Source organism: Streptomyces sp. NPDC048507, assembly GCF_043199995.1.
GTDB lineage: Bacteria > Actinomycetota > Actinomycetes > Streptomycetales > Streptomycetaceae > Streptomyces.
Map to the genome: position 1 here is coordinate 616169 of NZ_JBICWZ010000002.1, position 57140 is coordinate 673308.

At 74.0% G+C, this 57140-nt stretch carries 47 protein-coding genes (2 of these 47 running past the window's edge); 14 read left to right on the top strand and 33 right to left on the bottom strand.

Annotated elements, in window-relative coordinates; all coding sequences use genetic code 11:
• Positions 1–1763 carry the 3' portion of an ATP-binding protein gene (locus ACGFXC_RS07870; protein ID WP_393710573.1) on the top strand. 826 nt of this gene lie to the left of the window's left edge, so the window shows 1763 of its 2589 coding nt (coding positions 827–2589); its start codon lies beyond the left edge, outside the window; its stop codon occupies positions 1761–1763.
• 505 nt (positions 1764–2268) lie between these two features.
• Here the strand turns inward: ACGFXC_RS07870 and ACGFXC_RS07875 are convergent.
• The 5 genes from ACGFXC_RS07875 to ACGFXC_RS07895 form a co-directional block, all read right to left on the bottom strand.
• Complete coding sequence (locus ACGFXC_RS07875; RefSeq protein WP_393710940.1) at positions 2269–2475, bottom strand: DUF397 domain-containing protein; 207 nt, start codon at positions 2473–2475, stop codon at positions 2269–2271.
• A 109-nt stretch (positions 2476–2584) separates the two neighbouring features.
• On the bottom strand, positions 2585–3760 hold the full coding sequence (locus tag ACGFXC_RS07880) for a thiolase domain-containing protein (RefSeq protein ID WP_393710575.1): 1176 nt from the start codon (positions 3758–3760) through the stop codon (positions 2585–2587).
• The gene (locus tag ACGFXC_RS07885; RefSeq protein WP_393710576.1) at positions 3757–4824 is read right to left on the bottom strand and encodes a thiolase domain-containing protein; all 1068 of its coding nucleotides are present in this window, start codon (positions 4822–4824) and stop codon (positions 3757–3759) included. The genes ACGFXC_RS07880 and ACGFXC_RS07885 overlap by 4 nt, the downstream gene beginning before the upstream one ends.
• Entirely contained in the window at positions 4824–5786 is a 963-nt protein-coding gene (locus ACGFXC_RS07890) for a Zn-ribbon domain-containing OB-fold protein (protein ID WP_393710578.1), read from the bottom strand. The genes ACGFXC_RS07885 and ACGFXC_RS07890 overlap by 1 nt, the downstream gene beginning before the upstream one ends.
• Positions 5787–5901: 115 nt before the next feature.
• Positions 5902–6702, bottom strand: a complete 801-nt coding sequence (locus tag ACGFXC_RS07895; RefSeq protein WP_393710580.1) for a crotonase/enoyl-CoA hydratase family protein — start codon at positions 6700–6702, stop codon at positions 5902–5904.
• A 174-nt stretch (positions 6703–6876) separates the two neighbouring features.
• Here ACGFXC_RS07895 and ACGFXC_RS07900 point away from each other — a divergent pair, with 174 nt between their 5' ends.
• A complete protein-coding gene (locus tag ACGFXC_RS07900; protein WP_393710581.1) occupies positions 6877–8508 on the top strand; it encodes an acyl-CoA synthetase in 1632 nt (543 codons plus the stop codon).
• A 48-nt stretch (positions 8509–8556) separates the two neighbouring features.
• On the opposite strand, the gene ACGFXC_RS07905 is transcribed toward ACGFXC_RS07900, so the two are convergent.
• From ACGFXC_RS07905 to ACGFXC_RS07915, 3 genes are all read right to left on the bottom strand, one after another.
• Entirely contained in the window at positions 8557–9063 is a 507-nt protein-coding gene (locus ACGFXC_RS07905; protein WP_393710583.1) for a dihydrofolate reductase, read from the bottom strand.
• On the bottom strand, positions 9060–9857 hold the full coding sequence (locus ACGFXC_RS07910) for a thymidylate synthase (RefSeq protein ID WP_393710585.1): 798 nt from the start codon (positions 9855–9857) through the stop codon (positions 9060–9062). The genes ACGFXC_RS07905 and ACGFXC_RS07910 overlap by 4 nt, the downstream gene beginning before the upstream one ends.
• A 103-nt stretch (positions 9858–9960) precedes the next feature.
• On the bottom strand, positions 9961–10176 hold the full coding sequence (locus ACGFXC_RS07915; protein WP_393710587.1) for a hypothetical protein: 216 nt from the start codon (positions 10174–10176) through the stop codon (positions 9961–9963).
• Positions 10177–10385: 209 nt separating this feature from the next.
• On the opposite strand from ACGFXC_RS07915, the gene paaK reads away from it, so the two are divergent.
• The 3 genes from paaK to ACGFXC_RS07930 all read left to right on the top strand — a co-directional run bounded on the left by paaK (position 10386) and on the right by ACGFXC_RS07930 (position 14114).
• Positions 10386–11693 (top strand): phenylacetate--CoA ligase PaaK, encoded by a 1308-nt coding sequence (paaK, locus tag ACGFXC_RS07920; protein WP_393710589.1) that lies wholly within the window; start codon positions 10386–10388, stop codon positions 11691–11693.
• Positions 11694–11819: 126 nt separating this feature from the next.
• Complete coding sequence (locus ACGFXC_RS07925; RefSeq protein WP_393710591.1) at positions 11820–12674, top strand: YhjD/YihY/BrkB family envelope integrity protein; 855 nt, start codon at positions 11820–11822, stop codon at positions 12672–12674.
• A 135-nt stretch (positions 12675–12809) separates the two neighbouring features.
• Entirely contained in the window at positions 12810–14114 is a 1305-nt protein-coding gene (locus ACGFXC_RS07930; protein ID WP_393710593.1) for an alpha/beta fold hydrolase, read from the top strand.
• Positions 14115–14128: 14 nt separating this feature from the next.
• Here ACGFXC_RS07930 and ACGFXC_RS07935 read toward each other — a convergent pair whose 3' ends face one another.
• The 3 genes from ACGFXC_RS07935 to ACGFXC_RS07945 form a co-directional block, all read right to left on the bottom strand.
• Positions 14129–14599, bottom strand: coding sequence for an RICIN domain-containing protein (locus ACGFXC_RS07935; protein ID WP_393710595.1), 471 nt, complete (start codon positions 14597–14599; stop codon positions 14129–14131).
• Positions 14600–14657: 58 nt separating this feature from the next.
• Positions 14658–15119 (bottom strand): ricin-type beta-trefoil lectin domain protein, encoded by a 462-nt coding sequence (locus ACGFXC_RS07940; protein WP_393710597.1) that lies wholly within the window; start codon positions 15117–15119, stop codon positions 14658–14660.
• A gap of 200 nt (positions 15120–15319) precedes the next feature.
• Complete coding sequence (locus ACGFXC_RS07945; RefSeq protein WP_393710599.1) at positions 15320–17998, bottom strand: NACHT domain-containing protein; 2679 nt, start codon at positions 17996–17998, stop codon at positions 15320–15322.
• 256 nt (positions 17999–18254) lie between these two features.
• On the opposite strand from ACGFXC_RS07945, the gene ACGFXC_RS07950 reads away from it, so the two are divergent.
• A complete protein-coding gene (locus ACGFXC_RS07950; RefSeq protein WP_393710601.1) occupies positions 18255–18542 on the top strand; it encodes a hypothetical protein in 288 nt (95 codons plus the stop codon).
• 49 nt (positions 18543–18591) lie between these two features.
• Positions 18592–19086 carry a hypothetical protein gene (locus tag ACGFXC_RS07955; RefSeq protein ID WP_393710602.1) on the top strand — a complete coding sequence of 165 codons (495 nt, stop codon included), beginning with the start codon at positions 18592–18594 and terminating at the stop codon, positions 19084–19086.
• 94 nt (positions 19087–19180) lie between these two features.
• On the opposite strand, the gene ACGFXC_RS07960 is transcribed toward ACGFXC_RS07955, so the two are convergent.
• The 5 genes from ACGFXC_RS07960 to ACGFXC_RS07980 form a co-directional block, all read right to left on the bottom strand.
• Positions 19181–20680: a fatty acyl-CoA synthetase gene (locus tag ACGFXC_RS07960; protein ID WP_393710604.1), complete on the bottom strand. Its 1500-nt coding sequence runs from the start codon at positions 20678–20680 to the stop codon at positions 19181–19183.
• Between the two features lie 201 nt (positions 20681–20881).
• On the bottom strand, positions 20882–23356 hold the full coding sequence (locus ACGFXC_RS07965; RefSeq protein ID WP_393710606.1) for an MFS transporter: 2475 nt from the start codon (positions 23354–23356) through the stop codon (positions 20882–20884).
• Between the two features lie 235 nt (positions 23357–23591).
• The gene (locus ACGFXC_RS07970; protein WP_393710607.1) at positions 23592–24749 is read right to left on the bottom strand and encodes a calcium:proton antiporter; all 1158 of its coding nucleotides are present in this window, start codon (positions 24747–24749) and stop codon (positions 23592–23594) included.
• A gap of 103 nt (positions 24750–24852) precedes the next feature.
• Complete coding sequence (locus tag ACGFXC_RS07975; RefSeq protein ID WP_393710609.1) at positions 24853–26406, bottom strand: acyl-CoA synthetase; 1554 nt, start codon at positions 26404–26406, stop codon at positions 24853–24855.
• Positions 26407–26420: 14 nt separating this feature from the next.
• Complete coding sequence (locus ACGFXC_RS07980; protein WP_393710611.1) at positions 26421–27527, bottom strand: nitronate monooxygenase; 1107 nt, start codon at positions 27525–27527, stop codon at positions 26421–26423.
• A gap of 147 nt (positions 27528–27674) precedes the next feature.
• On the opposite strand from ACGFXC_RS07980, the gene ACGFXC_RS07985 reads away from it, so the two are divergent.
• Entirely contained in the window at positions 27675–29498 is a 1824-nt protein-coding gene (locus tag ACGFXC_RS07985; protein ID WP_393710613.1) for a serine hydrolase, read from the top strand.
• Between the two features lie 16 nt (positions 29499–29514).
• On the opposite strand, the gene ACGFXC_RS07990 is transcribed toward ACGFXC_RS07985, so the two are convergent.
• The gene (locus ACGFXC_RS07990; protein WP_393710615.1) at positions 29515–29892 is read right to left on the bottom strand and encodes a VOC family protein; all 378 of its coding nucleotides are present in this window, start codon (positions 29890–29892) and stop codon (positions 29515–29517) included.
• A 136-nt stretch (positions 29893–30028) separates the two neighbouring features.
• Here ACGFXC_RS07990 and ACGFXC_RS07995 point away from each other — a divergent pair, with 136 nt between their 5' ends.
• The gene (locus ACGFXC_RS07995) at positions 30029–30472 is read left to right on the top strand and encodes a nitroreductase family deazaflavin-dependent oxidoreductase (RefSeq protein WP_393710617.1); all 444 of its coding nucleotides are present in this window, start codon (positions 30029–30031) and stop codon (positions 30470–30472) included.
• Positions 30473–30486: 14 nt separating this feature from the next.
• Here ACGFXC_RS07995 and ACGFXC_RS08000 read toward each other — a convergent pair whose 3' ends face one another.
• The 4 genes from ACGFXC_RS08000 to ACGFXC_RS08015 all read right to left on the bottom strand — a co-directional run bounded on the left by ACGFXC_RS08000 (position 30487) and on the right by ACGFXC_RS08015 (position 36815).
• A complete protein-coding gene (locus tag ACGFXC_RS08000) occupies positions 30487–32082 on the bottom strand; it encodes a phytoene desaturase family protein (protein WP_393710619.1) in 1596 nt (531 codons plus the stop codon).
• Positions 32079–34271, bottom strand: coding sequence for a tetratricopeptide repeat protein (locus tag ACGFXC_RS08005; RefSeq protein WP_393710621.1), 2193 nt, complete (start codon positions 34269–34271; stop codon positions 32079–32081). The genes ACGFXC_RS08000 and ACGFXC_RS08005 overlap by 4 nt, the downstream gene beginning before the upstream one ends.
• On the bottom strand, positions 34253–35194 hold the full coding sequence (locus tag ACGFXC_RS08010; protein ID WP_393710623.1) for an oxygenase MpaB family protein: 942 nt from the start codon (positions 35192–35194) through the stop codon (positions 34253–34255). The genes ACGFXC_RS08005 and ACGFXC_RS08010 overlap by 19 nt, the downstream gene beginning before the upstream one ends.
• A gap of 97 nt (positions 35195–35291) precedes the next feature.
• Entirely contained in the window at positions 35292–36815 is a 1524-nt protein-coding gene (locus tag ACGFXC_RS08015) for an aminopeptidase P family protein (protein WP_393710624.1), read from the bottom strand.
• Positions 36816–37049: 234 nt separating this feature from the next.
• Between ACGFXC_RS08015 and ACGFXC_RS08020 the strand changes: the two genes are divergently transcribed.
• Both ACGFXC_RS08020 and ACGFXC_RS08025 read left to right on the top strand, forming a co-directional pair.
• On the top strand, positions 37050–37991 hold the full coding sequence (locus ACGFXC_RS08020; protein WP_393710626.1) for an NAD-dependent epimerase/dehydratase family protein: 942 nt from the start codon (positions 37050–37052) through the stop codon (positions 37989–37991).
• 71 nt (positions 37992–38062) lie between these two features.
• The gene (locus tag ACGFXC_RS08025; RefSeq protein ID WP_393710941.1) at positions 38063–41533 is read left to right on the top strand and encodes an aminotransferase class I/II-fold pyridoxal phosphate-dependent enzyme; all 3471 of its coding nucleotides are present in this window, start codon (positions 38063–38065) and stop codon (positions 41531–41533) included.
• A gap of 10 nt (positions 41534–41543) precedes the next feature.
• On the opposite strand, the gene ACGFXC_RS08030 is transcribed toward ACGFXC_RS08025, so the two are convergent.
• The 9 genes from ACGFXC_RS08030 to ACGFXC_RS08070 form a co-directional block, all read right to left on the bottom strand.
• Entirely contained in the window at positions 41544–42110 is a 567-nt protein-coding gene (locus ACGFXC_RS08030) for a toxin (protein ID WP_393710628.1), read from the bottom strand.
• A complete protein-coding gene (locus ACGFXC_RS08035; RefSeq protein WP_393710630.1) occupies positions 42107–42547 on the bottom strand; it encodes a helix-turn-helix domain-containing protein in 441 nt (146 codons plus the stop codon). Before ACGFXC_RS08035 ends, ACGFXC_RS08030 begins: the two co-directional genes overlap by 4 nt.
• A 307-nt stretch (positions 42548–42854) precedes the next feature.
• On the bottom strand, positions 42855–44015 hold the full coding sequence (locus tag ACGFXC_RS08040; protein ID WP_393710632.1) for an MAB_1171c family putative transporter: 1161 nt from the start codon (positions 44013–44015) through the stop codon (positions 42855–42857).
• A 41-nt stretch (positions 44016–44056) separates the two neighbouring features.
• Positions 44057–44794, bottom strand: a complete 738-nt coding sequence (locus tag ACGFXC_RS08045; protein ID WP_393710634.1) for a TetR-like C-terminal domain-containing protein — start codon at positions 44792–44794, stop codon at positions 44057–44059.
• 117 nt (positions 44795–44911) lie between these two features.
• Positions 44912–46102 carry an acyl-CoA dehydrogenase family protein gene (locus ACGFXC_RS08050; RefSeq protein ID WP_393710636.1) on the bottom strand — a complete coding sequence of 397 codons (1191 nt, stop codon included), beginning with the start codon at positions 46100–46102 and terminating at the stop codon, positions 44912–44914.
• 280 nt (positions 46103–46382) lie between these two features.
• Complete coding sequence (locus tag ACGFXC_RS08055) at positions 46383–47489, bottom strand: zinc-binding dehydrogenase (RefSeq protein ID WP_393710638.1); 1107 nt, start codon at positions 47487–47489, stop codon at positions 46383–46385.
• Positions 47486–48658, bottom strand: a complete 1173-nt coding sequence (locus ACGFXC_RS08060; protein WP_393710639.1) for an LLM class flavin-dependent oxidoreductase — start codon at positions 48656–48658, stop codon at positions 47486–47488. Before ACGFXC_RS08060 ends, ACGFXC_RS08055 begins: the two co-directional genes overlap by 4 nt.
• A gap of 174 nt (positions 48659–48832) precedes the next feature.
• A complete protein-coding gene (locus tag ACGFXC_RS08065; RefSeq protein WP_393710641.1) occupies positions 48833–49669 on the bottom strand; it encodes a ketose-bisphosphate aldolase in 837 nt (278 codons plus the stop codon).
• Complete coding sequence (locus ACGFXC_RS08070; RefSeq protein ID WP_393710642.1) at positions 49666–50568, bottom strand: SIS domain-containing protein; 903 nt, start codon at positions 50566–50568, stop codon at positions 49666–49668. Before ACGFXC_RS08070 ends, ACGFXC_RS08065 begins: the two co-directional genes overlap by 4 nt.
• 144 nt (positions 50569–50712) lie before the next feature.
• Here ACGFXC_RS08070 and ACGFXC_RS08075 point away from each other — a divergent pair, with 144 nt between their 5' ends.
• Together ACGFXC_RS08075 and ACGFXC_RS08080 are read left to right on the top strand one after the other, a co-directional pair.
• Complete coding sequence (locus tag ACGFXC_RS08075; RefSeq protein WP_393710644.1) at positions 50713–51492, top strand: DeoR/GlpR family DNA-binding transcription regulator; 780 nt, start codon at positions 50713–50715, stop codon at positions 51490–51492.
• A 174-nt stretch (positions 51493–51666) separates the two neighbouring features.
• The gene (locus ACGFXC_RS08080; protein ID WP_393710646.1) at positions 51667–52719 is read left to right on the top strand and encodes an LAETG motif-containing sortase-dependent surface protein; all 1053 of its coding nucleotides are present in this window, start codon (positions 51667–51669) and stop codon (positions 52717–52719) included.
• Positions 52720–52828: 109 nt separating this feature from the next.
• Here ACGFXC_RS08080 and ACGFXC_RS08085 read toward each other — a convergent pair whose 3' ends face one another.
• The 3 genes from ACGFXC_RS08085 to tdh form a co-directional block, all read right to left on the bottom strand.
• Positions 52829–53743, bottom strand: a complete 915-nt coding sequence (locus ACGFXC_RS08085) for a LysR family transcriptional regulator (RefSeq protein WP_393710647.1) — start codon at positions 53741–53743, stop codon at positions 52829–52831.
• Between the two features lie 12 nt (positions 53744–53755).
• Positions 53756–54964 (bottom strand): glycine C-acetyltransferase, encoded by a 1209-nt coding sequence (locus tag ACGFXC_RS08090; protein ID WP_393710648.1) that lies wholly within the window; start codon positions 54962–54964, stop codon positions 53756–53758.
• A 104-nt stretch (positions 54965–55068) separates the two neighbouring features.
• Entirely contained in the window at positions 55069–56097 is a 1029-nt protein-coding gene (gene tdh / locus ACGFXC_RS08095) for an L-threonine 3-dehydrogenase (protein WP_393710649.1), read from the bottom strand.
• Positions 56098–56416: 319 nt separating this feature from the next.
• On the opposite strand from tdh, the gene ACGFXC_RS08100 reads away from it, so the two are divergent.
• On the top strand, positions 56417–57140 hold the 5' portion of the coding sequence (locus ACGFXC_RS08100) for an alpha/beta hydrolase fold domain-containing protein (protein WP_393710650.1). 98 nt of this gene lie beyond the right edge of the window; 724 of the gene's 822 nt are visible here — the first part of the coding sequence; the start codon lies at positions 56417–56419; its stop codon lies off the right edge, out of view.

Here is a 57140-nt window from a genome sequence, read left to right on the forward strand (position 1 = left end):
CCTGCGGGATCGTGTGCACCGACGGGCAGGGCGCCGGGTTCCGGCACGAACTCAGCCGGCTGGCGGTACTGGACGCCGTCCCCGCCGCCTTCCGGTTGCGGGTGCACCGGCAGGTGCTGGCGGTGATGGGGTCCGGTCCGGTCGCCGGGGAGGACCTGGCGCTGCTGGCCGATCATGCCGAGGGAGCGGGAGATCCGAGCGCCGTGCTGAAGTACGCGCCCGCGGCGGCCGCCCGTGCAGCGTCCTCGGGCGCGTACCGGGAGGCGGCCGTCCAGTACGCCCGGGCCCTGCTGTACGCGGACCGGCTGCCAGCGGATCGGCTGGCTCCGCTGTTGGAGGGCCATTCCCGGGCCTGTCTCCTGTCCAGCCGGCTGGACGAGGGAATCGCCGCCCGGCGTACCGCGGTGCGGTTGCGCCGTACGCTCGGCGAGCCGCTGCGCGAGGGAGACGACCTGCGCTGGCTGTCAGGCTGGCTGTGGCCGGCCGGGAAGGCCGCCGAAGCCGGACGGACCGGCCTGGACGCCGTACGGGTGCTCGAAGGGCTGGGCCCGAGCCAGGAGCTCGCGCGGGCGTACCTGAACCTCTGCCGACTGGCCTGCTACGCGCACGACGGGGTGGAGGCGACAGCCGCCTACGCCGAGAAGGCGACCGCCCTCGGCGAGCGCTTCGGCGACGCGGGGGTACTCGTGCAGGCGCGCTTCCACGCGGCGGCGTCACGCATGCTGGGCGGGGAGGGCGGCTGGGAGGACTGCGAACACGCACTGTCCAGCGCGATGGCCCAGGACCTCCCAGTGGACTCGGGCCTGTTGGCGCTCGTCACGTGCTGGCTGGCCGCGCTGCAACGCGACGTATCGCGGACCGGCGCGGCCGTGAGCCGGGCCGAATCGTACTGTCTCGAACGGGACCTCCAGTCCTACCTGCTGTGCGCGAGGGCCTGGGGAAGCACGGGGCTGCTGCACCGGGGCGCGTGGATCCCGGCCGCCGATGCCGCACGGGCGGTCTTGTCCCATCCCCACGCACCGCCGGTCGCCCGGTCCACGGCCCTGACGGTCCTGGGGCTGGTGCAGGCCCGTCAGGGCAAGGCCCGGGTGTGGCCGCTGCTGGACCGGGCGGCGAAGCTGGTCGACCCGGACTGCCTGCTGGACACGGGTCTGGGCCGGGAGGCACGGGTGGAAGCGGCCTGGCTGGTCGGTGACCACGAGCTGGTACGGGCGGAGGCCGGGCGCGCGCTGGCCGCGCTGGCGGACCGCACCCACCCCTGGCTGTCCGGCCCCCTGGCCTGCTGGATCGGGCGCGCCGGGGGCACGCCGCCGCCGGTGCCGGCGGCCGGGCCCTACGCGCTGGAGCTGGCCGGCGACTGGGCCGGCGCCGCGGCGCGGTGGGACGGGCTGGGCTGCCCGTACGACGCCGCGCTGGCCCGCCTGGCCGGCGACGCTCCCGCCCTGCACCAGGCCCTGACCGCCTTGGAGGCCCTCGGCGCCCTGCCCGCGGCGGAACACACCCGCGCCGTGATGCGTGCCCGTGGTGTCCGTCCCGGCCGGCGTGGCCCGCGGTCGGCGACCCGGGCCAATCCGTACGGGCTGACCAACAGGGAGCTGGACGTGATGAAGCTGCTGGACGAGGGGCTGACGGATGCCGAGATCGCCGCCCGTCTCTACATCACGCCCAAGACCGCCGGACACCACGTGGGCGCCGTACTGGCCAAAGTCGGCGTCCACACCCGTCACGAAGCCGCCCGCAAGCTCCACCATTGCGAGCCCTGATTCAGGTGATGAGGATGAGGAGAACAGCGATTCGGCACACCGGCCTCGCGACGGCCGCCTGCTGCTGCGTGGCAGTCGGTACCTGGGGCGCGTCGGCGACCGCGGCGGCCGCCCTGCCGCCACGGGCGGCGCCCACCGCGTCGGTCGCGTCCGGTGCGTCCGTCGCGTCGGCGCCCCGGTGCTATGCGGCGCGGGGCGATCCGGACCGTGTCGTGTGCTACCGGACGTCCTATAAGGCCGAATTCCGGAACGGCGACATCGTCTACGTCCCGCGGCTCATACAGGTGCCCACGCCGTCGCCCCCGCCGTCCGCCGTCATCGTGGACAGCCTGAACGACATCCGCCCCGATGGCGGACCGGGCAGCGGATCCGGCCCCGGACACAGCGGGTGATCCACGACGGATGACGGCTCCTCCGGCCCCGTCGGCCGGATCGGGCGGAGGCCTCGGGCGGAGGCCTCGGGCGGAGGCCTCGGGCGGAGGGCTCGGGCAACGGGGTCAGTCGGTCAGTCGAACCGGCCGCCGCGCGCGTCCAGCACGAACCTGCGCCATTCGTCCGGTGCGAAGATCAGCGAGGGGCCGTCGGGGCGCTCGCCGTTGCGCATGGCGATGAACCCCTCCACGAAGGCGACCTGGACGTCGCCCACCCCCCGGCTGCCCGGCTGCCAGTCCGCCCCGCTGAGATCGAGTTCGGGCTTGCCCCACCGCGTCATGCTCTCGGCCACGTGCGTGCTCCTCCCGGTACGTCGTCCGGGGGCCAAGGGTAGCCACCGGGGCCGCCCGCGCACAGGCCGCGGCGGACGGCCCCGGGTCCGCCGCGCCTCAGCCGGTCGGCGCCCCGGCGCCCACCAGCCACATCGCGAAGAACTGCGCCCCGCCCCCGTATGCGTGCCCCATCGCCCGGCGGGCCCCCGGGACCTGGTGTTCGCCGGCCAGCCCGCGCACCTGGAGGGCCGCCTCCGCGAAGCGGATCATGCCGGAGGCGCCGATCGGATTGGTGGACAGCACCCCGCCGGAGGGGTTCACGGGCAGGTCCCCGTCGAGCTCGGTGACCCCGGCCTCGGTGAGCTTCCAGCCCTCGCCCTCCTCGGCGAAGCCCAGGTTCTCCAGCCACATGGGCTCGTACCAGGAGAACGGCACGTACATCTCGACGGCGTCGATCTCCCGGCGCGGATCGGTGATCCCGGCCTGCCGGTAGACGTCGGCCGCGCAGTCCTTGCCGGCCTGCGGGGAGACGAAGTCCTTGCCCGCGAAGAGGGTCGGCTCGCTGCGCATGGCCCCGCCGTGCACCCAGGCGGGCGGTTTCGGCGAACGGGCCGCGCCCGCCCGGTCGGTGAGGACCATCGCGCAGGCCCCGTCCGAGGAGGGGCAGGTCTCGGAGTAGCGGATCGGGTCCCACAGCATCGGGGAGGCCTGGACCTTCTCCAGGGTGATGTCGTGCTCGTGCAGGTGTGCGTACGGGTTCTTGAGCGCGTTGCGCCGGTCCTTGTACGCGACGAGCGAGCCCACCGCGTCGGGGGCGCCGGTGCGCCGCATGTACGCGCGCACGTGCGGGGCGAAGAAGCCGCCCGCGCCGGCCAGCAGCGGCTGCTGGAAGGGGACGGGCAGGGACAGTCCCCACATGGCGTTCGATTCGGACTGCTTCTCGAACGCGAGGGTCAGTACGGTCCGGTGGACGCGGGCCGCGACCAGGTTGGCGGCGACCAGGGCCGTGGACCCGCCGACGGAGCCCGCCGTGTGCACGCGGAGCATGGGCTTGCCGACCGCGCCGAGGGCGTCCGCGAGGTACAGCTCGGGCATCATCACCCCCTCGAAGAAGTCGGGGGCCTTGCCGATGACGACCGCGTCGATGTCCGCCCAGGTCAGCTCGGCGTCGGCGAGGGCGCGGGCGGCCGCTTCGCGGACGAGTCCGGCGATCGAGACGTCGTGCCGGGCGGCGACGTGCTTGGTCTGGCCGACGCCGACGACGGCGACCGGCTCCTTGCCCGAGCTGCTCATGCCCGTTCCCCTTCCAGGACGGCGACCAGGTTCTGCTGGAGGCAGGGGCCGGAGGTGGCGTGGGCGACGGCCCGGTCGGACGCGCCGCGGTGGATGCGCGCGGCGGCCTCGCCGATGCGGATCAGGCCCGCCGCCATCATCGGGTTGGCGGCGAGCGCCCCGCCCGAGGGGTTGACGGCCACTTCCTCCCCGAGGCCGAGGGCCTTGCGGAGCACGACCTCCTGGGAGGAGAACGGCGCGTGCAGTTCCGCCGTGTCCACGGGGGCCCCGTGGAGTCCGGCCCGCTCGGCGGCCAGCCGGGTGGACGGGGAGTCGGTCAGGTCCCGCAGGCCCGGGCCGTGGGCCTCGATGCGGTGGTCGATGCCGGTGATCCAGGCGGGGCGCGCGCACAGCCGCCGCGCGGTGTCCCCGGCGGCCAGGATCACGGCGGCCGCGCCGTCGCCGATGGGCGGGCAGTCGCCGGTGCGCAGCGGCGCCACCAGGTAGTCGCCCTGCGGGACGGCGCCCCGCAGCTGCGCGTGCGGGTTGTCCTCGGCGGCCCGCCGGGCGCGGGCGCCGATGGCGGCGAGCGCCTCCTCGTCGGTGTCCCCCGCGTCGATCAGTGCCCGCGCCTGGAGGGCGGCCAGGGCCACCGAGTCGGGCCAGAGGGGGGCGAGGTAGTACGGGTCCAGCTGGCGGGTGAGGACGTCGCGCACGGAGCCCGGGGAGGACTTCCCGTACGAGTAGACCAGCGCGGTGTCGGCCTCGCCCGTCTGGATCTTGACCCAGGCCTCGTAGAGGGCCCAGGCGCCGTCCATCTCGACGTGCGATTCGGAGATCGGGGGCCAGGCGCCGACCCCGTCGAGGGTCATGGTGAAGGAGAAGGCCCGGCCGGCGAGGTAGTCGCTGGAGCCGGAGCAGGTGAAGCCGATCTCCCCGGCCTTCAGCCCGGTGGCCTCCAGGACCTGGTGCAGGACCGGCATGACCATTTCGACTTCGCTGAGTTCGTCGGTGCGGCGCGCGTGGTCGCTCTGCGCGAACGCGACGACGGCCACGTCCCGGGCGTACCGGCTCGTTCCTGGCATCAGATGAGCTCCTTGTACGCGTCGTAGTCCGCGTCCGGCTCGCCGGTGGGGCGGTAGTGGTCGGGGTGGCTCGCGCCGTCGGACCACACCGGCTCGACGCGCAGGCCCATGCGGACCTGGTCGTACGGGATGCCGCCGATCCGGCCGTGCAGCGCGAGGTCGGCCCCGTCGAGGGCGATGTGGGCGTAGACGTAGGGGACTTCGATGTCGAGGTTCTTGGCCTTGATGTTGACGATGCAGTACGTGGTGACGGTGCCGGCGGGGCCGACCTCGACCCGGTCGGTGGTGGCCACCCCGCAGGTGGGGCACGCGCCGCGCGGGGGGACGTAGACCTTGTGGCAGGAGGGGCAGCGCTCGCCGACGGTGCGCCGCTCGGCGAGGGCGTTGAGGTAGGCGGTCTGGGCGCGGCCGGGGCTGTAGGTGTAGTCGAGGCGGGCCTCGGCGACGATGCCGGTGACGGGGTCGGCGAAGGTGCCGTCGTGCGGTGCGGCCGTGGCGGGCCCGGCCGGTCCGGCGTCCGGCTCGAAGCAGGCGATGTCGGTGATGGCGCCGGTGCGTTCGGCGGCCCAGCGGATCCGTACGCGCATGCCGGTGCGGACCGCGTCGGGGCCGGGGGCGTCGAGGGCGTGCAGGATCGCGGTGTCGGCGCCGTCGAGGCGTACGAGGACCCAGGCGAAGGGCGTGGCGAGGGGCTGCTGGGGGTGGGGGTCGCCGTTCCACGCCCAGGTGGTGACGGTGCCGGCCGGCGCGACCTCGACGAGCTCGCGCAGCTCGTCGGCGGTGACGGGGTCGTACTCGACGGGCGGCACCATCACCTTTCCGGCGGTGGTCCGGACCCCGAGCACGACGCGTTCGCGCAGGCCGGTGAGGAAGGCGCTCTGCACGGGGCCGAGGGAGCGGGTGAAGGGGAACTCGACGACGAGCGGCGCGCGGAGCACCTGGGGTGGGGAGGCGGATGTCATGGCTGGTCTCCGATGCTCGGAAGGGACCCGGGGCGGGGCGGAGCTCCGGGGGCGGGCGGAACCCCGGGGGCGGGGGCGGAGCCCCGGGGTGAGGACGTACGTCCGCGTTACGGGTTCAGGCCCGGCGGTACACCGGGGGCCGCTTCTCCGCGAAGGCCCGCGCCCCCTCCTTCGCGTCGGCGGTGTCGAAGACCGGCCAGCCCCGCACCAGTTCGGCGGCCAGCCCCTGCGTCTCCGTCAGCTCGGCGCTCTCGTAGACGGAGGCCTTCACCGCCTCCACCGCCAGCGGCCCGCACGCGTTGATCCGCTCCGCGGTCTCCAGCGCGGCCTCCAGCGCCGTCCCGTCGGGCACGACCCGCCCGATCAGCCCGATCGCGGCCGCCTCCGCCGCCGCGTACGGGCGTCCGGTCAGCAGCATCTCCAGCGCGTGGGTGCGCGGGATCTGGCGCGGCAGCCGGACCGTCGAGCCGCCGATGGGGAACAGCCCGCGCTTGACCTCGAACAGGCCGAAGGTGGCTCCCTCCCCCGCGATCCGGATGTCGGTGCCCTGGAGGATCTCGGTGCCGCCCGCCACGCAGTACCCCTCCACCGCGGCGATCACCGGCTTGCGCGGCCGGTGGTGGCGGAGCATCGCCTTCCAGTGCAGGTCGGGATCGGCCTTGAGGCGGTCGCGGTACTGATCGCCCGCCATGCCCTTCCCGGCCAGCGCCTTGAGGTCCATCCCGGCGCAGAAGTCCCCGCCCGCGCCCGTCAGGACGACCGAGCGCACCGTGTCGTCGGCGTCCGCCTCCAGCCAGCCGTCGTACAGCCCGACCAGCAGGGGAAGCGAGAGCGCGTTCTTCGCCTCCGGCCTGTTCATGGTCAGCACCAGCGTCGCGCCGTGACGCTCCACGGTCAGGTGTTCCGTCCCACCCATTGCCGTCCTCCCGTCTCAAGACCTAGAACAGGTTGCAGGAGGGGCGGGTGCAGTTCAATAGTTTTCTGACACTCAGTCAGATTTATCGGCGCGCGCCCTTCACAGTTCCGCGGAGCGGGGCTCTAATGACCGCCGAGCAGCCCAGCCATGGGAATTTTCGGGTCAGGAGGAACGGTGGAGTACAACCTTGCCGACCTGTTCGAGTCGGTGGTGGACGTGGTCCCGGACCGCGAGGCCCTGGTGTACGTGGACCACCCCGGAACCGGTGCCGAGCGCCGCCTGACGTACGCGCAGCTCGACTCGGCCGCGAACCGCCTCGCGCACCACCTCCTCGACAGCGGCCTGCGGCCCGGCGAGCACCTGGGGCTGCACCTCTACAACGGCGTCGAGTACCTCCAGACCGTGCTGGCCTGCCTCAAGGCCCGGCTGGTTCCGGTGAACGTCAACTACCGGTACGTGGAGGAGGAGCTGGTCTACCTCTACAACGACGCCGACCTCGCGGCGCTCGTGTTCGAGGGCGAGTTCACGCGGCGGGTGGCGGCCGCGCTGCCGCAGACGCCGCGGCTGCGGCACCTGGTCCGGGTGGGGCCGGTCCCGGCGGACGCCCCCGAGCCGGCGCTCGTCCCGGTCGCGTACGAGGACGCGGAGGCGGCCGGCTCGCCCGCGCGCGGCTTTGCGCCCCGCAGCCCCGACGACCTGTTCATCATCTACACCGGCGGCACGACCGGGATGCCCAAGGGCGTCATGTGGCGGGCCGAGGACCTGTTCTTCGCGGGGCTCTTCGGCGGCGAGCCCTCGGGCGAGCCGGTGAAGCGGCCCGAGGAACTGGCCGAGCGGGTCGCCGCCCGGGGTGCGGGGCTCACCTTCTTCCCGGCTCCCCCGCTGATGCACGGCACCTCGACCCTGACCTCGTTCATCGCCTTCAACTACGGCCAGCGGGTGGTCATCCACCGCAAGTACGCGCCGGAGGAGGTGCTGCGCACCATCGCCAAGGAGAAGGTGTCGAGCGTGTCCCTGGTGGGCGACGCGATGCTGCGGCCCCTCATCGACGCGCTGAACGGTCCGCTCGCGGGGACCGACCTGTCGTCGCTGTTCAGCGTCTCCTCGTCCGGGGCGATCATGTCGGAGACGGTGCGCGCGGAGTTCCAGCGCCTCGTGCCGAACGCGGTGCTGCTGAACAACTTCGGCTCGTCCGAGTCGGGTTCCAACGGCCGGGCGACGGACGACTCCGGCCCGGAGAAGGGGTTCCGGCTCCAGGTCAACGACCGTACGCAGGTGGTGGACCCGGTGACGCACGAGCCGGTGGGGGTCGGCGTGCCGGGGCGGCTCGCGCAGCGCGGGCACGTACCGCTCGGCTACTACAACGACCCCGCGAAGACCGCCGAGACCTTCTTCCAGAAGGGTGCGGAGCGGTGGGTGCTGCTCGGTGACATGGCGACCGTCGACGAGGAGGGCATCGTCACGGTCCTGGGGCGCGGGTCGCAGTGCATCAACACCGGCGGGGAGAAGGTGTACCCCGAGGAGGTCGAGCAGGCTCTGAAGTCACATCCGGACGTCTACGACGCGCTGGTCGCCGGTGTCGCGGACCCGACCTGGGGCAGCCACGTCGCGGCGGTGGTGCAGGTGCGCGTCGGCGCGGCCGCGCCGACGCTGGAGGAGATCCAGCGGCACTGCCGCACCCGGCTGGCCGGCTACAAGATCCCGCGCCAGCTGGTGGTCGCGGACGCCATCCAGCGCTCCCCCAGCGGCAAGGCGGACTACCGCTGGGCGAAGGCGGTGGCCACGGAGGCGGACTCGGCGCCCTGAGCGGCCGGGGCGGGGCGCTGCGCGGCCGGGGCGGCGGCGCCCCGGCCGTCAGCGGGTGTAGGTGCGGATGCGGTAGCGCAGCCCGGTCGTCGAGGACAGCCAGCCGGCGTCCTCGGCGATCCGCCACGCCGGGTCCGGCGCCGGGGCGTAGGTGTCGCCGCCGTCCACCACGGTGTCGACCTCGGTGACCGAGAGCGTCGTGGCGTGCTCCAGGGCGGCGCGGTAGATCTCCCCGCCGCCGATCACCCACGCCTCGGCGGGGGCTCCCGCCGGCGCCGGCCCGGCCGCGAGGTCCAGCGCCGCGGCGACGGACCCGGCACGCTCCGCGCCCTCGGCCGTCCAGTGCGGGTCGCGGGTCACCACGATGTTGCGACGGCCGGAGAGCGGCCGGAACCGCGGGGGCAGCGAATCCCAGGTCTTGCGCCCCATCACCACGGGATAGCCCAGGGTGGTCGCCTTGAAGTGCGCCATGTCCTCGGGCAGCCGCCACGGGATGGCGTTGGCCGCGCCGATCACGCCGTCGGGGGTCTGCGCCCAGATGAGCCCGACCCTCATACCGCGACCGGGGCCTTGATCGCCGGGTGGTGCTTGTAGCCGAGCACCGCCACGTCCTCGTAGGCGTAGTCGAAGAGCGAGTCGGCCCGGCGCAGGCTGAGCTCGGGGAACGGCAGCGGCGTGCGCGAGAGCTGTTCGGTCACCTGCTCGACGTGGTTGTCGTAGATGTGGCAGTCGCCGCCGGTCCAGATGAAGTCGCCCGGCTCCAGTCCGGCCTGCTGCGCCACCATGTGCGTGAGCAGGGCGTAGCTGGCGATGTTGAACGGCACGCCGAGGAACAGGTCGGCGCTGCGCTGGTAGAGCTGGCAGGAGAGCTTGCCGTCGGCCACGTAGAACTGGAAGAAGGCGTGGCACGGCGCGAGGGCCATGCGGGGCAGCTCCGCGACGTTCCAGGCGGAGACGATCATCCGGCGGGAGTCCGGGTCGCGGCGGAGGGTGTCGAGGACCTCGGTGATCTGGTCGACGTGGGCGCCGTCGGGGGTGGGCCAGGAGCGCCACTGGGCGCCGTAGACGGGGCCGAGGTCGCCGTTCTCGTCGGCCCACTCGTCCCAGATGGTGACGCCGTGCTCGCGCAGCCAGCCGGTGTTCGAGTCGCCGCGCAGGAACCAGAGCAGCTCGTACACGATCGACTTGAGGTGCACCTTCTTGGTGGTGACCAGCGGGAACCCCCGCGAGAGGTCGTAGCGCAGTTGGTGCCCGAAGACACTTCGGGTGCCGGTGCCGGTCCGGTCGGCCTTGGCCGTTCCGGATGCGAGCACCAGGCGCAACAGGTCTTCGTACTGGGTGTCCTCCACGGTCGTCGATTCTACGGGCCGCGGGCCGGGGCCGATGCCGGAGGGTGCGACGCCCGCCCCGGCATCGGCCCCGGTCGGCGCCCCGGCGGGGCCGTCGGGCGCCCTAGAGCTGGGCGCGCAGTTCGGCCGCGAGGCCACGGGCCCAGCCCGCCAGCTCGGTGCGGCCGGCGCCCCGGCCCAGGGCGCCGGCCTGGTCGTCGCTCAACCGGTGCGGGCCGGTGTCCTCCAGCAGGTGGGCCGTCTCGGCCAGCAGCTCCGAGAGCCGTCGGGCGTCGGAAGCGCTCAGGCGTACCGATACCGCCGGGTCGATGACGGACATCGCCGCCGCCTCCCTTCGCGCCTCCCGGGCCGGGGGCTCCTGTTTCGACCGTACGCCCGTGGCGGGGGCGCCGCCGCTCGGGCGGCGGGGGTGGCGGGGGCGCCCCCGGGACCCCGCGGACGATCACTCGTTCGAGTCATTGCTTTAGCGGACGAGGTCCGGCAGTCTACCGAATGAACGTTCGGTTGGCTCTCGGTGAGGTGACGGCAATGACGGCGTACGCGGACATCCATGACGACGGTGAGCGGCTGAGCCCCGACGAGCTGGCGGCGCTCCAGCTCAAGCGGCTCCGGGCGACCCTGCACCGGGTGTACGAGCGCGTGCCCTTCCACCGCCAGGCCTTCGACAAGGCCGGGGTGCACCCCGACGACTGCCGCTCGCTGGCCGATCTCGCCCTGTTCCCCTTCACCACCAAGGCCGACCTGCGCGAGCAGTACCCGTTCGGGATGTTCGCCGTGCCCCGTCCGGAGGTGCGGCGCATCCACGCCTCCAGCGGCACCACCGGCCGCCCCACCGTGGTCGGCTACACCGAGGGGGACCTGTCGGTCTGGGCCGATGTCGTCGCCCGCTCGCTGCGGGCGGCGGGCGCCCGGCCCGGCCACATCGTGCACGTCGCGTACGGGTACGGCCTCTTCACCGGGGGCCTGGGCGCCCACTACGGCGCGGAACGCCTGGGCTGCACGGTGGTACCCGCCTCCGGGGGCATGACGGACCGCCAGGTCAGACTGATCCAGGACTTCCGGCCGGAAGTGATCATGGTGACGCCCTCGTACATGCTCACCCTGCTGGACGAGATGGAGCGCCAAGGCGTGGACCCCCGCTCGACCTCGCTGCGGACCGGGGTCTTCGGCGCGGAGCCGTGGACCGAGGAAATGCGGCGGGAGATCGAGGAGCGGCTCGGCATGGACGCCGTGGACATCTACGGGCTGTCCGAGGTGATGGGCCCCGGCGTGGCCCAGGAGTTCGCCTCGCACAAGGACGGTCTGCACGTCTGGGAGGACCACTTCTACCCCGAGGTGGTCGATCCGCTGACCGGGGCGGTACTGCCGGACGGGGAGCCCGGGGAGCTGGTGTTCACCTCCCTCACCAAGGAGGCCATGCCGGTCGTGCGCTACCGCACCCGCGATCTGACGCGGCTGCTGCCCGGGACGGCCCGGCCGGCCTTCCGCCGGATGGAGAAGGTCACCGGCCGCACCGACGACATGCTCATCGTGCGCGGCGTGAACCTCTACCCCACCGCGATCGAGGAGATACTCCTGCGCACGCCCGGGCTCGCCCCGCACTTCCAGCTGCGGCTGACCCGGGAGGGCCGGATGGACGTCCTGACGGTCCGGGTCGAGGCCCGTCCCGACGCCGACGCCGGCCGCCGCCGGGACGCGGCCGCGGAGCTGGTCCGGGCCGTGAAGGACTCCGCCGGGGTGTCGGTCCGGGTCGAGGTGGTGGATCCGCAGACCCTGGAGCGTTCGCTCGGCAAGATCAAGCGGATCCGCGACCTCCGGGACGCCCGCCCGGCCTGAGCCGGGACCCTGAGCCGGGGTCCGGCCCGGACCGCGCGGGCCGACGGGTGGCCGAAACCACCCCTTCGGGCCCACTTCGGCGGCGCTCACGGGAATCGGCGGGGCGGCCCGGGTAGGGGATGAGGCGTGACCTCGATCCTCCGGAAGCTCTACGACCGGCTCCAGGGCTCCTCCGCCGGGCTGGCCTGGAGCCGCGGCCGGGAGATCGAGCTGATGCACCGCGCGATGGGCTTCGCCGCCCTCGGGTTCCTCACTCTGGTGCCCCTGCTCGTGGTGGTCGCCGCGGCCGCCCCGGGCAGCGGTTCGAACTTCGGCCGCTGGCTGGGACAGGCCCTCGGGGTGACGGCGTCCTCCCGGGCCCGGGTAGAAATGCTGTTCGGGGCGGCCGACCTGGCCCTGGAACGCACCACCGCCTTCGGGCTGGCCGCCCTCGCGGTGTTCGGCCTGACCTTCGGCTCCGCCGTGCAGACCGGCTACGAGAAGGTGTGGGACCTGCCGACCGCCCGCTGGCACACCATGTGGCGGCACGTGGTGTGGCTGGCCCTGCTGGTCTGCTACCTCGCGCTGCTGGTCGGGATCCCGGCCCCGTCCGATGACGTGCTGGGCGGCGTCCTCGGCACCATCAGCGACGTGGTCGGCACCTGCCTGTTCTTCTGGAGCTCCGGGCGGCTGCTGCTGGGCGGCCGGGTCCGCTGGCGCGCGCTGCTCCCGGGAGCGGTGGCGACCAGCCTCGGCCTGCTCGGCCTGCGGGTCTTCTCGCAGCTGGTGTTCTCCCCGCTGATCGCCTCGAACGCGGTCACGTACGGTCCGTTCGGCACCCTCCTGGTCGTCCAGTCCTGGCTGGTCGGCGTGGGCTTCGTGGTCTACGGCGGCGCGCTGGTCGGCCGCCTCGTCCACGAGCACCTCACCGTGCGCCGCCTGCGCGCGAGCGGCGTCCTGGACCCCGAGGACCGGCCGCCCCCGGACTCCGCCGCCGGCTGAGCGGCCGCACCCGGAGCGGACCGGGGCGTGGCTAGACTCGGGACGCGGCCGCCGGGTGCCCGGGCCCGCGGCGACCGGACCGTCGTACCGCGCCGCACCGCGGCGTACCGCACACCGCAGAGTCAGGGAAGCCGCGTGACCACCAGCTACCGCCAGCCCGGCGTCGTCCTCACCGATCACCGCTTCACGGTCCCGCTGGACCACGACGACCCGGGCGGCGAGCGCATCGAGCTCTACGCCCGCGAAGCCGTCGCCGGCGGCAAGGACCCGGCGGGCCTGCCGTGGATGCTCTACCTGGAGGGCGGCCCCGGCTTCGGCGCCCGCCGGTTCACCGGCCGTCAGGCCTGGCTGGAGCGCGCCCTGCGCGACCACCGCGTCCTGCTCCTGGACCAGCGCGGCACCGGCCGCTCCACGCCCGCCAACCGGCAGACGCTGCCGCTGCGCGGCAACCCCGCGCGGCAGGCCGCGTACCTCGCCCACTTCCGCGCCGACTCCATCGTCCGGGACTGCGAGAGCATCCGTCCCGCCCTGACCGGCGGCGCCCCCTGGACCGTGCTCGGACAGAGCTTCGGCGGTTTCTGCGTCACCCACTACCTCTCCACGGCTCCCGAGGGCCTGCGCACCGCGCTGATCACCGGCGGGCTGCCGTCCCTCACCGCCACCGCCGACGAGGTGTACGCGGCAGCCCTCCCCCGCGTCGAGCGCAAGAACCTCGCCCACTACGCCCGCTACCCGATGGACGTGGAGCGCGCCCGCCGCATCGCCGGACACCTCGTCGAGCACGCCGTCACCCTCCCCGGCGGCCACCGGCTCACCCCCGAGGCGTTCCAGTCCCTCGGCATCCTGCTCGGCACCGGGGACGGCAGCCACCAGCTGCACTACCTGCTGGAGGACGCGTTCGTCCGCACGGGTAGCGGGCCCGCCCTGTCCGACGCCTTCCTCGAGGCCGTCCGCGCGCACCTCTCCTTCGCCGGGCACCCGCTCTACGCCCTCCTGCACGAGGCCATCTACGCCCAGGACCCGGCCGCCCCCACCGGCTGGGCCGCCGAGCGGGTCCGCGCCGCGCGGCCCGGCTTCGACGCGGCCGGCACGCTCGCCGGTGACGGGCCCCTCCTCTTCACCGGCGAGAGCATCCACCCCTGGCACTTCGGCACCGACCCGGCGCTCGCGCCGCTGCGCGAGACTGCCGAGCTCCTCGCCGCCCGCACCGGCTGGACCCCGCTCTACGACCCGGCCCGGCTGGCGGCGAACGAGGTCCCGGCCGCCGCCGCCGTCTACCACGACGACATGTACGTGGACACCGCCCACTCCCTGGAGACCGCCCGTGCCGTGCGCGGCCTGCGCACCTGGGTCACCGACGAGTTCGAGCACGACGGGGTCCGGGCCGGCGGCCCTCGGGTCCTGGACCGCCTACTCGCCCTGGCCGCCGACGAGGTCTGAGCCGGCGGACCCGGTCAGCGGGGGTTGCCGTACAACCAGCTCTGGTAGCGGTTGTTGGGCGTGGACTCCTTCAGGTACACGTTGCCCTTGTCGTCCGAGTCGAGGGCGTTCGCGTTCCACAGCTGGTTGGAGCGTCCGTTGTTGAACGTGCCCCAGCGCTGCGGCCGGTAGGAGCCCTCGGCGCAGCTCATGGTGCGCACGGTGTCCTCGCTCACCCCGGTCAGGCACTTGCCGGTGGCGACGTTCTTGAAGCTGAAGTAGTAGTCCGTGCCCAGGTTCACCGAGATCCACTGCTGGTACGGGTTGTTGGCCGTACACGGGTTGGTGTAGACCTTGCCCGCCTGGTCGGAGTCGAGGCACCGGCCGGTCTGTTCGTTGCGGATGTTCTGCGGGAACCCCGGATCCGGATTGGCGACGGCCGGGGTCGCGATCAGGACGGTGCCCAGAGCGGCGAGGGCTGCGGCGGTGGTGATGCGGGCTTTCAAGGTTGTGACCTCACTCGGGTGCGGGGGGTGTCGTCGTGCGCGCGGGTGGCAAGCCGGATCAGGCCACGTACCAGAGCCAGCTCTGGTAGCGGTTGTTCGCCGTGGGCGCCTTGAGGTAGACCTGCCCCTTGGTGTCGGAATCCAGGGCGAGGCCGAAGTTGCCCAGGCCGTTCACGCCGGAGGCCCTGACGAGCCCCCAGTTCATGGGGGTGTAGTTCTGTACGCAGGGCATGGTGCGCACCGCGGTCGCGCTGGCCGCGGTGAGGCACCGTCCGGTCTGGACGTTCTCGACATGATTGCCCCACGTGTACTTCCACTGCTGGTACGGATTTCCGTCCCGGCACGGCTTGGTGTAGACGTTCCCGTCCGTGTCCGAGTCGAGGCACCTCCCGGTCTGCTCGTTGACCACCGAGCTCGGCACGTTCATGAACGGGTCGTCGTAGGCGTGCGCGGAGGTTGCCGACAGGATGGTCAGGCCGACGCCGGCCAGGGCAGCGGTGACGCCGAGTCTGATCTTCATGGACGTCCTTCTGTCACCCGGCGCGGTGTCCGCGCCGGCGGTGTGCGGTGGACCGGAGCGCACCGCGGGGGCGGCCGCGCGTCCGGTGTGCTTCCAGCCAACTCCACCGCCGTGCACCGGACCATGACGTTCCACCTGCAAAAGTACGGTCGCCCACTTCTGCGGACGGCTGCGGGGCGCGGTGCCGCGCCCCGGGCGCGCTAGGGAGCCCCCGCCGGGGAACGGTCCGTCCGGCGGGCCCCGTCGGCCGGCGCCCGCGGGGCCGGCGGCGACGGCACCACGCGCGGCAGCAGCTGATCGACCCCGGTGTCCAGGTGCAGCTGGAGCAGGCGGTGCGGGAAGAAGAACCCGCTGTCCGTACGGAAGAGCAGGACGCGCTGCTCCGCCAGGTGCAGGAACCTCCGGTACCGGTAGGGGGTGCGCCCCCGGCGGGCCAGGACCACCCGGATCGTCCAGTGCCGGACGATCGCCAGGCCCCCGTACCGGAAGCCGCGTACGACCGCGAACAGGGCCCCGAGCAGGGTCGCGACGTAGACGGCCGGGCGCAGGTCGTGGCCGGGTGCGGCCGGGCCGATGAGCGCGATCAGGCCGATGACGCCCACGGCCAGTCCCGCCAGCCCGTGGACCAGGGCGAAGCGGACCGTGCGCCGGACCCCCTCGTTGGGGCGGGGCCGGCGCTCCTGGAGCGAGGGTTCGAACTGGTTGCCGAAGACGTAGACCACGCCGAGCAGCAGGGCCGCCGCCGGGGCGGTCCACCCGGGTTCCGGGCACACCAGGTGGACGACGTAGCCCAGCAGGCACTCGATGGCGACCCACACCAACAGGGACTGCGCGCCGCGCACGAGGTGGAACTTGACCGGCGGGTAGAGCATCCGCTCGCGGCGCCGCCAGGTCCACCGCATCTGCTCCACCGGACGGAACACGTCGGTGAAGGAGGCCTCCATCTGCGTGGCGGCCACCCACAGGTAGGCGAGGGCCACCACCACCGGTCCGGGGGCGGTCAGATCGACGTGCGCGACGTAGACCAGCAGGAACACCATGAAGAGCATCACAGGCCCGGTGGCCGCGACCGGGCCGAGGACGGCCCCGCGTCCGACGCCGCCGTCGGCCGCCCCGGCCCGCTCCAGGAAGCGCTTCTCCGACTGGTAGGCGGTCACGGCGCTCGTCACCGCCATGGCCACGGCGAGGCCGGCGGCGCCGCGCACGTCGGCGTGCAGCACGCCGGCGCGCACGGCGGCCGCCACCCACACGACGGGCAGGGCGAGGGCGCAGAGCGACATCGTCAGGTTCGGCAGGATCTTGGGGAGCATCTGCTCCCTGCGCGAGAGCCAGCCGAGGTCGAGCCGGTCCAGGTACAGCACGTGCTCCCCGCGCGCGGTGAGGGTCCGGGCCAGCCAGGTGAGCCAGGTGAGCGTCTGCCGGGGCGTCTCGTCCGGCCGCGGGCGCTCGCGCCGCAGGCACTCCCGTACGTAGGCGTCGAAGATCCGGCCGCGGCGCTGTACGAGGCTGCCGGGCGCGCGCAGGTCGTCCGCCGGCCTGTTGCGGTAGGTGACGCGGATGAAGCCGAGCATCATCGGCGACTGGAGCAGCGGCCACAGGTCCGGGTCCTCCTCCAGCGCGGCGTGCACGTCCGCGAGGGCCTCCCGGTCGGCGTCGAGGAAGGCCTGGACGTCCGGCCGGCCGGGGGGCTGGATCTCGACGTAGCGCAGCGCGCCGATGCCGAGGGCCAGGCGGCGCAGGTCCGCCTCGTCGGTCCGGCAGCCCACGGCCATGCCGGGGCAGAGCCGGCGCAGGCGCCGCAGCTCGGCGACGCAGTGCGGCCGGTCCGCCTCCGGCACCTCGTCCAGGCCGTCCAGTACGGGAACCAGCCGGTGCTCGCTGAGCCAGGTCCGCACCAGGACTCCGGAGACGCCGGTGTACTGGTCGCTCATGGCGGCGGCCAGCCACTCCTCGACGGGCTGGCCGCGGTAGGTGTCCAGCCGCAGGTACACCGGGACGTGCAGGGGTTCGCGCTCGTCGGAGCCCTCCAGCGCCTCGACGGCCAGCCGGTGGGCGAGCCGGGCGAGCTGGGTGGTCTTCCCCATGCCGGGGCGGCCCAGCACCACGAGTTCGTCGGTCTCCTCGTAGAGCGCGCGGATGTTGGTCACCTGGGTCGGTACCGGTACGGGGGCGGTCCGGCGGGTCGTCCTGGCACGGCGCCCGCGCCCGGAGTGCGGTTCGCGCGGCGGCTCGGCGAGGATCACGAAGCGGGGCCGGAGGTAGTGGTGGGCCTCGGCGCGCGCGAGGTCGACGGCCGTCCTGTCCCTGACCTGTTTGACCAGCCTGCGGCGCAGCCGGACCGCGGCCTGGTCGCGGCGGGCGCGCACCGGCCAGGCGAGCGCCATCAGCACGCGGGCCACGACGGCCCGGACGAGCCTGCGCAGCGGGTAGCGGCGCAGGTTGCCGGTGGATCCGTCGGCCGGGGCCGGCCCGGGGCCGGGCTCCGCTCCCCCGGCCGGGTCCGCGGCCTCGTCCCCGACCCCGGGCAGGGGCGGAGCGGGCGCCGGCGCCGCCCCGGGGCCCTCCCCCGGTCCGGCGGCGGCCCGGTGCCAGCGCGGCTCCCACTCGGCGGGGTCGCCGCCGAGCGCCGTGACCAGGGACAGGAACGGGCCCAGCTGCGGGCGCCGCTTGGCCGAGAACACCTCCGAGACGTAGGAGCGGCTGAGGTGGGAGGCCTCGGCCAGCGCGGTGACGGTGGGCCGGTCGGCCTGGTCGAGCTCCGAGTAGAGCTCGTCGCGGACCCGGCGCATGAGGACCGCCCAGGGTCTCAACTCGGGTGTGGCCACCGCCGGATCGGGGCGCTGCGGCCCTCGCGGCCGGAAGCCGGCAGGTCCTGCCATGCGCTCTCCTCGTCTGAGAACCGTTCATTGCCGTTCACGCGTTCACGGCTGCCGGAAGGGCCTGGTCGGCGGGGTGCGGCGGGCGTAGAACGGTGGTCGGCGGGACGCCCCGGGAGGCGTCCGTACCGACGCGCTCATCCTGGCCACCGCGACGCCGTTTGTACGGCCGATCGCCGGGTTCCGGGAATTTCTTGACCGGGGTCTCGAACCGGAGCGCGCCTTCCGCTCAGTCGTCCGTCATCAGGGGAGTCCGCCCATGACCGTTCCACGCCTGTTCGCCTCCGCCGGGGGCCTGTTGACGGCCGGCCCGGCCGCGCTGGCCGAAGCGCCCTGGTGGGTGGCGGCCGCGCTGTCCTTCGCGGGACTGCTGGTGCTGCGGGCCGAGGCGCTCGTGAACGCCCGCAACGAGGCCCGCCGCGGCCTCCACGAGGGCCGCCTGCTGGCCCGGGTGCCCGGGCGCCAGGCCCTGGACTACCTCCGCGACACCCGCCGTCCGCAGCCCGACCCCCCGGGCGCGCCCGAGGCCGGGCCGTCCGGAACGTGAAAGCGGGCGACCCGGTACCCGCTCCGGCTCCCCTCTCTACTCTTGAGACATGAACGTGTTCGACGGCGGTGACGGCCGGCATCTGGAGATGACCAACGGCGGCACGGCGGTCTTCGTGGACGTGCTGGTGCTCGCCGTGTGCGCGCTGGCCCGCCGGACGTGGGACTTCCGCTTCGCCGCCCTGCTGACGCTCCAGGACCAGAACGTGATGGGGCGTGGGGTGGTCGGCTTCGGCCTGGCGGAGCTCGATTGGGGGGACACGCCGCAGGAGCGGGCCACGGCCAAGGACTTCGTGCTGCGCGTCCTCGATCTGGCGCTGTCCCGTCACCGGTGGGAGGAACTGGGGTACGAGCCCGCGCGGGCCGAGGAGTACCTGCGCACGTACCGCGCGATGGTGGAGGGGTTCGACCCCGCGACCGCGAGGACCGGCGCGGGCGTCCTGCCGGGACCGGGGGAAGCCGCGGTGGCCTCCTGCGTACGCCACCGGGTGCTGGACGCCCTGCCGTTCTGGCGGGCGTGCGTGTTCTGCACGGCCGGGGTCTGAGGCCCTGCGTCCCGCGGTCCGCCGTCGGGCTCCCGCGCCGCTCGCCGAGGACCGGAAGGCGGGGTCCGGGTCGGGGGCGGTCGGGGCCGGTCTGTCAGTCGCGCGCGAAGCGGTCGCGGAGTTCGCGCTTGAGGATCTTGCCGCTGGCGTTGCGCGGCAGGGCGTCCACGAGGACCACCCGCTTCGGCGCCTTGAAGTGGGCCAGGCGCTCGCGGGCGTAGGCCATGAGTTCCGCCTCCGCGACCTCTCCGCGCGGCACCACGAACGCCGTGACCGCCTCGATCCACCGTTCGTCGGGGAGCCCGACCACGGCGGCCTCGGCCACCCCGGGGTGGGTGTACAGGACGTCCTCCACCTGCCGGGAGGCGACGAGCACCCCGCCGGAGTTGATGACGTCCTTCACCCGGTCGACGACGGTGTAATAGCCCTGCGCGTCCCGCACGGCCAGGTCGCCGGAGCGGAACCAGCCGTCCCGGAAGGCCTTCTTCGTGGCTTCCGCGTCGTTCCAGTAGCCCCGGCACAGCTGCGGCGAGCGGTACACCACCTCCCCGGCCGTGCCGTCCGGGACCTCCGCGCCGTCCTCGTCGACGACCTTCGCCTCCACGTGGCGCACGGGCCGTCCGCAGGAGTCCATCCGGCCGTCGTGCTCGGCCGGTCCGAGGACGGTGGCGAGCGGACCGATCTCGCTCTGTCCGAAGCAGTTGTAGAAGCCGAGTTCCGGCAGCCGCGCCCGCAGCCGTTCCAGGACGGGGACCGGCATGACCGAGGCCCCGTAGTAGGCCTTGCGCAGCGCCCCCAGCCGCGCCGCCGCGAACCGCGGGTGGCCGGCGAGGCCGATCCACACCGTGGGCGGCGCGAACAGGCTGTCGGCCTCGCCGGCCTCCACGAGGTCGAACAGCACGTCGGCGGCCGGCGCGTCGACGATGGTGTTGCGCGCGCCCACCGCCAGGTAGGGCAGCAGGAAGACGTGCGTCTGCGCGGAGTGGTAGAGCGGCAGGGCGTGGACGGGGCGGTCGTCCTCGGTCAGGTCCAGGGCGGCGACGGCGCTCTCGTACTCGTGCGCCAGGGCCCGGTGGGTCATCATCGCGCCCTTGGGCAGGGCCGTGGTCCCCGAGGTGTACAGCAGCTGGACGAGGGCCGCCGGGTCCGCCGATGACTCGAACGGCAGCGGCGCGTCCAGGTCCGCCAGGAAGGAGCCGGGCGCGTCGCGCAGCGCGCACACCGCGTACCCCCCGGGAACCCGTCCGGCGAGGTCCGGGTCCGCCAGGACAAGGGCGCTCCCGCTGTCGCCGAGGACGTGGCCGAGGTCCTCGCCCGTGAGGTTCTGGTTGACGGGCACGTGGACGAGGCCGGCCCGGGCGCAGGCGAGGAAGGCGATGAGGTAGGCGTCGCTGTTGTGGGCGAAGGTGGCGACCCGGTCCCCCGGTGCGAGGCCGTGGCGACCGCGCAGCACGGCCGCGCCGGTGGAGACGGCCGCGTCGAGTTCGGCGTAGGTGCGGCTCCGGTCGCGGTAGCGCAGGGCCACCCGGCCGGGGACCCGCCGCGCGCTGTCCCGTACGAGCCCGTCGACCGTGTTGTCCCGCACTGCCGTCATGGCGCGATCCTCGCCCGGCCCGGCGCCCAAGGTCAATATCGGCGCGTCAACCGGGCGTACCGAACGGGACGTTGACGGAGATCAGCGGGCACGCGGCACGCGGGGACGCATCCGCGCCCGGCAGGACGCAAGGGGCGGCCCGGGAGCCCCGGCCACCCCCTGCGCGACGGTCCGCTCGGACTCCGGCAGCCCGCCCGTCCGTCAGTCCTCGTGCCCGAGCCGTACGTCCCGCTCGGTGCGCCCGCCGCCCGCGACCTGCAGGACCGTCGCCACGGGCGGATAGCCGGCCGCGATGACCGTGTACTCGCCCGACGGCAGGTCGGTGAACCGGAAGCTTCCGTCCGGTCCGGTGGTCAGGGTGTCCACCACGTTGCCGTCCGCGTCGAGCAAGGTGACGCGGGCATCCTCGACCGGCCTTCCCGTGCCGGCGCGCACCGTGCCGCGCAGGGACGCGCCGCCCGCGAGCTCCACGTCCTGGCGGGTCTCGCGGGAGGCCTGCACGGTCACCGGCAGTGCGGCGGGCCGGAACGCCGGGGCGCTCGCGGCCAGGGTGTACTCCCCCGCCACCAGCTCCGAGATGACGTACGTGCCCTCCCGGCCGGTCCGGGTGGAGGAGACCACCTCGCCCCGGACGTCGGTGAGGGTGACGGTCGCGTCCCCGACCGCGGTGCCGTCGGCGGTGAGGACCGAGCCCGCCAGCCGCCCGGTGCCGCCCAGCACCACGTCGAGCTCGACCGGCCGTTCGCCCACGGTCACGCTGACCGCCTGCGGCTGATGGCCGCCGGCCGCCGCGATCAGGACGTACGAGCCGGGGCCGCGCACGTTCAGCGCGTAGCGTCCGTCGGCTCCGCTGGTGCCCCGGCCGACTTGACGGCCGCTCACGTCGATCAGGGTCAGGGCGGCGCCGGGGACCGTACTGCCGTCGGGGTGCCGGACGGTTCCGCCGACCGGCGGTCCGCCCGGCTGGGAGGTGCCGGCCGGGGTCCGCGCGGCGGGGACCTCTGCGGGGAGCGGCTGCGGGTGGGCCTCGGACGGCAGCGGGCCGGCGGCGGGGGCGTTGTGGGACACCAGCGGTTTCTCCTTGAGGAAGAAGGCGATGAGCAGGCCGAGGACGAGCACGGGCACGAGGTAGAGGAAGATCCGCGGCATCGCCTCGGCGTAGGCCGCGACGTACGCGTCCCTGACGGCCGGCGGCAGGGAGTGCACCAGCTGCGGGGTGATGGCGGAGGGGTCCGGGAGCCCGGCGCCGGCGGGCAGCCGGTCGGCGAGGGCATCGGTGAGCCGGCCTGCGAAGACCGTGCCGAAGACGGCGGCGCCGATGCTGCCGCCCATCTGCCGGAAGTAGTTGTTGGCGCTGGTGGCGGTGCCGATGTCGGTGGGCCGCACCGAATTCTGCACGGCGAGGACCAGCACGGGGAGCACCAGCCCGATGCCGACGCCGAGGACCGCCATCCACAGGCTGTACGCGAGCTGCGTCGTGCCGGTCTCCAGTCGGGACAGTAGCCACATGCCGAGGGAGGACAGTGCCCCGCCGAGGATCGGGTAGATCTTGTAACGGCCGGTCCTGCTGATCAGCTGGCCGGAGGCGATGGAGGCGACGACGACCCCGCCCATCATCGGCAGCATGAGCAGCCCGGACTCCGTGGCGGTGGCGCCCTCGACCATCTGGAGGTAGGTCGGCAGATAACTGGCGGCACCGAACAGCGCGATGCCGACGACCGCCCCGACCAGCGCGGTGACCGTGAAGACCGGGTCACGGAACAACCGCAGCGCGATGATCGGCTCGGCCGCGTGGTGTTCGGCGACCACGAAGAGCAGGGACGATCCGGCAGCGCCGACGGCAAGCCCCAGGATCATCCGCGAGTCCCACGCGTACTCGGTGCCTCCCCAACTGGTCAGCAGCACCAGGCAGGTCGAGGCCGCGGCGAGGAGCAGGGCGCCGATCACGTCGAGCCGGGGCCGGACCGTGGGCTTGGGCAGCTTCAGCACGACGGTGATGACGGCCATGGTGATCAGCCCGAACGGCACGTTGATGTAGAAACACCAGCGCCACGAGGCGTGGTCGGTGAAGAACCCGCCGAGCAGCGGTCCAGCGACGGACGCGAGTCCGAAGGCCGCGCCGATCAGCCCCATGAAGCGGCCGCGCTGCCGGGGCGGCACGATGTCCGCGATGATCGCCTGGACACCGATCATGAGCCCGCCGGCGCCGATGCCCTGGACCGCACGGAAGGCGATGAGCTCGTTCATGGTGCGTGACCAGCCGGCCAGCGCGGAACCGACGATGAAGACCGCGATCGCGAACTGGAAGACGCTCTTGCGGCCGAAGAGGTCGCCGAGCTTGCCGTACAGCGGCAGCCCGATGGTCGAGGTGAGCAGATAGGCCGTGATGGCCCACGACATCCGGTCCAGGCCCTGGAGCTCCCCGACGATCTTCGGCAGCGCCGTGGCGACGATCATCTGTTCCAGCGCGGCGAGCAGCAGCGCCAGCATCAGCCCGAAGAAGACCAGCCGGACCCGGCGCGGGCCGAACGCCTCCGGGGGACCCGCTTCGGCGGCGGGCGGGGCTTCGCCCGCGGCGTCCCGGCCGGCCGGATCGGGATGCCCCCGCTTCTCGCGGCGGACCGGAGCCGGCCGCGGGGCGGCCTGCTCGTCCGTCTCCAGAGTGATACCGCCCACGTACTGCTCCCCTCGTTGCCTCAGGCAATCGCGCCTGCGCCGCCCTTTTCTCGCATTCGGCAACAGCACGGGCAAACGCGCGGATTGACGTTCCGGAGGACCGAGGCGGTCGTACGAGCTGGTGGGAGGGGGTGCCGTGAACCATCGACCGGTACGGAGAACCACCCGAACCGGTGATCCGGGCGGCCCGGCGGGGCCGACGGGGCCGGATCGTCGCGGCCCCGCCGGGCGCCGCTCAGGGACTGACGGCGAGGAAGAGGTACGCGGCGAGCAGGACGAGGTGGACTCCGCCCTGCAGCAGCGTGGCCCGGCCGGGCGCGATGGTGAGGGCGCTGACCACGATGGTCAGGGCGAGCAGCACCATGTGGATCGGCCCGAGGCCGAGCAGCAGCGGACCGGACAGCCAGATGGTGGCGAGGGCGATGACCGGGATGGTCAGTCCGATGCTGGCGATGGCCGACCCGTAGCCCAGGTTGAGGCTGGTCTGGACGCGGCCGCGGCGGGCGGCGCGGACCGCGGCGAGCGTCTCGGGCGCCAGCACGAGCAGGGCGATGATCACACCGACGACGGCGTTGGGCAGGCCGGCGCTGGCGACGCCCGCCTCGATGGTGGGCGAGACGGCCTTGGCGTCGCCGACCACGGCGATGAGTGCGACGAGCAGCAGACCGAGGCTGACCAGGGCCGCGCGGGAGGTGGGCGGGGCGGCGTGGTCCCCGTCCCCGATTCCGTCCCCTTCGGCGCCGGCGGGGGCTCCGGCGGGGGCTCCGGCCCCCTCCCGCGCACCGCCGTGCGCCTCCACCGGCAGGAAGTAGTCCCGGTGACGGACGGTCTGGACGGCGATGAACAGGCCGTAGAGGGCCAGCGAGGCGACGGCGGCGAAGGTCAGCTGGGCGCTGGAGAACTCGGGTCCGGGCTTGCTGGTCGTGAAGGTCGGCAGGACGAGGCTCAGTACGGCGAGGGTGGCGACGGTGGCCAGGGCGGCGCCGGAACCCTCCGCGTTGAACACGGCCACCCGGTTGCGCAGCGCCCCGACGAGCAGGGACAGGCCGACGATGCCGTTGCAGGTGATCATGACGGCGGCGAAGACGGTGTCCCGGGCCAGGGAGGCCGTCTTGTCTCCGCCGTCGGCCATCAGGGTGACGATGAGCGCCACTTCGATGACGGTGACGGCAACGGCGAGGACGAGCGAGCCGAAGGGCTCGCCGACCCGGTGGGCGACGACCTCGGCGTGGTGGACGGCGGCCAGGACCGCCCCGGCCAGACAGACGGCGACGAGCGCCACCGCGAAGCCGGGTAGGTCGCGCCCCCAGCTGAGGACGAGCGCGATCAGCGCCACCACGGGGACCAGCACGGTCCAGTCGGTCAGGGGTGATCTGTGCGTTGCCGTACTCATATCAGCCAACTTGCCAGAAGTGTCCTCCCGGTGCGGCGCGCACCACGCCCCGAGGGGGCTGACGTGGCACTTCTCACGCCGCCCCCGGGCGTGGCGGGCCCGCTCACACGGCGCGTTGGCGGCCCTCCCAGTAGGGGTCGCGCAGCCGCCGCTTGTAGAGCTTGCCGTTCGGGTCGCGGGGCATCGTCTCGATGAAGTCGACCGACTTGGGGCGCTTGTAGCCGGCCAGCCGCTGTGCGCAGTGGTGCAGGATCTCGGCGGCGAGCGCGTCACCGGCCTCGAAGCCCTCGGCGGGCTCGATGACGGCCTTGACCTCCTCGCCCCAGGACTCGTGGGGGATCCCGAAGGCCGCCGCGTCCGCGACCGCCGGATGGGTGAGCAGGGCCGACTCGATCTCGGCCGGGTAGATGTTCACCCCGCCGGAGATGATCATGTCGATCTTGCGGTCGCGGAGGAAGAGGTAGCCCTCTTCGTCGAGCAGGCCGAGGTCGCCGACGGTGAAGAAGTCGCCGATGCGGTTCTTCTTCGTCTTGCCCTCGTCCTTGTGGTAGCTGAAGCCGCCGGTGTTCATCTTGATGTAGACCGTGCCGAGTTCGCCCGGGGGCAGGCGGTTGCCGTCGTCGTCGAAGACGGCGAGTTCGCTGATCGGCCAGGCACGGCCGACGGTTCCCGGTTTCTTCAGCCAGTCCTCGGCGGTGGCGAAGGCGCCGCCGCCCTCGCTGGCCGCGTAGTACTCCTCCACGCACCGGCCCCACCAGTCGATCATCGCCCGTTTGACGTGGTCGGGGCAGGGGGCGGCGCCGTGGATGGCGTGCCGCATGGAGGAGACGTCGTAGGCGTCCTTCGTCTCCTGCGGGAGCGCGAGCAGGCGGTGGAACTGGGTGGGGACCATGTGGGTGTGGGTGCAGGCGTGGCGGTCGATCAGGCGCAGCATCTCCTCGGGGCTCCACTTGTCCATCAGCACCAGCGGGTGCCCGATGTGCAGGGAAGCGCCCGCGAACTGGAGCACGGCCGTGTGGTAGAGCGGCGAGCAGACGAGGTGGACGTTGCCGTCGAAGGGGCGGACGCCGAAGATGCCGAGGAAACCTCCGAGGTAGGTCTCCTCGGGGAGCTTGCCGGGCAGCGGACGGCGGATGCCGCGCGGACGGCCCGTGGTCCCGGAGGTGTAGTTCATGACCCAGCCGAGGGTGCGGTCCCCGGGCGGGGTCGCGGGCTGCCCGTCGAGGAGTTCGGCGTACGGGCGGAAGCCCGGGACGGCTCCCACGGCGTAGCGGTGCCCGGCGGGCAGGGCGGCCTCGTCGGCGGCCGCGGTGGCGGCGTCGGCGAACCGTTCGTGGGCGATGAGGACCTTGGCGCCGGAGTCGGAGACGATCCAGGCGATCTCGGGGCCGACGAGGTGGTGGTTGACCGGGACGAGGTAGAGGCCGGCCTGGGAGGCGGCGAGGTAGGCGGTCAGGAACTCGACGCCGTTGGGCAGGACGACGGCGAGGGCGTCGCCGGGGCCGAGTCCGGCGGCGCGCAGGCCGTGGACGAGGCGGTTGACGTCGGCGTGCAGCCGTCCGGCGGACCATTCCTCGCCCTCGGGGGTGACGAGGACGGTCCGGCCCGGGTCGGCGGCCGCCTGGGCCCAGAATCCGTTGGGGGGCTGGTCACTCATGCTGATCACACCTCTCAGGCGCGGCCGGCGATGCGGTTGACGCGGTCGATGGCACGCTCGAAGCCGCTGGTGAGTTCGTCGAAGACGGCCCGGACGCCGCGTTCGCTGTTCATCCGGCCGACGATCTGGCCGACGGGGGTGCCGAGCAGCGGCTGGACCTCGTACTTCTGGATGCGGGAGACGGCCTCGGCGACGAGGAGGCCCTGGAGCGGCATGGGCAGGGCGCCGGGCCCCTCGGGGTCGTCCCAGGCGTCGGTCCACTCGGTGCGCAGCTGGCGCGCGGGCTTGCCGGTGAGGGCCCGGGAGCGGACGGTGTCACCGGAGCCGGCCGCCAGGAGCTTCTCGGTGAGGGCGCGGGAGTGCAGGTCGGCCTCGGTGGTGGTGAGCCACAGGGAGCCGAGCCAGACGCCCTGGGAGCCGAGCGCGATCGCGGCGGCGATCTGTTCGCCGCTGCCGATGCCGCCGGCGGCGAGGACCGGGAGCGGCGCGACGGCCTCGACGATCTCGGGGACCAGGACCATGGTGGCGATGTCCCCGGTGTGGCCGCCGGCCTCGTAGCCCTGGGCGACGACGACGTCGATGCCGGCCTCGACGTGGCGGCGGGCGTGCTTGGCGGTGCCGGCCAGGGCGGCGACGAGGACGCCGTGGTCGTGGGCGCGCGCGATGACGTCGGCGGGCGGGGAACCGAGGGCGTTCGCGAGGAGTTTGACGGGGTAGTCGAACGCCACGTCCAGCTGATCGCGGGCGACCCGTTCCATCCACCCGGTGATGCGCCAGCCGGAGGCTTCGCCCTCGGCGAGTTCGGGTACGTGGTGCTTGGCGAGGGTGTCGCGGACGAAGGCCCGGTGCCCCGGCGGGATCATCGCCTCGATCTCGGCCTCGCCGATGCCGTCGACGGCCTTCTTGGCGGGCATGACCACATCGAGCCCGTAGGGCTTGCCGTCGGTGTGCTCCTGCATCCAGTCGAGATCGCGCCTGAGGTCGTCGGGAGCCGTGTAGCGGACGGCTCCGAGGACGCCGAACCCGCCCGCGCGGGTGATGGCCGCGGCGACCGCCGGGAAGGGCGTGAAGCCGAAGATGGCGTGCTCGACTCCCAGTTTCTTGCTCAGCTCCGTCTCCATGGCGGTGAGGATGCCGCAGGGCGGCGGCCGAGGGAAGAGATTTTCTGATGCTGTGTCAGATTCTTTGACGGCCGGTCGGTGCGGAGGGTGCGCGGTGGGCGGGCAGATAGCCAGTAGCGTGCGCGGGCAGGAACAGGAGGGCCGGACATGGGCGGTTCGGGTACGGAATCAGGGGCGGCCGGCGGCGGTGGCGGGCTCAGCCGCAGACGGCTCGGGGCACGGCTGCTCGCGCTGGGCGGGGTGCTCGTGCTGCACGCCGCGCTGCCCGGGCCGGGCGCGGCGGCCGCGGGCGGCGGCGCCGAACGGCGGGCGCTGCAGGGCCTGCGGCTGCGCTACGGCTCCGCCCGCCAGGCGGGCCTGCTGGAGCGCCATGTGGAGGGCGTCGCCGAGGAGGCCCGGCGCTTCCTGGGGCCCTCCCCCGAACACCCCTACTACGCCGGGGCGGTGGTCCTCGCGGGGCGCGGCCGTACGATCGCCCTGCACCGGGCCATGGGCGACGCCGTCCGCTACGCCGACTACGACGGCCGCACCGACCGGCCGCGCGAGTTCCCCGCCGCCGAGCGGATCGCCATGACCGAGGACACCGTCTTCGACCTGGCCTCGCTGAGCAAGCTCTTCACCTCCCTGCTGGCCGTGCAGCAGATGGAGCGGGGCCGCCTGGAGCTGGAGGCCCCCGTCGACCGCTACCTCCCGGAGTTCACCGGCGGCGGCAAGGAGGCCGTGACCGTCCGCCAGCTCCTCACCCACACCTCGGGACTGCGCTCGTGGGCGCCGTTCTACCAGGAACCCACCCGCGCCGGACAGTTGCGGCTGCTGTGGTCGGTGCGCCCGCAGGACACCCCGGGGACGGTGTACCGCTACTCCGACCTGAACCTGATCACGCTCCAGCTGCTCCTGGAGCGGATCACCGGCCGCACCCTGGACGTCCTGCTCCGCGAGGAGGTCACCGGCCCGCTCGGCATGCGCCGCACCCGCTACAACCCGCCCGCGTCCTGGCGCCGGGTGACCGCCGCGACCGAGGTGCAGCGGCCGCCCTGGTCGGGACTGGACCGGGGCCTGGTGTGGGGCGAGGTCCACGACGAGAACGCGTACGCGCTCGGCGGCGTCGCCGGCCACGCGGGGGTCTTCGGCACCGCCTGGGACCTCGCGGTCCTCTCGCGCACCCTGCTCGACGGCGGGGCGTACGCGGGCAAGCGCATCCTGCGCCCCGCCTCCGTGGAACTGCTCTTCACCGACTTCAACACGGCCTTCCCCGGCGACGACCACGGCCTCGGCTTCGAGCTCTACCAACACTGGTACATGGGTGCCATGGCCACCCCGCACGCCGCCGGGCACACCGGCTTCACGGGCACCTCGCTCGTCCTCGACCCCTCCACCGACTCGTTCCTGATCCTGCTCGGCAACTCCGTGCACCCCGTGCGCACCTGGCGGGCGGGCAGCGCGCCCCGGGTGGCCACCGGGAACCGCTTCGCCCGGGCGGTCCCCGTGCGCACCCGGCACGGCGGCCCGGCCTGGTACTCGGGAATGGAGACCGCGGGCTCGGGCACCCTCACCCTGCCGCCCGTCGCCCCGCGCACCGCGAGCGCCCGGCTGCGCTGCGCCGTGTGGTGGGACACCGTGCCCGGGGCGGGCGGCTTCCACCTGGAGGCCTCCTTCGACGGGCTGGTGTGGGAGCCGGTGCCCTTCAGCACCGTCCGCGGCACCGGCGGCGCCCCGGAGTCCTGGCCCGCGGGCGGCGCGGGAGGCTGGTCGGGCCGCGTCTGGCACCGGCTGGAGGCCCCGCTCCCCGCCCGGGCCGGACAGGAGGTCCGGCTCCGCCTGCGCCACGCGGCGACCGGCCGCTACGTGGGGCGCGGCGTGTACGTGGACGTCCTGCGGGTCGCCGAACCGGGCCGCCTGCTGTTCAGCGAGGACCGGGCGACGGACGCGGACCGGATCGAGGCGGTGGGCTGGACCCGCTCGTCGGACTGACCGGCGGACCGGCCCCTCAGCCCTGGACCAGGCAGAACGGGTGGCCGGCCGGGTCGGCGAAGACGCGGAAGTCCCGGGTGGCCGGGCCCTGTTCCAGCAGGACGGCGCCGCGTTCGAGGACCTGCGCCTGGCCGCGGTCGAGGTCCGGGACGGCCAGGTCCAGGTGGAACTGCTGGGGCCGCTCGGGATCGGGCCAGGCCGGCGCGCGGTGGCCGACGGCCAGCTGGAAGCAGAGCACCTGCCCGTTCGGGGTGTGCAGGGTGGCCCACTCCCGGTCCAGCGACCAGCGCCGGTCCGGGCGGTTGACCTCCCCGCCCAGCAGGCCCGCGTAGAACTCGGCGAGCCGCAGCGGCTCCGGACAGTCCAGCACCACGCACTGCAGTTCAGCGATCATGCGACGAGCCTATCGGGGACGGCCGCCGCACGACGGCCTCACCCGCCCGGCCCAGCCGGAATGCAGGCCGTGCCCGGGGGCGTTGACGCTCGTTGTCGAGGCTGTTGACCATTCGAAACGAAGGCAGGGAGACACCGTGACCGACATCGACTGGGACCACCCCAAGGACCCCAGGCCGGGCACCTGGCAGCTGGACCACGTCAAGCTGTACGTGGGCTCGGGCGGCGCCGAGGGCCAGCACTGGAACGGCACCCAGACCCTCCTGCTGACCACCGTCGGCCGGGTCTCCGGAGAGGCCGTGCGCACCCCGCTCATCTACGGCGAGGACGGCGGCCGCTACCTGGTCGTCGCCTCCAAGGGCGGGGCCGACGAGGCGCCGCTGTGGTACCGCAACCTGACGGCCGACCCCCGGGTCCGCGTCCAGGTCGGCCCGAAGGTGGTCCAGGGCACCGCGCGCACCGCCACCTCCGAGGAGCGGGCCGCCTTCTGGCCGGTGATGACCGGGCACTGGCCCGCGTACGACGAGTACCAGGCCAAGACCGACCGCGAGATCCCGATCGTGGTCATCGACCCCTCCTGACGGGGGGCGGACCCTCAGCGTTCCAGCACCGCCATGGCCGCGTTGTGCCCGGGGACGCCGCTGACGCCGCCGCCGCGCACCGCCCCCGCACCGCACAGCAGGACGTTGCGGTGGGCGGTCTCCACCCCCCAGCGCCCCGCGGCGCCCGTCTCCGGGGGCGCGTAGGGCCAGGACAGGTCCTGGTGGAAGATGTGGCCCCCGGGGAGCCGCAGTTCGCGTTCCAGGTCCAGCGGGGTCTTCGCCTCGATGCAGGGGCGGCCGTCGGCGTCGAAGGCCAGGCAGTCGGTGAGCGGCTCGGCCAGGTGCGCGTCGAGCTGGGCCAGGGTGGCGGTCAGCAGCACCTCGCGGGCCTGGTGGTTGTCCTTCTCGAAGAGCCTGGCCGGGGTGTGCAGGCCGAAGAGGGTCAGCGTCTGGCAGCCCTGCCCGGCGAGCTCCGGCCCGAGGATCGAGGGGTCCGTCAGCGAGTGGCAGTAGATCTCCGAGGGCGGTACGGAGGGCAGTTCCCCGGCCGCCGCCTCCGCGTGGGCCCGGCGCAGCTCCTCGTAGCCCTCGGCGATGTGGAAGGTGCCGCCGAAGGCCTCCCGGGGGTCCACGGAGGCGTCCCGCAGCCGGGGCAGCCGGCTGAGCAGCATGTTCACCTTGAACTGGGACCCCTCGGGGGCCGGCCGCGCCGGGTCCGGCTCCTCGGCGAGGAGGGCGGACAGGGCCTGCGGGGAGGCGTTGACCAGGACGTCGCGTCCGACGACGGTGCCCTCGCCCGTCGCCGTACGGAAGGTCACCTCGGCCGGGGCGGTCCCGTCGGTGTGGATGCGCAGCGCCTCGTGGCCGGTGACGATCTCCGCGCCGGCGGCCCGGGCGGCTTCGGCGAGGGCGTCGGTGAGCGCGCCCATGCCGCCGACGGGAACGTCCCAGTCGCCGGTGCCGCCGCCGATGACGTGGTAGAGGAAGCAGCGGTTCTGGACCAGCGAGGGGTCGTGCGCGTCGGCGAAGGTGCCGATCAGGGCGTCCGTGAGGACCACCCCGCGGACCAGGTCGTCGGCGAAGCGCGCCTCCAGGGCCCGGCCGAGGGGCTCCTCGAACAGGGTCCGCCAGGCCGTCTCGTCGTCGATCCGGGCGCGCAGCGCCTCGCGCGTGGGCAGCGGTTCGGTCAGCGTGGGGAAGATCCGCCCGGCGGCGCGGCCCGTCATCGCGTAGAACTCCCGCCAGCTCTCGTAGTCCCGGTCGGAGCCGGTGAGCCGGGCGAAGGAGGCGCGCGTGCGTTCCTCGCCGCCGCCGACGAGCAGTCCGCCGGGTGCCCCGCCGCGGTGGTGGGGCGTGTACGAGGACACCGTGCGCCGACGGACCCGGAACCGCAGCCCCAGGTCCCGGACGATCTTCGCGGGGAGCAGGGAGACGAGGTAGGAGTATCGCGAGAGGCGGGCGTCGACGCCGGTGAAGGGGCGGGTGGAGACGGCGGCCCCGCCGGTGTGCCCGAGCCGCTCCAGGACCAGGACCGAGCGGCCCGCCCGGGCCAGGTAGGCGGCGGCGACCAGGCCGTTGTGGCCGCCCCCCACGATCACGGCGTCGTACACCTCGTGCGCGAATCCCCGGGCGACCCTGGTGGCTGTCATGGCTCTTGGTAGCACACCTGGCCGAGCCGCTCCAGACAGTGTGCCTCGTCGGCGTGGGCCAGGGCGGTGTCCGGATGTTCGTCGCCCAGGGACCGTTCGCGGATACCGGAGAGGTCCCGGTAGATGGGCAGCGCCTCGTCCCAGCGGCCCAGCCGGCCCAGGCCCACGGCTAGTTCGCGCCGGCTGACCAGGGTGTCGGGGTGCTCGGCGCCCAGCGCCTTGGCACGGGCCGCGCCGACGGCGCGGGCCTCGGCCACGGCCTCCTCCCAGCGATCCAGCCGGCCCAGGTTGACGCCGAATACGTGCCGGGCGCGCAGGGTTTCCGGGTCGGCGGCGCCGTAGGCGCGGGTGCGGTCGCGGACCAGGGCCCGGAACAGGTCGAGCGCCTCGGCGGCGCGGCCCGTGCGGCCCAGCGCGATGCCCGTCTCGTAGCGGGCGGCGAGGGCGTCGGGGTGGTCCCGGCCGAGCACGCGCTCCCGTACGGCGGCGACGTGCCGGAATCCGGTCAGGGCCTCGCCCCAGCGGCCGAGCCGGCCCAGGGCGTACGCGGCCTCGTACCGGGTCAGGAGCGTGTCGGGGTGCTCCGCGCCCAGCACGGCGGCGCGCTCGGCGGCCACGTCGGCGGCGGCCGCGTGGGCCTCGGCGTGCCGGCCGAGGGCGCCGAGCGCGCAGGCCAGGTTGTGGCGGCAGCGCAGGGTGTCGGGGTGGCGCGGGCCCGTGGTGCGGATCCGGGCGGCGAGCACCGCGGCGTAGATCTCGTGGGCCTCGCCGTGGCGGCCGAGCCGGCCGAGTTCGTACGCCTCCTCCTGGCGGGCCGCGAGGGTGTCCGGGTGGTCCGGGCCCAGCACCCGGGTCCGCCCCTGCGCCACGGCCGTGTACACGGCCAGGGCCTCCTCGGGACGGCCGGCCCGGCTGAGGTGGAACGCGCGGGTGTGCCCGGCGTCGAGCGCGTCGGCGCGCCCCGGTCCGGTGCCGGTGCCGGTGCCGGGGGTGTGGGCGAGGCCGTACGCGGCGGTGAGCCGGGGGTCCTCGGCGGGCGCGGGCCGCAGGATCCGCTGTTCACCGGAGCCGGTGCCGGGGCCGGGGGCAGGGGTGTGGCCGGTGCCGGGGGCGCGCAGCGGCCCCGGGCCGATGGCGGGCGGCGGCGGGCCCTGCCCGGGGCCGGGCGGGACGCCCGGGCCGGTCACCGGGCGGGACGCCGTCCAGGAGCCGGTCAGCACCGCCCACTCCCCGCTGGCCGGCCGGGCCTCGATCCCGGCCTTGCGCCCCGCGGTCATCCCCCGGGCCCACCCGGGCAGCGGCGCGGGTGCGACGGGCGGGCCGCCCGCGCCGAACCGGGCCTCGACCAGGCGCCGGTGGAGGTGGCGGGCGTCTCCCGGCCGGTCCTCGGGCCGCTTGGCCAGGAGTTCCAGGACGAGCCGCTCGAAGTGGGCGGGCAGCTCGGGACGGTGTTCGCGCAGCGGGACGGGGACCGAGTCGCGGTGCCCGACCAGCACCGACCAGGAGTCGCCGAGGTCGAACGGCGGGGCTCCGGTGGCGATCTCGTAGAGGACGCAGCCCAGCGAGTACAGGTCGCTGAGGTGATCGACCTCGCCGCCCGCGATCTGCTCCGGCGACATGTAGTGCGGGGTGCCCATCGCCATCCCGCCGCCGGTGAGCTTGGCGGTGAAACCGATGTCGTGGGCGAGGCGCGCGATCCCGAAGTCGCAGATCTTCACCGTGCCGTCGGTGAGCCGCATGATGTTGGCGGGCTTGAGGTCGCGGTGGACCACGCCCTGCTCGTGCGTGTAGCCGAGGGCGGCGGCCATCTGCTCGGCGACGTCGAGGACCACGTCCACCGGCAGCGGGCGGGAGTCGTTGTCCTCCATCAGCTGGCTGAGGTTGCGGCCCTCCAGGAGTTCCATGACCAGGTAGAGGGGCCCGCCCGCCGCGCTGTCGTCACCGAAGTCGTGGACGACGGTGACGCCCCGGTGCTGGAGCGAGGCCGCCACCCGCGCCTCGCGCCGGAAGCGCTCGCGCAGCACCTGGGTGAAGTGGGCGTCCTGCTCGGGCCCGATGGGCTTGAGGCACTTGACCGCGACCTGCCGGCCGAGCGACTCGTCGCGGGCGCGCCACACCTCGCCCATGCCGCCGCGCCCGATCAGATCGAGTGACCGGTACCGGCCCTGGATCAGTCTGGACTCCGCCATGTCTTGAAGCCGCCCCCGTCGTCGTGCCGCGCCCTCCCAGGCCGGTCCAGTATGGCCGCTGATGTTCGCAGTGTGTACGCGCAGGGGCGGCTCCCCGCGCCCAGTCGGCGCATCGCTTTCAAGATGTGACCTGGAGGCAGCTGCCAGCGTAGACCTGCGGGAATGCTGCGCAGCAGGCGACCCGTGAGGCGCAGGCGCCGGGTGACGACGGACGGGGCGGGTGCGCTGCGCCCGTAGAGCGCGTGCGCCCAGCCCGGAAGCGCGTCGTAGGCGAGTCCGGCGAGGGGTCTCCACAGCAGGTTTCGGCCAGGCACGAGGAGCCGGGGCACGGGCGGGGCCCGGAGGAAGTCGTCGACGGCGTGGGCGTCGGCCCCTGCGGCGAGGCGGGGGCGGACCTCCTCGAAGTACGCGGCGAGCGCGGCGGCACAGCCGGGCACCCCGGCCGGGTCGAGGCCGACGAGACGGGCGCCGACCCGGTTCTCGTCGACGTAGCGGTCGGCCTGGGCGGGGGTCAGGGGGACCCCGGAGCGCCGCAGGACGTGCAGGAAGCTGTCGATCTGCGCGCAGTGCACCCACAGCAGCAGCTCGGGGTCGTCCACGGGGAAGCGCTCCCCCGTGTCCGGGTCGGTGGCGGAGAGCCGGCGGTGCAGGGCCCGGACCCGGGCGCCGGCCCGCTCGGCGGCCCCGGTGGTGCCGTAGGTGAGGGTGCCGACGAAGTCGGCGGTGCGCAGCAGCCGCCCCCAGGCGTCGCGCTCGAAGTCGGAGTTCTCCATGACCCCGCGCACGGCGCGCGGGTGCAGGGCCTGGAGGTACAGCGCGCGGACGCCGGCGATCCACATGATGGGGTCGCCGTGGCACTGCCAGGTGACGGACGCGGGCCCGTAGAGCCCCTGGTCCGCTCCCCCGTACGGAGCTGCGCTCATGGCCGGCCTCCCGGCGGGGAGCCTACCCGGGCGGGGGCCGGCCCATCCGCCCGTGAGGGCGCCGACGATTGCGTCGACGTGCTGCGCGGGTGCCGGGTCAGGTCTTGAGGCGGGCCATCCACGCCTCGACCTCGTCCGACCGGCGCGGCAGCGCGGCGGACAGGTTCTCGTTGCCGTCTTCCGTGACGAGCAGGTCGTCCTCGATCCGGACGCCGATGCCCCGGTACTCCTCGGGCACGCTCAGGTCGTCGGGCTGGAAGTAGAGCCCCGGCTCGACGGTGAGCACGACTCCGGGCTCCAGCGCGCCGTCCACGTACGCCTCGGCCCGCGCGCGGTCGCAGTCGTGGACGTCGAGCCCCAGCATGTGGCCGGTGCCGTGCAGGGTCCAGCGGCGCTGCAGGCCCAGTTCCAGGACGCGCTCGACGGGGCCCTCGACCAGGCCCCACTCGACGAGCTTCCCGGCGAGCACGCGCTGCGCGGCGTCGTGGAAGTCACGGAAGACGGCGCCCGGCTTCACCGCGGCGATCCCGGCCTCCTGCGCCTCGTACACGGCGTCGTAGACCTTGCGCTGGAGCGGGGTGAAGGTGCCGGAGACGGGGAGGGTGCGGGTGACGTCGGCGGTGTAGAGGGTGCGGGTCTCCACACCGGCGTCGAGCAGCAGCAGGTCGCCGGGGCGGACGTCGCCGTCGTTGCGGACCCAGTGCAGGGTGGTGGCGTGGGGGCCGGCGGCGGCGATCGTGCCGTAGCCGACGTCGTTGCCCTCGACGCGGGCGCGCAGGAAGAAGGTGCCCTCGATGTAGCGCTCCGAGGTGGCCTCGGCCCGGTCGAGGACGCGTACGACGTCCTCGAAGCCGCGGGCGGTGGCCGCGCAGGCGTGGCGCAGCTCGCCGATCTCGAAGTCGTCCTTGACGCGGCGCGCCTCGGAGAGGAACACCCGCAGTTCCTCGTCGGTTTCGGCCGTCGCCTTGTCCCGCAGGGCCTCCTCGATCCCGGCGTCGTGGCCGCGCAGTACGCGGACGGGGCCGGTGGCTTCCGCCAGGGTGGCGGCGAGGGTGCGGACGTCCAGCGCGGGCAGCCCGAGGAGCCTCTCGTTCTCGGTGAGGCTGTTGCGGCGGCCGTTCCACAGCTCCCCGCGGGCGGTGAGCCAGAACTCGCCGTTGTCCCGGTCGGACCGGGGCAGCAGGTGGATGGTGGCCCGGTGGCCGCCCTCCGCGCCGGGTTCCAGGACCAGGACGCCGTCCTCGGTCTGGTCACCGGTCAGGTGGACGTACTCGGACGAGGCGCGGAAGGGGTAGTGCGTGTCGTTGGCGCGGACCTTCAGGTTTCCCGCCGGAACCACGAGGCGCTCGCCGGGGAAGCGGGCGGAGAGCGCCGCCCGGCGGCGGGCGGTGTGGGCGGCCTGCGGGAGGGGCCGTATGTCGTGCCGTTCGGTATCGGCCCAGCCCCGCTTCATGTTCTCGGCGAGTTCGTCGCTGAGCCGTCGGCGCGGCCCGGACCGCTCCCTCCCGGCCGAGCCCTCGGCCGGGTTCTCGGCCTGGCTCTCGGCCGGGTTCTCGGCCTGGCCCTCGGCCGGGCCCTCGGCCGGGCTCTCGGCCGGGCCCTCGGACGACCGTGCGGTCACGACTGCCTCCTGGATCGCTTCTGTTCACATCCGGAAAATCCCTCCTGGACCGGAGGGAACCGTCCGCCATCGTGGCACGGACCCCACCGGGGCGGCCGGGAATTGATCTGGCGGCGGAATTCCGGCCCCCGCAAGGGCACCAACGGGGCGATAGTGCGTCAACTTGCGTCCGAGACCCGTTGCCCGGGCGGGCCGAGCTGGGGTGCTCCCCCGGCCCCGCGTTAGTGTTCGGGCGTGAATCTTCATGTCGTCATAGGGTTCGGTCCCGCGGGGGCGGCCACCGCCCGGCTGCTCGCCGAGCGGGGCCACACCGTCAAGGTCGTCACCAGGAACGGGCGTCCCGCCGAACCGGGCATCGAGCACGTCGCGCTGGACGCGTCGGACGGCGCGCGGCTGACCGAGGCCGTCCGGGGCGCGACCGCCCTCTACCACTGCGCCGCACCGCCCTACCAGCGCTGGGTGCGGGAGCTGCCCGGGCTCGCCTCCGCGGCCTGCGCGGCGGCCGGGGCCACCGGGGCCGTGCTGGTCCTGCTCGGCAACCTCTACGGCTACGGTCCGGTCGACGGCCCCCTGACCGAAGACCTGCCGCTCGCGGCGACCGGCCCCAAGGGCCGGGTCCGCGCCGCCGTCTGGGAGCAGACCCAACGGCTGCACGAGGAGGGCCGGCTGCGGGCCGTGGAGGTGCGCGCCTCGGACTTCTTCGGTCCCGGCGTCACCGACGGCGGCCACCTCGCCGCCCGGGTCGTGCCCCGGCTGCTGCACGGCAAGTCCGTCTCCGCCCTGGGCGATCCGGACGCCCCGCACAGCTGGAGCTACCTTCCCGACGTGGCCGCGGCCCTGGCCGAGGTCGCGGGTGAGGAACGGGCCTGGGGCCGTGCCTGGCACGTCCCGACCGGTCCCGCGCGGTCGGTGCGCGCGATGGCCGACGCCGTGGCCGCCGAGGCGGGCACGGCGCCGGCCACCGTCCGCGGGCTGCCGCCGGCGGTCCTGGGCCTGGCCTCGCTGGCCTCCCCGCTCATGCGCGAGCTGAAGGAGATCCGCTACCAGTTCGACCGGCCCTTCATGCTCGACTCCGCCGCGTACGAAGCCGCGTTCGCGCTCCGCGCCACCCCCCTCGACGCACAGGTCAAGGCGACGGTGGACTGGTGGCGCGCGCGCCTGGCCGACGGCGCGTGAGCACGGTGACCGAGAAGGACCACACGACGGATCCGGCGGCCGCACGGCGCGATGACGTCGCGATCGTGGGCATGGCCTGCCGGTTCCCCGGCGCCCGGGACGTGAACGGCTACTGGCGGCTCCTGACGGACCCGCGTCCGCAGTTCTCCACCATCCCCGACTCCCGGTGGCGCGCGGCGGACTTCCTGTCCGACAGCCTGCGCGACACGGCCGCGGCCTACACGGACACCATGGCGCTGCTGCCCGACGTCGGGCACTTCGACGCGGCGCACTACGGCATCCCGCCCCGCCGGGCCCGGTCGATGGATCCGCAGCACCGGCTGCTGGTCGACCTCGCCCGCGAGGCGCTCCAGGACGCGGGCTGGGAGGCGGAGGGCTTCGACCGCGAGGAGACCTCGGTGATCACCTCGCTCACCGAGAGCGGATACCGCGGGCTGAGCACCCTGCGCGTCCGGATGCGCCAGCTGGCCGGAGGGGAGTTCGGGGCCCGGCCGGCCGACCCGCGGTGGGCGGACACCGTCCGCGCGGTCGACGGCATGCACGGCACGTCCGTCGCCGGGCTCCTGCTCAACATGGGCCCCAACACCATCAGTTCCGTCTTCGACCTGCACGGCGAGAGCTACGCGCTGGACGCGGCGTGCTCGGGCGGGCTCATGGCCGTGGCCAACGCCGTCTTCGCGCTGCGTGCGGGCCGCACCCGCATCGCGCTCGCGGGCGGCGCCCAGCTGGTCCTCACCCCGGACCTGTTGGTGGGGCTCAGCCGGATCGGCGCCGTCTCGCGCAGCGGCCGGTGCCTGCCCTTCGGGGCACAGGCCGACGGATTCGTCCTGGGCGAGGGCGCCGGGGTGCTGGTGCTGCGCCCGCTGTCCGACGCGCTCGCGGCGGGCGACCGCGTCTACGCGGTGATACGCGGCGTGGGAACGGCCAACGACGGCACCGTGCAGGGCGGCATGCACCCGCAGGCATCGGGCCAGCTGCGCGCACTGCGCCGGGCCTACCGCGACGCCGGCCTGGCGCCGGACGCGGTGGACTACCTGGAGGCGCACGGCACCGGGACGCGGGTCGGCGACCCGGTGGAGGTGGGCGTGCTGCGCGAACTGCGCGGGGAGGACGCCGCTCCGGCCTACCTGGGCGCCGTGAAGGCCGTGGTGGGGCACTCGCTGAACGCGGCGGGGATAGCCGGGCTCGTCAAATCGGTGCTGGCCGTGCACCGGGGCGTCATACCGCCGCAGCCCGACTTCGAGCGGGCCGAGCCCGCCGGGCTCGCCGCCGCGCGGCTGACGATCCCCACCGCGCCCGTCCCCTGGCCGGACTCCGGACGGCCGCGCCGGGCCGGGGTCAGCGCCTTCGGATTCGGCGGCACCGGCGTGCACCTGGTGGTGGAGCAGGGCCCCGCGCTCCCCGTCGCGGAGCCGGACGGGGACGCGCAGCTGCTGGTGCTGAGCGCCCGCGACCGGGCCGGACTGGCCCGCCACGCACGGGAGCTGGCCGACGCCATCGCCCTCGACGGGCTGCCGCTCGCCGGGGTGGCGGCCACCCTCGCCCGCCGCACTCCCCTCGCCCAGCGGCTCGCCGTGGTGGCCCGGGACACCGACGAGGCCGTCGCCCGGCTGACCGCCGCGTCCGATGCCGTGGCGGCCGGCCGCACCGGGGAACTCGGGCCCGGGCAGGTGGTGGGCGCCGCGCCCGCGGGCCGGTCCGGCGAGGTTCCCGTGGTCCCCGTACCGGCGGCCGGGTCGCTGCCGCCCGGGGAGCGGGCGAGCGCCCTGGCCGCCCTCGCGGTGCGCGCGGTCACCGGCCCGGGTCTGCGTCCGCTGCCGGAGCGGACCCCTCCGTACACGCTGCCGCCCAGTCCGCTGGCCCCCCGCCACCACTGGGTGGTCGATGAGTCGGCCCGCGAGGCCGGGGACGGCCCGGTACCGGTGTCCGCACCGTTGGAAACGGCGCGGCCGCGGCCGCCGGAGCCCGCCGTGGCGCGGGACGCCGGTCCGGACGTCGCCGCGGTGGCCGATCCCGCCGCCGCCTACGACGCTTCGGCCGCCTCCGTCGTCTTCGAGGCGGTCTCGCGCACCGGTGTCTTCCCGCTGTCCGACCTGAACGCGCGGATGACCCTGACCGGCGACCTCGGCTTCGACTCCCTGATGCTCCAGGAGCTGGACGTGGTCATCGGCCAGCGGGTGCGCGGCTTCTCCACCGAGGAGGTGTTCGGCCCCGGCCTGACCATCGAGGGGCTCATCGCCCTGGTCGCGGCCCACATCACCGGACCGCCGGAACCCGGCGGCCCGCTGCCGGCTCCGCGGCGGGAGGAGTGGGACCCCGCGTCGGCCTCCGTCGACGACTTCCCGGAGGTCGGCCGGTTCGAGGAGCGGCTCGGCGCGATCGCCGACAGCGGCGCGGACTTCCCGTACTTCCGCGTCCACCAGGGCACGATCCGCGACACGACGGTGATCGGCGACCGCGGGTACCTGTCCTTCGGCAGCTACAACTACCTCGGACTCTCCGGGCATCCGGCGGTCACCGAAGCCGCCCACCGCGCGCTGGACCGGTACGGGACCTCCGTCTCCGCGAGCCGGGTGCTCTCCGGCGAACGGGAGCTGACCGTACGGCTGGAGCGGGCCCTCGCCGGGTTCCTCGGCGTCGGGGACTGCCTGACGCTGGTGAGCGGCCACGCCACGAACGTCACCGCCATCGGGCACGTGGTCGGCGCCGGTGACCTGGTGCTGCACGACGCGCTCGCCCACGACAGCATCCTCCAGGGCTGCGCCCTGTCCGGGGCGGCGCGGCGCCCGTTCGCGCACAACGACGCGGACCGCCTGGAGCACCTCCTGCGGGTCAACCGGAACCGGTTCCGCCGGGTGCTGATCGTCGTCGAGGGCGCGTACAGCATGGACGGCGACCTCGTGGACCTGCCCGCCGTCATCGAGCTGAAGAAGCGTTACGGTGCGCTGCTGATGGTCGACGAGGCGCACAGCATCGGCACCGTCGGCGAACGGGGCCGCGGGGTCGGCGAGTTCTTCGGCGTCGACCGCTCCGGGGTGGACCTGTGGATGGGCACGCTGTCCAAGGCCTTCGCCAGTTGCGGCGGCTACCTGGGCGGTTCGGCCCGGATGGTGCGGTGGCTGCGGCACACGCTGCCCGGCTTCGTCTACAGCGTCGGCCTGACCCCCGCCAACGCGGCCGCGGCGCTGGCCGCGACCGAGCTGATCCTCGCCGAGCCGGAGCGGGTGCGCGCGCTGCGGCGCAACGCCGAGCTGTTCCTCTCGCTGGCCGCCGCGGCCGGTCTGGCCACGGGTTCCAGCGCGGGCACGCCGATCGTGCCGTGCGTCCTGGGGGACTCGGCGAAGACGCTGCGCGTCGCGGACCGGCTCTTCGCGCGCGGTGTCGTGGCCGATCCGATCTTCCACCCGGCGGTGGAGGAGGGCCTGTCGAGGCTGCGGTTCTTCCTCACCAGCGAGCACCGCGAGGCGGACGTGCGGCGCGCGGTGGCGGTCCTGGCCGAGGAGGTGGCGGCCGCCGGCGGGGCGGGAGGGGCCGCAGGGTAAGGAACCCACGTCAGAACAGGGTCCGTTCGATGCGGCTGAGGGTGTCGGTCTTGCCGGGGGCCGCGCCGTCCGCGTCCGTGCCGGGCTCTTCGGCGGCGGCGCCGCCGAGCCGCTGGGACAGGAGGTAGGCGATGACCTCCGCCTCCTGTTCCTGCACGTCGTCGTAGGTCGCGCGCAGGAGCATGTCGCGCACGAGATCGGGGTCGAGGTTGGGGAAGAGGAAGCGGGCGCTCGCCTCGTCCAGCCAGCCCGCTCCCCGGTGGCAGCAGATGATGTGGCCCAGCTCGTGCAAGATGATGTGCTCCTGATGCGCGCTGGTGGTGTTGGCGTCGTAGAAGATCAGGTCCTCGTCGCGCGCCGCCACCCACATGCCGCAGGGCTGCGAGGCGGGCATCTGCATCGGGACCAGCGTGATGGGGCGCTCGCGGACCTCGCCGAGGTAGCGGCAGAGTTCGGCGACGTCGGCTCCGTCCGGGAGGTCCAGCGCGGCGAGCCGCCGTACGCCGTCCTTGCGGAGCTTCTTCAGCTGGTTGCGCCGGTCCTGGTCGGCGGAGCGTCCCTTTCCGGCGAACCTCACTCGGATTCCGCGGTATCGGTGACCGGCGGGAGGCCCTGGAGCTGCCGGTACTGGTCCATGATCGCGGTGATGGCCTGGAGGTTCTCCTTCTTCATCCCGGCCGCGCGCATGGCCACGGAGCGGACCCCGGCCTGTCGCAGCGCCTCGATGGCGGCGACCTCGCTGAGCACGGACTCGGCGACCTTGTCGTCGAAGAAGTAGGCGACCGAGACGCCGAAGAAGCGCGCCAGGGCGGCCAGCAGGTCCGGTGACGGGTTGGAGCGCTTGCCCGTCCGCAACTGCGACAGGTAGACGCCGCCGGCCTTGAGTTCGGGGTTGACCCGCTTCAGTTCCTCCGCCACTTCGGCGTTGGTCCAGTGCTTGCCCTTGGGACGAACCGTCTTGAAAAGGTTGTCCAGACGCACTGCCAGTACGGGCCGGTCGTCAGGCTCGGACACTGCGCACCTCCCTTCCTCCACCTCCTCGGCATTGCCCTCAGCTATTTCCCAGTTTTGCAGATTAGCCGTCAGTTGACAATCTGCCGAGATTCCGCCACCGTGGACCTCGCCGATAGCTGCCAGTTAACTTCGCTTACGGGGGTAGCCGAGTTGACTGTCCGTCACATCGGTCCGGTCCGGGCCGGCCTTCGGGGGATGAAGGCCGGGCCGGGCGACGCACCCGCCACGGGGGATGTACAGGCGGGTGCACGGGGGGTGCACGAGAAAACCCGCCCGGTCTGACGGGGGCAGACCGGGCGGGGGTTCATCAGCCGGTCTTTCCGAGCTTGCGGTAGACGGCCGCGACCTTGGTCAGCCAGGCCACCTCCGCCGTGAAGTTGTCCGGGTCCCGGTCGTCGAAGTCCCCGGCGTCCTTGTTGTGGTCGGGGATCGTGCCGGCCCTCTTCGCGTCCAGCGCCTGCCTGATCTGCGCGGCTTCGGCGAACGCCTGCCGGTACTCCTCGCCCGCCCCGGCGTCCGCGGCCACACCGCCGTGGGGGGCGGCGCGGTCGATGTAGGGGCGCAGATCCCGCCACCCGTCGCGTATCTCGATGACCCGCCGGTGCAGCCGGTAGTTCAGATCGGAGACCGAGGCGGAGCCCGGCGGCTCCAGGACGATGTCCGGGGAGGACTCGTACAGGTCCCGCCAGAGCGGGTACAGCGCGCGGTAGGAACGGTAGCTGCGCGCCCAGTCCGCGAGCCGGCCGGCCGGACCCTCCCAGGCGGAGATGGTGAGGCTGAGGGAGAGCGTGACGATGCCCGCCGCGCTGAAGACCGAGGCGGCGACCGTCCAGGCGCCGATGTCGATCCCGGCGGCGGCCGTCAGGATGTTCACCGTCCGGCAGGTGCAGTAGAGGAACAGCACCACGGCGGCGACGGAGAGCATCCGCAGCGCCTGCCGCAGCGAGGCCTTGTCCGTCATCCGGGCGTAGGGGCCGCACTGGCGGAAGATCGTGACGCACGGAACCGCCTGGGACACGATGAAGACCAGGAGGTAGAGCAGGACCAGCGGCTGTCCGCTGCCCGTGTTGAAGTCCGTCGCGGGCCGGCCGGGGCCGTCGGCGACGAGGAACAGCGCGATCAGCAGCGCACAGACGACGATCCCGGTGATCAGCCAGTACCGGGCGTGGCGCACCGTCTTCTCGGTGGCGGTGGCCCAGCGCAGCAGGATGATCTGGGCGCTCACGCAGAAGGCGACCGCCGCCACGTGCATCACCAGGATGGCGAGGTTGCCCACGCCCAGGAAGGTGTCGCCGCCCATGGCGACGGCTCCCATCGTGAAGGTGAGGCACTGGAGCAGCAGGGTGATCACGAGCGTGCGGTAGGCGCTGTCGCGCCAGCTGCGCCGGACCTGGCTGAGCCGGTAGAAGAGCGCGGCGTACGACGAGAGCGCCGCGATGACGAAGCAGAGGGTTCGGGTGGTGTTCACGGCCTGGTTCCCCGTCGGCGCCGCGCGAGCGGCGGACGGTCCTAGTCGGTGTGGGCGGGGGCGGTGGTGGTGGTCGGGTCCGGGGAGAGGGGGACGTCGAGCCCGATGCCCTCGGCCGTCACGGCGACGGCGAAGTCGAAGTGGGCCGACTCGTCGCGGACGCTGTCGTGGGTGCGGCTGAAGACCTGGAACACCAGGAGTCCGACGAGCCCGCTCCACAGGACGATTCCGCGCTCGATGAGGTCCGAGAACGGGGCATCGGGCACCCCGCCGAAGAGTTCCACGGCCTCGGGCCGCAGCAGGGGCGGACCGGACCGCGGCCGCCGGGGCGGGGTCAGTTCACCGGCCTCCAGCGCGGCCCGGACGATGCCGGCGAGGACCGCGGGGGTCCGCGACGCGGGCGGCACGGTGTCCTGCGGGGCGTGGTAGCCGGGTACGGGCGAGCCGTAGATCAGCGTGAACTCGGCGGTGTGGGCGAAGGACCACGTCCGCAGCGCCCGCGACACCGCGAGCAGGCGCGCGCCGGCCGTGGCTCCGGCCGCCCGGGCCAGTCCGTCGGCGCGCTCCATCGCGGCGGCCGAGTCGTCGTAGGCGTCGATGACCAACGCGGTCAGCAGGTCGTCCCGGTGCGGGAAGACGGCCGCCACGTCGGCGGCGGCGAAGCCGCCCTCGGTGGCCACGGCCTGCGGGGACAGCCCGCCGGCGCCCGATTTCGCGAGCAGTTGGCGCGCGGCGGCCTTGACGGCCCCCGTGGCGGCGCTCGTTCCGGAAACATCCATGGCCGAACCGTACCCGTCCGTGACCACGCCCCCGGGGCCCCTCCCCCAACCCGTCCTGAACCCGCCGCGTTCCCTCACGGAACGCGCCGCGCCGGGCGGGGCGGGGCGGGCCCGGTGTCAGCGGCGGACGCGGGGCATGCCGAGGCCGATCCAGGAGATGATCTCGCGCTGGATCTCGTTGTTGCCGCCGCCGAAGGTGAAGATCACCGCGCTGCGGTAGCCGCGTTCCAGTTCGCCGTGCAGGACCGCGCCCGCCGAGCCGTCCTTCAGGGACCCGGCCGCGCCGACCACTTCCATGAGCCAGGCGTACGCGTCCCGGCGCGCCTCGGAACCGTAGACCTTCACGGCGGAGGCGTCCTGCGGGGTGAGGGTGGCGGACTGGACGGCGTTCACCATCTGCCAGTTGAGCAGCTTCATCGCGTCGAGGCGGGTGTGGGTGCGGGCGAGGCGGCCGCGGACCCAGGACAGGTCGATGACGCGGCGGCCGTCGGCCAGCTTGGTCTCGGCGGCCCAGCGCTGGACGTCGTGGAGGGCGCGGATGGCCATCGTGCCGTGGGCGGCGAGGGTGACGCGCTCGTGGTTGAGCTGGTTGGTGATCAGCCGCCAGCCCTTGTTCTCCTGCCCGACGCGGCGGTTCGCCGGGACGCGGATGTCCTCGTAGTAGCTGGCGGTGGTGTCGTGCGAGGCGAGGGTGTTGATGAGGGTGCAGGAGTAGCCGGGGTCGGAGGTCGGCACCAGGAGCATGGTGATGCCCTTGTGCGCGGGGGCGTCCGGGTCGGTGCGGACGGCGAGCCAGACCCAGTCGGCGGTGTCGCCGTTGGTGGTCCAGATCTTCTGCCCGTTGACCACGTAGGTGCCGCTCTCCTCGTCGCCCTCCCGGACGGCCTTGCACTTGAGGGCGGCGAGGTCGGTGCCGGCGTCGGGCTCGCTGTAGCCGATGGCGAAGTCGATCTCGCCGGCGAGGATGCGCGGGAGGAAGTACGCCTTCTGCTCGTCCGTGCCGAACTGCATGAGGGTCGGGCCGACGGTGTTCAGCGCCATCAGCGGCAGCGGGACGACGGCCTGGGCGGCCTCGTCGAAGAAGATGAACTGGTCCATGGGCGACATCCCGCGGCCGCCGTACTCCTTCGGCCAGCCGACCCCGAGCCAGCCGTCCGCCCCGAGGCGGCGGATGGTCTCCCGGTAGAAGCGCTTCTGCGCGGCCGGGTCCTCGTAGCGGGCGTAGACGTCCTGCGGTACGAGCTCGGCGAAGTAGGCGCGCAGTTCGGTGCGCAACCGCTGCTGCTCAGGCGTGTATTCGAGGTGCACGGCCCCTCCGGGAGTCTCGCGGTCCAGCCGGTCGCTGTGGTGGCGGCGGTCAGAGTAGAACCTGTTGCAAGAATCGGGAAGGGCCGCGCCGGGGAGAGACCGGGGCGGCTCGCCGGCACGGGGCCCGCGGCGGGGCGGACGGACCAGATCGTGGCCCGCCCACCCGGCTTGGCCGCAGTTGGCACCTGCGGAATGTAGCAGCCATTTCAGGCCACAGGTAAGGCTGAAATGTGGGATTCCCCTTGCATCTGCGGTACCGGCCGGTATCCGGTCGCGGCCGTTACCGGGTGTCCGGGGACGGATGCTCTGCGGTACGGGTGATGCCCGTGCCCGACCGCCCCGGGCGGATCAGCACCTTGATGTGGTCCTGCGGGCTGCGCAGCGAGGCGAAGGCCGCGTCGAGCCCGCCGAAGCCGGCTTCCCCGGTGACGAGCGGGGCCGGGTCGATGCGGCCGTCGGCGAGCCGGCCGAGGGTGGCACCGAATTCCCGGGGCGGGTAGGTGAGGCACATCCGCAGGGTGACGTCCTTGTAGATGCCGACGACCGGACGGATCACGTCGTCCGTCATGACACCGCCGATCTGGAGGATCTCGGTGCCGCGCGGGACGGTGTGCAGCAGCCGGTTCAGCATGCCGGGCAGGCCGACGCAGTTGACCACCACCATCGGACGGGCGCCCGTTCCCGCCAGGGCGGTGCAGTGCGCCACCGGGTCCGCGCCGCTCCCGAGGGGTCCGGGTCCGGGGTCCACCACCGCGTGCGCACCGAGCCGGGCCGCGGCCGCACGCCGCAGCGGCGAGGGGTCGCTCGCCACGACCGGCCCGGCGCCGCGCTCCAGCAGCGCCGCGACGGCGCCCAGCCCGACGGGTCCGCAGCCGGCCACCACGGCGGGGGTGCCGGGCCCGGCCGTCGTACGGGCGACGTTCCCGAAGCCCACGGCCAGCGGCTCGGTGAGCGCGGCCAGCCCCAGGTCCAGCGTCTCCGGTACGGGGACCAGCGCCGCCGCCTGTACGACGATCCGCTCGCCGAAGCCGCCGGGGAACTCGTTGCTGTAGCCCACGGTACGGACCGCCCCGGCGGCGTCGAGCGCCCAGGGCAGGGCGACCACCCCGGTGCCGGGCGCGGGCCCGCTCGCGCCGGGCCCGTAACCGAGGACCCGGCCCGCGAACTCGTGGCCCATGACCAGCGGGCGGTCCGGATCGAAGAGGAAGCCGGTGGTGCCGCTGTCGCGGGAGGCGCCCAGGAAGTCCTCGGTGTGCGCGACCGCGCTGAGGTCGGAGCCACAGATCCCGCAGGCCTCGGTGGCCAGCAGCGCCTGCCCGGGGCCGGGCACCGGGTCCGGGTGCTCCCCGACGGCGAACCGGCCGCCCACCAGCGCCGCCGCCCTCAACGGACCTCCCCCGCACGGGCGATGGCCTGCTCCGTGGAGCGGCGCAGGGCCCCGGTGAAGCGCTCGCTGTTGCGGGCGGCCCAGTCGAGACTGGCCCGGCGGGCGTCCGCGGTGCCGCTCAGGCGGGGCACGACCCGCTCGGCGAACAGCTCCAGGCTGCGCAGGGCCGCCGCGGGTTCGGCGAGGTCGAGGTGGAGGATCAGGAAGGTGCCGAAGCCGCCCGTCTTGTCGGCGAGCTGGACGATCCGCTCGACGGCGTCGTCGGCGGTGCCGATCACGGCCCGGCCGAAGGCGGGCAGCCCCTCGTCCGTCCAGCGCTCCACCGCCGCTGCCGCCGTGGCGCATCCCTGCGGCCGGACCCCGCCGAGCGCCTCGATGTAGTCGACCAGGTCCAGCACCCCGAACTCCGCCTGCTCGCGGGCCCGTTCCCTGGTTTCGGCGAGGTGGAGGGGGGTGACCAGCCGCCAGCCGGTCCGGTCCGCCGTCCGGCCCGCGGCCGCGCAGGCCCGTTCGTGGGCGCTCCAGTTCGCGTCCAGGGTGGCGAACCCGGCGGGATCGGCGGCGGCGAGCGAGAGCACGGACGCCCCGTGCCGCCCGGCGAGTACCGCTCCGGTCGGGGAGACGGCGGAGGCCACGGCCACCTCCATCTCCCGGCCCCGGTAGGGCCCGAGCTGGAGCCGGGCCTCCTCCAGGGTGAACCAGTCGGTGGCGGCGGTGACGGTCTCCCCGCGCAGCAGGCGGGTCAGCACGTCCAGGGAGTCGGCCATCATGGCGCGCGAGTCCATCGGATCGACACCCATCATGAAGGCGTCGGAGGCCAGCTGGCCGGGGCCGACGCCGAGCACGGCGCGGCCCCGGGACTGCTGGTCGAGCTGGCAGATCCGGTCCGCGAGGATCAGCGGCTGGTGGTACGGGAGGGAGTTGACGCCCGTACCGAGCCTGATCCGGGAGGTCCGCTCGGCGGCGGCGGCCAGGAACAGCTCCGGCGAGGCGATGATCTCGTAGCCGGCGGAGTGGTGTTCCCCGGCCCAGACCTCCTCGTACCCGAGGCGGTCGAGCTCCGTCACCAGGTCCAGGTCGCGGCGCAGCTGGAGGGCCGGGTCGCGGTCGGGCCGGTGGTAGGGGGCGAGGAACACCCCGAAGGCGGACGGGAGGTACGGCTGCGGCATGCGCGGTGCCCCTTCGTACGTCGGACGGCGGGTGGCTGCCGTCCGACGTAACACCGTGCGCGCCGCGCCTTCAATGGCGGCCGGGCACACCTCCCGCTGAGCGGGATCTCCGGTGCGCCCGCCCGCCGTCATGCCGTGCGGCGTGCGTCGTGCGTCGTGCGTCGTGCGTCGTGCTCAGTTCAGGGCGCTGATCATGGCGGCGGCCGTGGCCGCCATCGCCGCGCGGGCGGCGGTCAGATAGGGGCGGGGGTCGGCCGCGGTGAGGTGGGTGCGGACGGCCCCGGTCATGGCCACGTTGAGGGCGGTGCCGATGTTGACCTTGCGGATGCCGCCGGCGACGGCGGCCGCCAGCTCCTCGTCCGGGAGTCCGGAGGAGCCGTGCAGGACCAGCGGGACGTCCACCGCCTTGGCGAGCCGCGCCAGCAGCGCGTGGTCGAGGGCGGCGGTGCGGCTGGTCATCGCGTGGCTGCTGCCGACGGCCACGGCGAGGGCGTCCACCCCGGAGTCGGCGACGAAGCGGCGCGCCTCGTCCGGGTCGGTACGGGCGCCCGGGGCATGCGGGTCGAGCGGGGCGGCGCCGTTCTTCCCGCCGACCTCGCCCAGCTCGGCCTCGATCCAGAGGCCGTTGGCGTGCGCCCAGTCGGCGGCGGACCGGGTCGCCTCCAGGTTCTCGGCGTAGGGCAGGTGCGCGGCGTCGTACATCACGGACCCGAAACCGGCGTCCACGGCCTGGCGCAGCAGGTCGGCGCTCTTGACGTGGTCGAGGTGCAGTCCGACGGGCACCGCGGCCGCCTCGGCGCAGGCGGCCGCGGCCCGGGAGATGGGCAGCAGGGCCCCGCCGCGGAACTTCACGGCGTTCTCGCTGAGCTGGAGGATGACGGGGAGCCCGGTCCGCTCGGCGCCCTCGACGACGGCTTCGGCGTGCTCCAGGGTGATGATGTTGAAGGCGGCGACGGCGCGGCCGGCACGGGCCGCCGCCGCGACGAGTTCCCCTGCGCGGGCGAGGCTCATCGGACCGCCCCCTCACCGGTGGTGAGGATCACCGAGCGGGTGAGGTTGCGGGGCGCGTCCGGGTCCAGCCCGCGCCGGACGGCGACGGCGACGGCCAGCCGGTGGACGCGGACCAGCTCGGCGAGCGGATCGAGCGCGGCGTCGACCCACCGCGCGCCGGTACCGAGCACCTGCTCGGCGATCCCCTCGGGGGTCCCGCCCAGCGACCAGGTCAGCGAGCCGGGTCCGGTGACGCTCACCGGTCCGTGCCGGTACTCCATGGCGGGGTAGGCCTCCGCCCAGGACAGCGAGGCCTCGCGCATCTTGAGGGCGGCCTCGTTGGCGAGGCCCACGCTCCAGCCCCGGCCGAGGAAGGTGAACTGGCCCAGCTCCTCCAGCCCGGCGGGCAGCGGCTCGGCGAGGGCGGCGCGGGCGTCGGCGACCACGGCCGGGGTGTGCGCGCCGACGTGGGCGCGCAGCAGGGTGAGCGCGGTGGTGGCGAACCGGGTCTGGACGACGGAGCGCTCGTCGGCGAAGTCCAGTACGACGAGTTCGTGGGCGAGGGTCGTCACCGGGGTGCCGGGGTCCCCGATGACGGCGGTCGTGGCGACCCCGGCCTCCCGCAGGCCGGCCAGCAGGTCGAGCACCTCGGTGGTGGTCCCGGACCGGGTGAGGGCCACGACCCGGTCGTAGCGGCGGTGGCGGGGGAACTCCGAGGCGGGGAAGGCGTCGGTCTCGCCCTGTCCGGCTTCCTCGCGCAGGGCGGCGGCGGCCTGGGCCATGAAGTACGAGGTACCGCACCCGACGATCGCGGTACGCTCCCCCGGCTTCGGCAGCACCGCCCGGTGGACGGGGGCCAGTTCGGCGGCCCGTTCCCAGCTTTCGGGCTGCGTGGCCAACTCGTACGCGACGTGACTCATGCGGGCTCCCTGCGCGTTGGGTGCGTGTTCCTGCAAGGTAGCGGGCCGTTTCGCGCAACTTCAAGCATCAACGGGGTGATCGGCTGGGTTAATCTCGTCGACGGGGCCGGGTGAGCGTCCCGGGACGCACACGGGAGGGGCGCCATGACCCGCAAGGAACGCTGGCAACGGCTGCTGGACCTGCTCGTGGAGCGGGGCGGGCTTGAGGTGGAGCCGGCCGCCGATGCCCTCGGCGTGTCCGCCGCGACGATCCGCCGGGACCTCGACCAGCTCGCCGAACAGCAGCTGCTGGTCCGCACGCGCGGCGGGGCCGTCCCGCACGGCGTCTCCTACGAACTCCCCCTGCGCTACCGCACCTCGCGCCGGGCCGCCGAGAAGCTCCGGATCAGCGAGGCCGTGGCGGCACTGATCGCTCCGGGCGAGGTGATCGGCCTGACCGGCGGCACCACCACGACCGAGGTGGCCCGCGCGCTGGCGGCCCGCGCCGACCTGGCCGTCGGCTCGCCCGCGCTGACCGTGGTGACCAACGCGCTGAACATCGCCGGCGAGCTGGTGATCCGGCCGCAGTTCAAGATCGTCCTGACGGGCGGGGTGGCCCGCCCCCAGTCCTACGAGCTGACCGGGCCCCTGGCCCAGCAGGTCCTCGGCCAGCTCGCGATGGACACCGCCGTCCTCGGCGTGGACGCCTTCGACCCGGCCGACGGGGCGGGCACCCGGCACGAGGACGAGGCCGCGATGAACCGCCTCCTGTGCGAACGCGCCCGGCGGGTGGTCATCGCCGCCGACTCCAGCAAGCTCGGCGTCCGCGCCTTCGCCCGGATCTGCGCCACCTCCGAGGTCGACGTGCTGGTGACGGACACGGCGTTCCCGGACACGGGCGCGCGGGCGTTCCGGGCGGCGGGCGTCGAGGTGGTCCGCGTCTGACGGCCCGTCCGGACCGGCCCGCGGCTGCCACCGGCCGGGGGCTGTGACCATGATCACGAATCCTCGGGACGCCACAACCTTCGGGCGCGCCTCCAGGTCAACCGGACGACCACGGACCGCCGTGCCGGGTGGAACCATCGCGCCGGCGGCCCAAGCACCGATCCGAAGGACTCCATGAAGCTGCACCGCCTCCTGGCCACCACCGCCGTCATGGCCGCCGTCGGGCCCGCGGCCCTGCTCGCCGCCCCCGCCGCCCACGCGGACGGGGCCACCCCGTCGCCGACCACGTCCGCGGCGCCCTCCGCCCCGGCCGGCGGCACCCCGTCCCCGAGCCCGAACCCGGGCCGTCCGGACACGGGCACGGGCACGACGGGGGGCTCGGACGGTTCCGGCAAGCCCGCCGCCACGGCCGCGCCCGGCGCCTCCACGAAGCCCAGCACGTCCCCGTCGGGCACCCCTTCGGGGGCCCCGGCGGTCACGCCGTCGCCCTCGTACTCCCGCCCCACCTTCTGCTCCGGCATCCCCGACGAGGAGCGCGGCAAGACCTCGCTGCGCGGTCTGCCCGGCAAGATCGTGGCCGGCTCGGGCTGGCACGAGTTCACGTACCGCGTGTCCAACGTGTCGAAGACGACGGTGATGGAGACGGACGTCTCCATCTGGCTCGGCACCGCCGACCCGAAGCTGGACGACGTCGCGCAACTGGCCGTCACCGTCGAGTGGTTCAACCCGGGCACCGGGCAGTGGAAGCCGATCGAGGGCGAGGGCGCGGGGGTCTTCGACAACGACGAGTTCGCCACGGCCAAGAAGCTGGAGCCCGGCGAGTACGCGGACGCGCGCATGCGCATCAAGATCGGCGACAAGGCCACCCCCGGCACCGGCTACTTCTTCACCGTCGGCCACTCCTACGGTGCGGACGGCCAGTGCGGTTTCGACGACATCAGCCAGTTCGACTTCACCGTCCTGGCCCCCGGCACCAAGCCCGGCGGCGTCGACGACGCCAAGGGCAAGCCCGCCAAGCCCGGTACGCCGGGGCGGCCGGACACCAAGGGTGACGGCGGGCACAAGCCCGCGCCGCAGGGCGGCCGCGCCGAACTGCCGGTCAGCGGACGCCTCGCCCAGACCGGCTCCTCCTCCACGCTCCCGGCCGTCGCCGCCGTCGGCGGCGCGGCCGTGGTCGCCGGAGCGGGCGCCGTCTTCCTGGTGCGCCGCCGCAGGGCCACCTCCTGAGGACCGCCTCCGCCCGGGATCCCCTCACCGGGGTCCCGGGCGCAGGAATGCGCTCGCCGCGCCGCGGGGGATGCCGGACGCGGTGACCTCCGGGGCGGCCCGGCGGCCCTCAGTGGGCCGGGACCCGTTGCGCAGCGCGGGACAGCGCCGCCAGCACCGGGGCGATCAGCGGGTGCGACTCGGCGCCGCGCCGGGTGGCGGCGAAGACCCTGCGGGTGGCGGCGGGCCCGGTCACCGGGCGGACCCGGACCTCCGTGAGGTCCATGCCGCGCAGCGCCGAGCGCGGTACGAGGGCCACCCCGGCGCCCGCGCCCACCAGGGCGGTGACGGCCCGGAAATCATCGGAGGAATGCGCGAAGCGCGGCTGGAAGCCCGCCAGTTCACAGGCCAGCAGGGTCACGTCGTGGCACGGGTTGCCCGGGTACTGGCCCACCCACTCCGCCTCCGACAGGTCCGCCAGCGCCACGGCCGGGAGCCCGGCGAGCGGGTGATCCGAGGGCAGGACCGCGTCGAAGGGTTCCGCGTAGAGCGGGAGCACCGACAGCCGGGCGTCGTCGGCGCCCGGCCCGCCCCGGTACTCGACGGCCAGGGCCACGTCCGCCTCGCCGTCCAGCAGCATCGGCAGGCTCTGGTCCCCCTCGGCGTCCCGGACCCGCAGGCGGATGCCCGGGTGGTCCAGGGCCAGCCGGGCGAGGGCCGGGGCGAGCACCTCGGCGATGCCGGTCGCGAAGGCGGCCACCGTGACCTCGCCGGCCGAACCACCCGCGTAGGCGGCGAGTTCGGCCTCGGCGCGCTCCAGCTGGGCCAGCACCTCGTGGGTGTGGCCCAGCAGGATCTCCCCGGCCGCGGTGAGCCGTACCCCCCGGCCGCTGCGGGTCAGCAGGGCGTGCCCGGTCTCCTGCTCCAGGGCGGCGAGCTGCTGGGAGACGGCGGAGGGGGTGAGGTAGAGGGCTGCGGCCGCGGCGGTCACCGTACGGTGGTCCGCCACGGCCCGCAGGATGCGCAGCCGGCGGGGGTCGATCACCCCCGCATTGTCTCAGCCGGCGGACGCGGCCAGCGCCGCGCGGGCGTCGGTGAAGGCGGCCACCGCGCGTTCCACGTCGGCGGTGGAGTGGGCCGCCGAGAGCTGGACGCGGATCCGCGCCGCGCCCATCGGCACGACCGGGTACGAGAAGCCGATCACGTACACGCCGCGCTCCAGCAGCAGCTCGGCCATCTTCGCGGCCTCGGCGGCGTCGCCGATCATGACGGGGGCGATGGCGTGGTCGCCGGGCAGGACCTCGAAGCCCGCCGCGGTCATCGCGGAGCGGAAGAGCGCCGTGTTGGCCGCCAGCCGCTCGCGCAGGTCGTCGGCGGACTCCAGCAGGTCGAGGACCTTCAGGGAGGCCGCCGCGATCACCGGGGCGAGGGAGTTGGAGAAGAGGTACGGGCGCGAGCGCTGGCGCAGCAGCTCGACGATCTCGGTGCGGGCCGCGACGTAGCCGCCGGAGGCGCCGCCGAGGGCCTTGCCGAGGGTGCCGGTGATGATGTCGACGCGGTCCATGACCCCGTGCAGCTCCGGGGTGCCGCGGCCGCCGGGGCCGACGAAACCGACGGCGTGCGAGTCGTCGACCATGACCATCGCGTCGTAGCGGTCGGCCAGGTCGCAGATCTCGGCGAGCGGGGCCACGTAGCCGTCCATGGAGAACACGCCGTCGGTGACGATCAGCTTGCGGCGGGCACCGCCCTCGGTGGCCTCCTTCAGGCGGGTCTCCAGCTCGGCCATGTCGCGGTTGGCGTAGCGCAGGCGGCGGGCCTTGGACAGCCGGATGCCGTCGATGATCGAGGCGTGGTTGAGGGCGTCGGAGATCACCGCGTCCTCGGCGCCGAGGAGGGTCTCGAAGACACCGCCGTTGGCGTCGAAGCAGGAGGAGTAGAGGATCGTGTCCTCCTGGCCCAGGAAGGACGAGAGCCGCGCCTCCAGCTCCTTGTGCACCTCCTGGGTGCCGCAGATGAAGCGGACGGAGGCCATGCCGTAGCCCCAGCGGTCGAGGGCGTCCTTCGCGGCGGCGACGACCTCGGGGTGGTCGGCCAGCCCCAGGTAGTTGTTGGCGCAGAAGTTGAGGACCTCGCCCGGGGCGCCGCCCGAGGTGACCGCGACGGCGGCGTTCTGCGGGGTGCCGATGACGCGCTCTGGCTTGTGCAGGCCCGCGGCGCGGATCTCGTCGAGGGTGGCGCGGAGGTCTTCGCGGACGGACTCGAACATGGGCTTCGGTTTCTCCTTGTGACGAAGGGGGCCGGGCCCCGCGGAGGGGGGGTGCGGGGCCCGGCCGGAGGGAGATGGTTCTGTGGGGACCGCGGAGGGCGGTGTTACGCCGTCCAGTCCAGGATGATCTTGCCGCTGCGGGCGGTGGACGCCTCGTCGAAGGCGGTCTCGAAGTCGCGGTGCGAGTAGCGGCCGGTGATGACCGGGGACAGGTCGAGCCCGCCCTCCAGGAGCACGGTCATCGCGTACCAGGTCTCGAACATCTCGCGGCCGTAGATCCCCTTGATGGTGATCATCGAGGTGACGACCTTCGCCCAGTCCACCGGGAACTCCTGGGCGGGCAGGCCCAGCATGGCGATCCGGCCGCCGTGCGTCATGTTGTCGATCATGTCGCGCATCGCCTCGCCGCGGCCGGACATCTCCAGGCCGATGTCGAAGCCCTCGCGCAGGCCCAGCTGTGCCTGCGCCTCGGCGATGGAGGACTCGGCGACGTTGACCGCGAGGGTGGCGCCCGCCTTGCGGGCGATCTCCAGCCGCTCCGGGCTGACGTCGGTGATCACGACGTTGCGCGCGCCGGCGTGCCGGGCGACGGCGGCGGCCATGATGCCGATCGGGCCCGCGCCGGTGATCAGGACGTCCTCGCCGACGAGCGGGAAGGACAGGGCGGTGTGCACGGCGTTGCCGAAGGGGTCGAAGATCGCCGCGACGTCCAGGTCCACCGCGGTGCGGTGCACCCAGACGTTCTGCGCGGGCAGGACCACGTACTCGGCGAAGGCTCCGTCGCGGCCGACGCCGAGCCCGATGGTGCTGCGGCACAGGTGGCGGCGGCCCGCCAGGCAGTTGCGGCACTTGCCGCACACCAGGTGGCCCTCGCCGCTGACCAGGGCGCCGATCTCGATGTCGCGGACGTCCGCGCCGAGCGCGGCGACCTCGCCGACGAACTCGTGGCCGAGGACGAGGGGGGTCTTGACCGCGCCCTGCGCCCAGCCGTCCCAGGCACGGATGTGCAGGTCGGTCCCGCAGATGCCGGTGCGCAGCACCTTGATCAGCACGTCGCCGGCGCCGTACTCGGGCTCCGGAACGTCCATGAGCCACAGTCCGGGCTCGGCCTTGTGCTTGACGAGTGCCTTCATGGGGTGGCTCCAGGCATGCGGAAGGGGGCGCCGTGCGCGCTGGTGCGCGGGTGGCTGGGGTGACGTGCACCAATCTGCCGATCGGCGCGGTGATCAGTCCATCGAGACTTTCTTAAGCGGGCCGACAGCGCAGCTTCACGCCTATGCTCCTCCAGTGAGGGGGACGGGGCCCGGGCAAGCATCCGGCGGAACGTCCCGGTCCGGGGAAAAAGGGGAGGTGAGGGGCGTGCCGAGTCTGCGCAGCAGAGTGCTTTCGGCCGCACTGGTCGCAACGGGGCGCCGAAGACGGTTCGCGACGGCGGAAGCGGTCCGGGCCACGGTGGCCGAGTCGGCCCGGCGGCCCGCGTCGCACCTGCCGCCGCGCTCGCTGGGGCGGGTCGCCGACGTGACGCGGACCTTCGTCGGAGCCTGGCCCGTGTACGACGTCTCTCCGCGCGGCGCGGAGCCCGCGGCGCGGGTGCTGTACGTGCACGGCGGCGCGTTCGTCCACGAGCTGGAGCGGCCGCACTGGTCGCTGATCCGGACCCTGGTGACCCGGGCGCGCGCCCGGGTCGTCGTACCCGCGTACATCCTGGCGCCGCGCGGAACCGCCGACCGTACGGTACCCGTCGCCGCCGACCTGCTGAGCGGCCTGATCGCGGGCGGCGGCGCGGGCGCCGCCGTGCTGCTCGGCGACTGTGCCGGGGCCGGGCTGGCCCTCGCCGCCGCGCAGCGGCTGCGCGAGCGCACCGGCGCCCAGCCGTCCCGGATCGTCCTGATCTCCCCCTGGCTGGACGTCAGCATGAGCCACCCGGACCAGGCGGCGATCGAGGCCGCCGATCCGGTGCTGGCCCGGCCGGGCCTGGCCGAGGCGGGCCGGCTGTACGCGGGCAACCTGCCGGCCGACGACCCCCGGGTGAGCCCGCTGCACGGCTCCTTCGAGGGGCTGGCGCCGCTGACGGTGTTCACCGGCACCCGGGACGTGCTCAGCACCGACAGCCGGGAGCTGCTGGCGCGGGCCCGCGCGGCCGGGGTCGCGGTGGACTGGCACGAAGAGCAGGGCC

Coding starts and splice junctions, on each gene's coding strand:
- ACGFXC_RS08080 (WP_393710646.1), top strand. CDS start 51,667: ATGAAGCTGCACCGCCTCCTGGCCACCACCGCCGTCATGGCCGCCGTC.
- ACGFXC_RS08025 (WP_393710941.1), top strand. CDS start 38,063: ATGGCCTGCCGGTTCCCCGGCGCCCGGGACGTGAACGGCTACTGGCGG.
- paaK (WP_393710589.1), top strand. CDS start 10,386: ATGACGGCGTACGCGGACATCCATGACGACGGTGAGCGGCTGAGCCCC.
- ACGFXC_RS08010 (WP_393710623.1), bottom strand. CDS start 35,194: ATGAGCGCAGCTCCGTACGGGGGAGCGGACCAGGGGCTCTACGGGCCC.
- ACGFXC_RS07895 (WP_393710580.1), bottom strand. CDS start 6,702: ATGGGTGGGACGGAACACCTGACCGTGGAGCGTCACGGCGCGACGCTG.
- tdh (WP_393710649.1), bottom strand. CDS start 56,097: ATGAAGGCACTCGTCAAGCACAAGGCCGAGCCCGGACTGTGGCTCATG.
- ACGFXC_RS08060 (WP_393710639.1), bottom strand. CDS start 48,658: ATGCCGCAGCCGTACCTCCCGTCCGCCTTCGGGGTGTTCCTCGCCCCC.
- ACGFXC_RS08075 (WP_393710644.1), top strand. CDS start 50,713: ATGACCCGCAAGGAACGCTGGCAACGGCTGCTGGACCTGCTCGTGGAG.
- ACGFXC_RS07890 (WP_393710578.1), bottom strand. CDS start 5,786: ATGACATCCGCCTCCCCACCCCAGGTGCTCCGCGCGCCGCTCGTCGTC.
- ACGFXC_RS07880 (WP_393710575.1), bottom strand. CDS start 3,760: ATGAGCAGCTCGGGCAAGGAGCCGGTCGCCGTCGTCGGCGTCGGCCAG.
- ACGFXC_RS07980 (WP_393710611.1), bottom strand. CDS start 27,527: ATGGAGACGGAGCTGAGCAAGAAACTGGGAGTCGAGCACGCCATCTTC.
- ACGFXC_RS07940 (WP_393710597.1), bottom strand. CDS start 15,119: ATGAAGATCAGACTCGGCGTCACCGCTGCCCTGGCCGGCGTCGGCCTG.
- ACGFXC_RS07990 (WP_393710615.1), bottom strand. CDS start 29,892: ATGATCGCTGAACTGCAGTGCGTGGTGCTGGACTGTCCGGAGCCGCTG.
- ACGFXC_RS07975 (WP_393710609.1), bottom strand. CDS start 26,406: ATGAGTGACCAGCCCCCCAACGGATTCTGGGCCCAGGCGGCCGCCGAC.
- ACGFXC_RS08000 (WP_393710619.1), bottom strand. CDS start 32,082: ATGACAGCCACCAGGGTCGCCCGGGGATTCGCGCACGAGGTGTACGAC.
- ACGFXC_RS07985 (WP_393710613.1), top strand. CDS start 27,675: ATGGGCGGTTCGGGTACGGAATCAGGGGCGGCCGGCGGCGGTGGCGGG.
- ACGFXC_RS07970 (WP_393710607.1), bottom strand. CDS start 24,749: ATGAGTACGGCAACGCACAGATCACCCCTGACCGACTGGACCGTGCTG.
- ACGFXC_RS07905 (WP_393710583.1), bottom strand. CDS start 9,063: ATGAGGGTCGGGCTCATCTGGGCGCAGACCCCCGACGGCGTGATCGGC.
- ACGFXC_RS08065 (WP_393710641.1), bottom strand. CDS start 49,669: ATGAGCCTCGCCCGCGCAGGGGAACTCGTCGCGGCGGCGGCCCGTGCC.
- ACGFXC_RS07950 (WP_393710601.1), top strand. CDS start 18,255: ATGACCGTTCCACGCCTGTTCGCCTCCGCCGGGGGCCTGTTGACGGCC.
- ACGFXC_RS07960 (WP_393710604.1), bottom strand. CDS start 20,680: ATGACGGCAGTGCGGGACAACACGGTCGACGGGCTCGTACGGGACAGC.
- ACGFXC_RS08005 (WP_393710621.1), bottom strand. CDS start 34,271: ATGGCGGAGTCCAGACTGATCCAGGGCCGGTACCGGTCACTCGATCTG.
- ACGFXC_RS08090 (WP_393710648.1), bottom strand. CDS start 54,964: ATGTTCGAGTCCGTCCGCGAAGACCTCCGCGCCACCCTCGACGAGATC.
- ACGFXC_RS07885 (WP_393710576.1), bottom strand. CDS start 4,824: ATGCCAGGAACGAGCCGGTACGCCCGGGACGTGGCCGTCGTCGCGTTC.
- ACGFXC_RS07915 (WP_393710587.1), bottom strand. CDS start 10,176: ATGTCCGTCATCGACCCGGCGGTATCGGTACGCCTGAGCGCTTCCGAC.
- ACGFXC_RS08045 (WP_393710634.1), bottom strand. CDS start 44,794: ATGGATGTTTCCGGAACGAGCGCCGCCACGGGGGCCGTCAAGGCCGCC.
- ACGFXC_RS07955 (WP_393710602.1), top strand. CDS start 18,592: ATGAACGTGTTCGACGGCGGTGACGGCCGGCATCTGGAGATGACCAAC.
- ACGFXC_RS07875 (WP_393710940.1), bottom strand. CDS start 2,475: ATGACGCGGTGGGGCAAGCCCGAACTCGATCTCAGCGGGGCGGACTGG.
- ACGFXC_RS07945 (WP_393710599.1), bottom strand. CDS start 17,998: ATGGCAGGACCTGCCGGCTTCCGGCCGCGAGGGCCGCAGCGCCCCGAT.
- ACGFXC_RS08070 (WP_393710642.1), bottom strand. CDS start 50,568: ATGAGTCACGTCGCGTACGAGTTGGCCACGCAGCCCGAAAGCTGGGAA.